The 56880-nt window shown below is 71.2% G+C and carries 49 protein-coding genes and 1 pseudogene (1 of these 50 only partly in view); 37 read left to right on the forward strand and 13 right to left on the reverse strand.

Annotated elements, in window-relative coordinates; all coding sequences use genetic code 11:
- The 3 genes from ACWFRU_RS14460 to truA form a co-directional block, all read left to right on the forward strand.
- On the forward strand, positions 1–440 hold a 440-nt coding region (locus tag ACWFRU_RS14460), incomplete at its 5' end, for a DNA-directed RNA polymerase subunit alpha C-terminal domain-containing protein (RefSeq protein WP_363208726.1).
- 135 nt (positions 441–575) lie between these two features.
- Positions 576–1064 (forward strand): 50S ribosomal protein L17, encoded by a 489-nt coding sequence (gene rplQ, locus ACWFRU_RS14465; protein WP_453686824.1) that lies wholly within the window; start codon positions 576–578, stop codon positions 1062–1064.
- 140 nt (positions 1065–1204) lie between these two features.
- Positions 1205–2059 carry a tRNA pseudouridine(38-40) synthase TruA gene (gene truA, locus ACWFRU_RS14470; RefSeq protein WP_453686826.1) on the forward strand — a complete coding sequence of 285 codons (855 nt, stop codon included), beginning with the start codon at positions 1205–1207 and terminating at the stop codon, positions 2057–2059.
- A 27-nt stretch (positions 2060–2086) separates the two neighbouring features.
- Here the strand turns inward: truA and ACWFRU_RS14475 are convergent, their stop codons facing one another.
- The gene (locus ACWFRU_RS14475) at positions 2087–2935 is read right to left on the reverse strand and encodes a hypothetical protein (RefSeq protein ID WP_453686828.1); all 849 of its coding nucleotides are present in this window, start codon (positions 2933–2935) and stop codon (positions 2087–2089) included.
- 74 nt (positions 2936–3009) lie between these two features.
- Here ACWFRU_RS14475 and ACWFRU_RS14480 point away from each other — a divergent pair, with 74 nt between their 5' ends.
- From ACWFRU_RS14480 to glmM, 4 genes are all read left to right on the forward strand, one after another.
- Positions 3010–4218, forward strand: coding sequence for a glycosyltransferase family 87 protein (locus ACWFRU_RS14480; RefSeq protein ID WP_453686829.1), 1209 nt, complete (start codon positions 3010–3012; stop codon positions 4216–4218).
- Positions 4219–4432: 214 nt separating this feature from the next.
- Positions 4433–4876: a 50S ribosomal protein L13 gene (gene rplM / locus ACWFRU_RS14485; protein ID WP_160506678.1), complete on the forward strand. Its 444-nt coding sequence runs from the start codon at positions 4433–4435 to the stop codon at positions 4874–4876.
- Positions 4877–4921: 45 nt separating this feature from the next.
- Positions 4922–5443, forward strand: a complete 522-nt coding sequence (gene rpsI / locus ACWFRU_RS14490; protein WP_266870006.1) for a 30S ribosomal protein S9 — start codon at positions 4922–4924, stop codon at positions 5441–5443.
- 133 nt (positions 5444–5576) lie between these two features.
- Positions 5577–6935, forward strand: coding sequence for a phosphoglucosamine mutase (glmM, locus tag ACWFRU_RS14495; protein ID WP_453686831.1), 1359 nt, complete (start codon positions 5577–5579; stop codon positions 6933–6935).
- Here glmM and ACWFRU_RS14500 read toward each other — a convergent pair.
- Entirely contained in the window at positions 6932–7879 is a 948-nt protein-coding gene (locus ACWFRU_RS14500) for a DUF389 domain-containing protein (RefSeq protein ID WP_453686832.1), read from the reverse strand. The two genes, glmM and ACWFRU_RS14500, sit on opposite strands and share 4 nt — an antisense overlap.
- Positions 7880–7907: 28 nt before the next feature.
- On the reverse strand, positions 7908–8906 hold the full coding sequence (gene coaA, locus ACWFRU_RS14505) for a type I pantothenate kinase (protein ID WP_453686833.1): 999 nt from the start codon (positions 8904–8906) through the stop codon (positions 7908–7910).
- A gap of 99 nt (positions 8907–9005) precedes the next feature.
- On the opposite strand from coaA, the gene ACWFRU_RS14510 reads away from it, so the two are divergent.
- The 5 genes and pseudogenes from ACWFRU_RS14510 (at position 9006) to tsaE (ending at position 14089) form a co-directional block, all read left to right on the forward strand.
- A complete protein-coding gene (locus ACWFRU_RS14510; protein ID WP_363208731.1) occupies positions 9006–9374 on the forward strand; it encodes a holo-ACP synthase in 369 nt (122 codons plus the stop codon).
- 48 nt (positions 9375–9422) lie between these two features.
- Entirely contained in the window at positions 9423–10871 is a 1449-nt protein-coding gene (locus ACWFRU_RS14515; protein WP_453686836.1) for an NAD(P)H-hydrate dehydratase, read from the forward strand.
- Positions 10872–11164: 293 nt separating this feature from the next.
- Positions 11165–12316, forward strand: coding sequence for an alanine racemase (gene alr, locus ACWFRU_RS14520; RefSeq protein ID WP_453686838.1), 1152 nt, complete (start codon positions 11165–11167; stop codon positions 12314–12316).
- Positions 12317–12329: 13 nt separating this feature from the next.
- Positions 12330–13581 (forward strand): annotated as a pseudogene (locus ACWFRU_RS14525) (alpha/beta fold hydrolase); the annotation flags it as partial.
- Positions 13559–14089 (forward strand): tRNA (adenosine(37)-N6)-threonylcarbamoyltransferase complex ATPase subunit type 1 TsaE, encoded by a 531-nt coding sequence (gene tsaE, locus ACWFRU_RS14530; RefSeq protein WP_453686840.1) that lies wholly within the window; start codon positions 13559–13561, stop codon positions 14087–14089. The pseudogene ACWFRU_RS14525 and the gene tsaE, both read left to right, overlap by 23 nt.
- 284 nt (positions 14090–14373) lie before the next feature.
- On the opposite strand, the gene ACWFRU_RS14535 is transcribed toward tsaE, so the two are convergent.
- Positions 14374–14925 (reverse strand): hypothetical protein, encoded by a 552-nt coding sequence (locus tag ACWFRU_RS14535; RefSeq protein ID WP_453686842.1) that lies wholly within the window; start codon positions 14923–14925, stop codon positions 14374–14376.
- A gap of 108 nt (positions 14926–15033) precedes the next feature.
- On the opposite strand from ACWFRU_RS14535, the gene tsaB reads away from it, so the two are divergent.
- From tsaB to ACWFRU_RS14555, 4 genes are read left to right on the forward strand one after another with little or no spacing between them, the layout of a single operon-like run.
- The gene (gene tsaB / locus ACWFRU_RS14540) at positions 15034–15690 is read left to right on the forward strand and encodes a tRNA (adenosine(37)-N6)-threonylcarbamoyltransferase complex dimerization subunit type 1 TsaB (protein WP_453686844.1); all 657 of its coding nucleotides are present in this window, start codon (positions 15034–15036) and stop codon (positions 15688–15690) included.
- Between the two features lie 29 nt (positions 15691–15719).
- Entirely contained in the window at positions 15720–16193 is a 474-nt protein-coding gene (rimI, locus tag ACWFRU_RS14545) for a ribosomal protein S18-alanine N-acetyltransferase (protein WP_453687572.1), read from the forward strand.
- A complete protein-coding gene (gene tsaD, locus ACWFRU_RS14550; RefSeq protein ID WP_453686845.1) occupies positions 16186–17304 on the forward strand; it encodes a tRNA (adenosine(37)-N6)-threonylcarbamoyltransferase complex transferase subunit TsaD in 1119 nt (372 codons plus the stop codon). Before rimI ends, tsaD begins: the two co-directional genes overlap by 8 nt.
- Positions 17301–17558: a hypothetical protein gene (locus tag ACWFRU_RS14555; protein WP_453686847.1), complete on the forward strand. Its 258-nt coding sequence runs from the start codon at positions 17301–17303 to the stop codon at positions 17556–17558. The genes tsaD and ACWFRU_RS14555 overlap by 4 nt, the downstream gene beginning before the upstream one ends.
- A gap of 24 nt (positions 17559–17582) precedes the next feature.
- On the opposite strand, the gene ACWFRU_RS14560 is transcribed toward ACWFRU_RS14555, so the two are convergent.
- Positions 17583–18293 (reverse strand): TetR/AcrR family transcriptional regulator, encoded by a 711-nt coding sequence (locus ACWFRU_RS14560; protein WP_453687574.1) that lies wholly within the window; start codon positions 18291–18293, stop codon positions 17583–17585.
- An 83-nt stretch (positions 18294–18376) separates the two neighbouring features.
- Between ACWFRU_RS14560 and ACWFRU_RS14565 the strand changes: the two genes are divergently transcribed.
- From ACWFRU_RS14565 to ACWFRU_RS14575, 3 genes are all read left to right on the forward strand, one after another.
- Positions 18377–19867, forward strand: coding sequence for an MFS transporter (locus ACWFRU_RS14565; protein WP_453687576.1), 1491 nt, complete (start codon positions 18377–18379; stop codon positions 19865–19867).
- 42 nt (positions 19868–19909) lie between these two features.
- Complete coding sequence (locus ACWFRU_RS14570; RefSeq protein ID WP_453686849.1) at positions 19910–20266, forward strand: YciI family protein; 357 nt, start codon at positions 19910–19912, stop codon at positions 20264–20266.
- A 137-nt stretch (positions 20267–20403) separates the two neighbouring features.
- A complete protein-coding gene (locus tag ACWFRU_RS14575; protein WP_453687578.1) occupies positions 20404–21642 on the forward strand; it encodes an RNA polymerase sigma factor in 1239 nt (412 codons plus the stop codon).
- Positions 21643–21691: 49 nt separating this feature from the next.
- Here the strand turns inward: ACWFRU_RS14575 and ACWFRU_RS14580 are convergent, their stop codons facing one another.
- Positions 21692–22927, reverse strand: coding sequence for a class I SAM-dependent methyltransferase (locus ACWFRU_RS14580; protein WP_453687580.1), 1236 nt, complete (start codon positions 22925–22927; stop codon positions 21692–21694).
- Between the two features lie 82 nt (positions 22928–23009).
- On the opposite strand from ACWFRU_RS14580, the gene ACWFRU_RS14585 reads away from it, so the two are divergent.
- From ACWFRU_RS14585 to groL, 3 genes are all read left to right on the forward strand, one after another.
- On the forward strand, positions 23010–23969 hold the full coding sequence (locus ACWFRU_RS14585; protein ID WP_453686851.1) for a polysaccharide deacetylase family protein: 960 nt from the start codon (positions 23010–23012) through the stop codon (positions 23967–23969).
- A 474-nt stretch (positions 23970–24443) separates the two neighbouring features.
- Positions 24444–24752, forward strand: a complete 309-nt coding sequence (gene groES / locus ACWFRU_RS14590; protein ID WP_006347174.1) for a co-chaperone GroES — start codon at positions 24444–24446, stop codon at positions 24750–24752.
- Positions 24753–24902: 150 nt separating this feature from the next.
- Positions 24903–26528 (forward strand): chaperonin GroEL, encoded by a 1626-nt coding sequence (gene groL, locus ACWFRU_RS14595; RefSeq protein ID WP_453686853.1) that lies wholly within the window; start codon positions 24903–24905, stop codon positions 26526–26528.
- Between the two features lie 163 nt (positions 26529–26691).
- Here groL and ACWFRU_RS14600 read toward each other — a convergent pair whose 3' ends face one another.
- Both ACWFRU_RS14600 and ACWFRU_RS14605 read right to left on the reverse strand, forming a co-directional pair.
- Positions 26692–27465 carry an SDR family NAD(P)-dependent oxidoreductase gene (locus ACWFRU_RS14600; RefSeq protein WP_453686854.1) on the reverse strand — a complete coding sequence of 258 codons (774 nt, stop codon included), beginning with the start codon at positions 27463–27465 and terminating at the stop codon, positions 26692–26694.
- Positions 27466–27498: 33 nt separating this feature from the next.
- A complete protein-coding gene (locus tag ACWFRU_RS14605) occupies positions 27499–28176 on the reverse strand; it encodes an MOSC domain-containing protein (RefSeq protein ID WP_453686856.1) in 678 nt (225 codons plus the stop codon).
- A gap of 79 nt (positions 28177–28255) precedes the next feature.
- Here ACWFRU_RS14605 and ACWFRU_RS14610 point away from each other — a divergent pair, with 79 nt between their 5' ends.
- Complete coding sequence (locus ACWFRU_RS14610; protein ID WP_453686857.1) at positions 28256–29152, forward strand: LysR family transcriptional regulator; 897 nt, start codon at positions 28256–28258, stop codon at positions 29150–29152.
- A 23-nt stretch (positions 29153–29175) separates the two neighbouring features.
- On the opposite strand, the gene ACWFRU_RS14615 is transcribed toward ACWFRU_RS14610, so the two are convergent.
- Entirely contained in the window at positions 29176–29520 is a 345-nt protein-coding gene (locus ACWFRU_RS14615; RefSeq protein WP_363208748.1) for a WhiB family transcriptional regulator, read from the reverse strand.
- A gap of 389 nt (positions 29521–29909) precedes the next feature.
- Here ACWFRU_RS14615 and ACWFRU_RS14620 point away from each other — a divergent pair, with 389 nt between their 5' ends.
- The 4 genes from ACWFRU_RS14620 (at position 29910) to ACWFRU_RS14635 (ending at position 34295) form a co-directional block, all read left to right on the forward strand.
- Entirely contained in the window at positions 29910–30521 is a 612-nt protein-coding gene (locus tag ACWFRU_RS14620; RefSeq protein WP_003948568.1) for a response regulator transcription factor, read from the forward strand.
- A 266-nt stretch (positions 30522–30787) separates the two neighbouring features.
- Positions 30788–31363, forward strand: a complete 576-nt coding sequence (locus tag ACWFRU_RS14625; protein WP_363208749.1) for a sigma-70 family RNA polymerase sigma factor — start codon at positions 30788–30790, stop codon at positions 31361–31363.
- Positions 31364–31515: 152 nt separating this feature from the next.
- Positions 31516–33030, forward strand: coding sequence for an IMP dehydrogenase (gene guaB, locus ACWFRU_RS14630; RefSeq protein ID WP_453686860.1), 1515 nt, complete (start codon positions 31516–31518; stop codon positions 33028–33030).
- A 140-nt stretch (positions 33031–33170) separates the two neighbouring features.
- The gene (locus ACWFRU_RS14635) at positions 33171–34295 is read left to right on the forward strand and encodes a GuaB3 family IMP dehydrogenase-related protein (RefSeq protein ID WP_365823484.1); all 1125 of its coding nucleotides are present in this window, start codon (positions 33171–33173) and stop codon (positions 34293–34295) included.
- Between the two features lie 55 nt (positions 34296–34350).
- Here ACWFRU_RS14635 and ACWFRU_RS14640 read toward each other — a convergent pair whose 3' ends face one another.
- Complete coding sequence (locus ACWFRU_RS14640; protein ID WP_453686862.1) at positions 34351–35604, reverse strand: nucleotide sugar dehydrogenase; 1254 nt, start codon at positions 35602–35604, stop codon at positions 34351–34353.
- A 250-nt stretch (positions 35605–35854) separates the two neighbouring features.
- Between ACWFRU_RS14640 and ACWFRU_RS14645 the strand changes: the two genes are divergently transcribed.
- Positions 35855–37561, forward strand: a complete 1707-nt coding sequence (locus tag ACWFRU_RS14645) for a glycerol-3-phosphate dehydrogenase/oxidase (RefSeq protein WP_453686864.1) — start codon at positions 35855–35857, stop codon at positions 37559–37561.
- 19 nt (positions 37562–37580) lie between these two features.
- On the opposite strand, the gene ACWFRU_RS14650 is transcribed toward ACWFRU_RS14645, so the two are convergent.
- On the reverse strand, positions 37581–38714 hold the full coding sequence (locus ACWFRU_RS14650; RefSeq protein WP_453686865.1) for a serine hydrolase domain-containing protein: 1134 nt from the start codon (positions 38712–38714) through the stop codon (positions 37581–37583).
- A 135-nt stretch (positions 38715–38849) separates the two neighbouring features.
- On the opposite strand from ACWFRU_RS14650, the gene ACWFRU_RS14655 reads away from it, so the two are divergent.
- The 7 genes from ACWFRU_RS14655 to ACWFRU_RS14685 all read left to right on the forward strand — a co-directional run bounded on the left by ACWFRU_RS14655 (position 38850) and on the right by ACWFRU_RS14685 (position 53263).
- On the forward strand, positions 38850–41102 hold the full coding sequence (locus ACWFRU_RS14655) for a serine/threonine-protein kinase (RefSeq protein ID WP_453686867.1): 2253 nt from the start codon (positions 38850–38852) through the stop codon (positions 41100–41102).
- 149 nt (positions 41103–41251) lie between these two features.
- Entirely contained in the window at positions 41252–44104 is a 2853-nt protein-coding gene (locus ACWFRU_RS14660; RefSeq protein ID WP_453686869.1) for a protein kinase, read from the forward strand.
- Between the two features lie 236 nt (positions 44105–44340).
- Positions 44341–46047, forward strand: a complete 1707-nt coding sequence (locus ACWFRU_RS14665) for a serine/threonine-protein kinase (RefSeq protein ID WP_453687582.1) — start codon at positions 44341–44343, stop codon at positions 46045–46047.
- Positions 46048–46150: 103 nt separating this feature from the next.
- Entirely contained in the window at positions 46151–47782 is a 1632-nt protein-coding gene (locus ACWFRU_RS14670; RefSeq protein ID WP_453686871.1) for a serine/threonine-protein kinase, read from the forward strand.
- Positions 47783–47863: 81 nt separating this feature from the next.
- The gene (locus ACWFRU_RS14675; RefSeq protein WP_453686873.1) at positions 47864–49576 is read left to right on the forward strand and encodes a serine/threonine-protein kinase; all 1713 of its coding nucleotides are present in this window, start codon (positions 47864–47866) and stop codon (positions 49574–49576) included.
- A 197-nt stretch (positions 49577–49773) separates the two neighbouring features.
- Positions 49774–51390, forward strand: coding sequence for a succinic semialdehyde dehydrogenase (locus ACWFRU_RS14680; protein ID WP_453686875.1), 1617 nt, complete (start codon positions 49774–49776; stop codon positions 51388–51390).
- A gap of 19 nt (positions 51391–51409) precedes the next feature.
- Positions 51410–53263 (forward strand): GMC oxidoreductase, encoded by a 1854-nt coding sequence (locus ACWFRU_RS14685; protein ID WP_453686877.1) that lies wholly within the window; start codon positions 51410–51412, stop codon positions 53261–53263.
- A gap of 110 nt (positions 53264–53373) precedes the next feature.
- On the opposite strand, the gene ACWFRU_RS14690 is transcribed toward ACWFRU_RS14685, so the two are convergent.
- Positions 53374–54480, reverse strand: coding sequence for an LAETG motif-containing sortase-dependent surface protein (locus ACWFRU_RS14690; protein ID WP_453686879.1), 1107 nt, complete (start codon positions 54478–54480; stop codon positions 53374–53376).
- 198 nt (positions 54481–54678) lie between these two features.
- Here ACWFRU_RS14690 and ACWFRU_RS14695 point away from each other — a divergent pair, with 198 nt between their 5' ends.
- Entirely contained in the window at positions 54679–55092 is a 414-nt protein-coding gene (locus ACWFRU_RS14695; RefSeq protein ID WP_453686881.1) for a hypothetical protein, read from the forward strand.
- A 138-nt stretch (positions 55093–55230) separates the two neighbouring features.
- A complete protein-coding gene (locus ACWFRU_RS14700) occupies positions 55231–55995 on the forward strand; it encodes a hypothetical protein (RefSeq protein ID WP_453686882.1) in 765 nt (254 codons plus the stop codon).
- Positions 55996–56719: 724 nt separating this feature from the next.
- On the opposite strand, the gene ACWFRU_RS14705 is transcribed toward ACWFRU_RS14700, so the two are convergent.
- Positions 56720–56880: the 3' portion of a chorismate mutase gene (locus ACWFRU_RS14705; protein WP_453686884.1), read on the reverse strand. It continues 127 nt past the right edge of the window; only the last 161 of its 288 coding nucleotides appear in the window; the start codon falls outside the window, past its right edge; the stop codon is at positions 56720–56722.

Here is a 56880-nt window from a genome sequence, read left to right on the forward strand (position 1 = left end):
ACGTCGAGACCAAGCAGGCCATGCGCCCGCGTGACGCCATGGCGTCCGCCGGCAAGACCCTGGTCGAGCTGTTCGGTCTGGCCCGCGAGCTCAACATCGACGCCGAGGGCATCGACATGGGCCCCTCGCCGACGGACGCGGCCCTGGCCGCCGACCTGGCGCTGCCGATCGAGGAGCTCGAGCTCACCGTTCGGTCGTACAACTGCCTCAAGCGCGAGGGCATCCACTCCGTGGGTGAGCTCGTGGCCCGCTCCGAGGCGGACCTGCTCGACATCCGCAACTTCGGTGCGAAGTCGATCGACGAGGTCAAGATGAAGCTCAACGGCATGGGCCTCGCGCTGAAGGACTCGCCTCCCGGCTTCGACCCCACCGCTGCCGCTGACGCCTTCGGGGCTGACGACGACGCGGACGCCGGGTTCGTCGAGACCGAGCAGTACTAAGAGCTCGGCGCCGGCCGTTTGATTTTGGCTGCGCGTGCGTCGTGGTTGCTCGCGCAGTTCCCCGCGCCCCTATCGGGGCGCGGCCACTGACCCCGGTACCTGATACGGCCGGGGCAGACAACAAGGAGAAACACCATGCCGAAGCCCACCAAGGGTGCCCGTCTGGGCGGCAGCGCCGCGCACGAGAAGCTTCTGCTGGCGAACCTCGCCAAGCAGCTCTTCGAGCACGGCCGCATCACCACCACCGAGGCGAAGGCCCGTCGTCTGCGTCCCTACGCGGAGCGTCTGGTCACCAAGGCGAAGAAGGGTGACCTTCACAACCGCCGCCAGGTGCTGTCCGTCATCACCGACAAGAGCATCGTGCACACGCTCTTCACGGAGATCGGCCCGCGCTACGAGAACCGCCCGGGTGGCTACACCCGTATCACCAAGATCGGTAACCGTCGTGGCGACAACGCGCCCATGGCGATCATCGAGCTGGTGGAGGCCCTGACCGTGGCCCAGGAGGCCACCGGTGAGGCCGAGGCCGCCACCAAGCGCTCTGCCAAGGACGCCGAGGTTTCCGAGCCCAAGGTCGACACGACCAAGGGTGACGAGGCTGCCGAGGAGTCGAAGGACGCGTAAGCGTTCTGCCGGGAACTGCGCGCTGTCGACTGCGGTCATGCCGTGGCTGGTCGCGCAGTTCCCCGCGCCCCTTCAGGGCGCTGCGGGTCCGTTCCTTGCGGGACGGGCCCGCTTTTGTGTTGCCTGAGAGGATCTGTTCTGTGAGCGATGAAGTAGAGCCCGGGTTCGTGCGGGTGCGGCTGGATCTTTCGTACGACGGCAAGGACTTCTCCGGCTGGGCCAAGCAGAAGCAGGGGCAGCGGACCGTCCAGGGGGAGATCGAGGCCGCGCTGAAGACCGTGACGCGGTCGCAGGAGACGTACGAGCTGACCGTGGCCGGGCGGACCGACAGCGGGGTGCACGCGCGCGGGCAGGTCGCCCACGTCGACCTGCCGGAGAGCGTGTGGGCCGAGCACAGCGACAAGCTGCTGCGCAGGCTCGCCGGGCGGCTGCCGCACGATGTGCGGGTCTGGAAGGTGGCCGAGGCTCCCGCGGGGTTCAACGCGCGGTTCGCGGCCGTGTGGCGGCGTTACGCCTACCGCGTGACCGATCACCCGGGTGGTGTCGACCCGCTGCTGCGCAGTCATGTGCTGTGGCACGACTGGGAGTTGGACCTCGACGCGATGAACGCCGCGGCCGAGAAGCTGCTCGGCGAGCATGACTTCGCCGCCTACTGCAAGAAGCGCGAGGGTGCCACGACCATTCGTACGCTCCAGGAACTGCGTTGGGAGCGGCGGCCGGACGGGATTCTCGAGGCGACCGTGCGGGCCGATGCCTTCTGCCACAACATGGTGCGGTCCCTGGTGGGTGCCATGTTGTTCGTGGGGGACGGGCATCGCCCTGTGGAGTGGCCGGCCAAGGTGCTCGCCGCCGGGGTGCGGGACTCCGCCGTGCATGTCGTACGGCCGCACGGGCTGACGCTCGAGGAAGTCGGTTACCCCGCCGACGAGTTGCTGGCCGCGCGCAGCAAGGAAGCGCGCAACAAGCGGACGCTGCCCGGCGCCGGGTGCTGCTGAGCCGCCGGCGGCCGGGCCGCTGTCCGGCTACTGCGGGGCGTTGGCCGCGGCGGAAGCCTGGGCCTCGCCCCGCCGGTGGATCTGGCCGAAGGCGAAGCGGGCCAGGCTGTCGCCGACCGTGTAGACCTTCCGCTCCTTGGGCGTGACGTCCTTGTCGCTGGTGAAGCCGGTGGTCGTGAAGTAGGCGTAGCGGCCGTAGGCGTTGTACGTGCCGCGGCAGACCGCCGTACGGCAGAAGCTGGGCACGCCCTTGCCGGGCAGGGAGACGACCAGGCCCTTCTTCGCCTGCTCGTTCACCTTCTTGGCCTTCGCCTCGGTGTCGAAGACGGCGACGCCGACCGTCACGGCGATGTTGTCCTTCACGTAGCTGGCGCGGAAGAGCTGCGTGCAGTCGTTCTTGGTGAGGATGGTGCCGAGCTCGGGCTGGGTGACGCTCGCGCACTTCTTCGTGCTGTCCGTGGCGCCCTTCTTGTAGACGACCTCGCCCGAGGTCAGCGTCTTGCCGGGGAAGAGCGTCTCGGCGCTGAGCGGCGCCTTGTCCTTCTTGGCGCTGGAGATGAACTCCTTGGGGTCCGGCGGGGGCGGCGGCGTCGTCTCCTCGAAGGACGGGCCGGGGTTCTCGCTCGCGCCGGGGATGTCCGCGGTCGAGGGCAGCTCGCTCGCCGGCTTGTTCGAGGCGGAGGTGTTGTCGCTGTTCGCGGAGACCACGGCGACGGCGACGGCGGCCGCGACCACGACGGTGGCGAGCGCGCCACCGCCGATCATCAGCCATTTGCGGCGCCGGGTGCGCGATTCGGACGCCTCGGCGAGCGCCGCCCAGTCAGGGGTCCGTGAATCCCCTGGACCCCACTGAGGTCCCCCTTGCCCAAAGCTCATGCGCCGCATCTTAGACGGGGAGTCGGGGATGTTGAGCGGGGGCCGGGGGAGGTGCCCGACCTAGCCTGATCCCTATGAATACGGGCAAAGTAGCTGTTAGTGGGTGGTTGCTGCGACCGGCGACCTGGCACGCCTGGGCGGCGCTCGGGATCGTGCTGCTCGCCACGGTCGTCCGGGTGGGGCTGCGGAGCGCGGTGGGCGGGATGGACAACGCCATCGTGGTGCAGGCCGCCGAGGCCTGGCTCGAGGGGCGTTCGCCCTATGCCGACCGGCACTTCCTCTATCTGCCGGGCGCCGTGCTCGCCGCGGTGCCGCAGACGGTGCTTCCGCAGTCCGTCCTGCGGTTCCTCGTCCCGGCGGGGGTCGCGGGCTCGCTCGTCTTCGGGTGGGTGTGTGCGCTGCGCATCCACGGGGTGGCCTGGCGCAGCCGCTTCGCGGTGCTCGGGCTGCTCGCGCTCGCCGTGGGGTTCGCGCCGTTCGGGCATCTCGTCCGGCTCGGCAACTGGACCGTGGCGTCGGCGGCCGCGCTGCCGCTCGCGCTGCTGTTCGTGTGCCGGGGGAGGTGGGTGGCCGCGGGTCTGGTGATCGGGTCCGTCGTCGCCGTGAAGCCGCTGCTCGCACCGGTGGTGCTGCTCTTCGTCTTCGCCCGGCAGTGGCGCGCGCTCGGTGGCGCGGTGCTCCTGCCCGCGGTGGTGTCGGTGGGCGCTGCGTTGGTCATGCCGGACCCCGCGGGGTTCTTCACGCGGACGCTGCCGTTCCTGCTGAAGGGCGACGACAGCTTCGTACGGCTCTATGAGGCGTCGCCCGCCGCGATCCTGCCGCGGCTCGGGGTGCCGCAGGGGATCGCGTCGGTGCTCGCGATCGTGGCCGCGGGGGTGGGGGTGTGGTGCGCCTGGCGGCGCTGGCGGAGCGGGGGCGCCCAGGTGCCGCGGGTGGTCGAGACGGCCGTGATGCTGATGCTGGCGGCCTTCCTGGTGTCCAGGCCCTCGTACGACCACTATCTGCTCGTCGTCGTGCCGCTGCTGCTCTCCGGGGTGCTCGTGCCGGGTGCGGTGGCGCGGGACACGTGGTTCTGGCTGGCGCTCGTCCCGCAGATCCCGGGGTTCACCTGGCCCTGGCTCGAACCCGGCACCCGGCGGGCCTTCCGGGACTGCGTCACGCTGTGTGTGCTGGCCTTCACGGTCGGGCGGTGCTGTCTGCGGCCGAGGGCGGTTACCCTGAATGCCACAGAACCTCCTGAGGCGGTCGAGTCGGCGGTGCCGGTCTCCAGATCCGCGTTTTGACCCGTACGGGGCGGCGCGGGTACTCTCGAGGATTGTTATACGTATTGGGTTTCGTCGTTCTCACGCGAAAGGGCCCTTACGTAGGTTCCCTGGAGCAGTTACCAGTGGCTCGCATACGGGCAGCGTCCCCGGCATTGTGAGCCCCAGCTGCATGATTCGCTTCCGGGGATCCGTGTGTCTGGACCCCATCCACTGAAGAAGCGAAGGCTACGAAGTGCGTACGTACAGCCCCAAGCCCGGCGATGTGACCCGCCAGTGGCACGTCATCGACGCTCAGGACATCGTCCTGGGCCGTCTGGCGACCACTGCCGCCAACCTCCTGCGGGGTAAGCACAAGGCGATCTACGCCCCCCACATGGACATGGGCGACTTCGTCATCATCATCAACGCCGACAAGGTTCACCTGTCCGGCAACAAGAAGACCCAGAAGCTGGCGTACCGCCACTCCGGTTACCCGGGTGGTCTGCGTTCCGTCCGCTACGACGAGCTTCTTGAGAAGAACCCCGAGAAGGCCGTCGAGAAGGCCATCAAGGGCATGATCCCCAAGAACACCCTGGGCCGTCAGATGCTCTCGAAGCTGAAGGTCTACGCGGGCGACCAGCACCCGCACGGCGCTCAGCAGCCGGTCCCGTTCGAGATCACCCAGGTCGCGCAGTAGTTCCGGCCACCACCCCCAAAGACGTAAGAAATTCTGAGGAGAATCGTGGCCGAGACCACCGTTGAGCAGCCGGTCGAAGAGACCGAGGTTGTTGACGTCGAGCAGTACACCACCGAGTCCGAGGCGCCCGTCGAGGGCGAGTACACCTCTGAGTCGAACGCCGCGCGCTTCGGCGACCCGCAGCCGGCCGCCGGCCTGGGCCGTCGCAAGAACGCCATCGCCCGCGTCCGGATCGTCCCGGGCACCGGCAAGTGGAAGGTCAACGGGCGCACGCTCGAGGACTACTTCCCGAACAAGGTCCACCAGCAGGAAGTCAACGAGCCCTTCAAGGTGCTCGAGCTCGACAACCGCTACGACGTCATCGCCCGCATCTCGGGTGGCGGCGTCTCCGGTCAGGCCGGTGCGCTCCGTCTCGGTGTCGCCCGTGCGCTGAACGAGGCCGACGTCGACAACAACCGTGGCGCCCTCAAGAAGGCCGGTTACCTCAAGCGTGACGACCGTGCGGTCGAGCGCAAGAAGGCCGGTCTCAAGAAGGCCCGCAAGGCTCCGCAGTACAGCAAGCGCTAATCTGCCTGCTTGTACTTCTCGTTCGCCCCGGCGGCACGTTGCGTGCTGCCGGGGCGTTCGTTTATCGCAAACCCTGGTGATGCCGGGGAGGGACCCCGGTGTCGCCGGGGTAGAAGTCCGGAGGAGGACAGCAGTGGGACGACTCTTCGGTACGGACGGCGTGCGCGGTGTCGCCAACGCGGATCTGACGGCCGAGCTCGCGCTCGGGCTCTCCGTGGCGGCGGCTCATGTGCTCGGCGAGGTAGGAACGTTCGAGGGGCATCGGCCCGTCGCCGTGGTCGGGCGTGACCCGCGTGCGTCGGGGGAGTTCCTGGAGGCCGCGGTGGTCGCCGGCCTCGCGAGCGCGGGCGTGGACGTCCAGCTCGTCGGTGTGCTGCCCACCCCAGCGGTGGCGCATCTCACCGGTGCGCTGGGCGCCGACCTCGGCGTGATGCTCTCCGCGAGCCACAACGCCATGCCGGACAACGGCATCAAGTTCTTCGCGCGCGGCGGCCACAAGCTGGCCGACGAGCTGGAGGACCGCATCGAGTCCGTGTACGAGGAGCACCGCACCGGCGCTCCCTGGCAGCGCCCCACGGGCGCGGGCGTCGGCCGTGTGCAGACGTACGACCAGGGCCTCGACCAGTACGTGGCGCACCTCCTCGGGGTGCTCCCCAACCGCCTCGACGGACTGAAGATCGTCCTCGACGAGGCGCACGGCGCCGCCGCCCGTGTCTCGCCCGAGGCGTTCGCGCGCGCCGGTGCCGAGATCATCACGATCGGCGCCAAGCCGGACGGCCTGAACATCAACGACGGCTGCGGGTCCACGCACCTGGACCTGCTCAAGGCCGCCGTCGTCGAGCACGGCGCCGACTTCGGTGTCGCGCACGACGGTGACGCGGACCGCTGCCTCGCCGTGGACCACACGGGCGCCGAGATCGACGGGGACCAGATCCTCGCCGTCCTGGCCCTTGCCATGCGCGAGCACGGCACGCTGCGCGAGAACACCGTCGTCGCGACGGTCATGTCGAACCTGGGCTTCAAGCTCGCCATGGAGCGCGAGGGTCTCTCCCTCGTGCAGACCGCCGTGGGCGACCGCTATGTCCTGGAGTCGATGAAGCAGCACGGCTTCGCCCTCGGCGGCGAGCAGTCCGGGCATGTCATCGTGCTCGACCACGCGACCACGGGCGACGGCACCCTGACGGGGCTGCTCCTCGCGGCACGCGTCGCCGAGACCGGGCGCAGCCTCGCGGAGCTCGCCGGGGTCATGGAGCGGCTTCCGCAGGTCCTGATCAATGTGCCCGACGTCGACAAGACGCGGGTCGACACCTCCGCCGAGCTGTCGGCCGCCGTCGCCGAGGCCGAGCGTGAACTGGGCGCCACGGGCCGGGTGCTGCTGCGCTCGTCCGGCACGGAGCCGCTGGTGCGCGTGATGGTGGAGGCCGCCGACATCGACCAGGCGCGGTCCGTGGCCGGGCGCCTCGCCGACGTGGTGAAGTCCGCGCTGGGCTAGGACGGCTGTTTCGTGGCGGTACGTTCGCGCTGCCTGGCCCAGAAGTACTTCTGGACGAGCAGCGTGAGCGTACCGGCCACGACGATGCCGAGCAGGTTGAGCAGGAGCTGCTCCGTGGAGCCCCAGGTCTGTTTCGCGTCGCCGTAGCTGAGCGCCACCGCCGCGTTGGCCGCGGCCGGGACGGTCGTCACCGAGATCGCGACGCCCACCAGGGCGCCCGACTTGGCCGACGTCAGCGAGAGCATGCCGGCGGCCCCGGCCAGGACGGCCACGACGAACGAGAACCAGTCGGGCGCGTAGACGAAGCCGGTGTTGGGGCGGTCCTGGTCCAACTGCTTCTCGGTGAAGAGGCCGACCGCGTCCATGAAGAGGCTGAAGCCCACCGTCACCGCCATCGCGACGGCGAAGCCCACCAGGATCGCGACGAGCGAGCGCACGGCCAGGCGCGGGGCGCGCTGGACCAGGGCGGTGCAGAAACCCGCCAGGGGGCCGAACTCGGGGCCCACCGCCATCGCGCCGACGATCAGGATCGCGTTGTCCAGGACCACGCCGCAGGCCGCGATCATCGTGGCGAGCGTGATGAACGCGACGTAGGTGGCCGAGAGCGTCGACTCCTCGTGGGTCGCGTCGGAGAGCTGCTCCCACAGCACGGCGTCCGCGCCTTCGCCCGGCGCGTCGTCCTCGGCCTTGTCGGCGCGGTGGGACAGGGACAGGTCGATGTTCTCGACCGCGATCGATCCCGACTCGTCGATGCCGAGCGAGCGCAGACCGCCGATCAGTTCGTCGCCCGCCTCGCGGGCCACGTCGCACATCACGACGTCGCCCACGGGGTTGCGGGCCGCGCCGGGCACCACGGCGAGGTGGGTGGTGCCGACCGTCCTCTCGATCAGACGCACCACGTCGTCGGTCTTGTCCGCCGGGGTGATCAGGCGCAGATGCAGCATCCGCGCAGGGTACCGGGGGCCACCGGGGTCACAGCTTGCGCAGGCTCAGCTTGCGCACCTTGTGGTCCTCGCCCTTGCGGATGACCAGGGCGGCCCGGCCGCGGGTGGGGGCCACGTTCTCCAGGAGGTTGGGCTTGTTGATGGTGCGCCAGGTCGTGCGGGCGTAGTCCAGGGCCTCCTCCTCGGAGACCTGGGTGTACTTGCGGAAGTACGAGGACGGGTCCTGGAACGCCGTGGCGCGCAGCTTCTTGAAGCGGTTCAGGTACCAGCGCTCGATGTCCTCGGCGCGGGCGTCCACGTACACGCTGAAGTCGAAGTAGTCGGCGAGGCCCACGCGGGTGCGGCCGTCCTTGCCGGGGAGGGCGGGCTGCAGGACGTTGATGCCCTCGACGATGAGGATGTCGGGGCGGCGGACCGTCAGGCGCTGGTCCGGCACGATGTCGTAGATCAGGTGGGAGTAGACGGGCGCGGTCACCTCGTCCTTGCCCGCCTTGATGTCCGCGACGAAACGGGTGAGGGCGCGGCGGTCGTACGACTCCGGGAAGCCCTTCCTGGACATCAGGCCGCGGGCCTCCAGCTCCCTGGTGGGCAGGAGGAAGCCGTCGGTCGTCACGCGCTCGACGCGGGGGTGTTCGGGCCAGCGGGAGAGCAGGGCCTGCAGGAGGCGGGCGACGGTCGACTTGCCGACGGCCACCGATCCGGCGACCCCTATGACGAACGGCGTGCCCGACTGGGAGCCCTTCTCGCCGAGGAAGGTGTTCAGGGCGCCGCGCAGGCCGTCCGTCGCGCCCACGTACAGGTTCAGGAGGCGGGAGAGCGGCAGATAGATGTCGCGGACCTCGTCCAGGTCGATGACATCACCCAGGCCGCGGAGCTTCTCCAGCTCCTCGGCGGTCAGGGGAAGCGGCGTCTTGTCACGCAGGGCGCTCCACTCGGTGCGGGTGAGGTCGACGTAGGGAGTCGCCTCCGGCCTGTGCCGGTGGGCGCTCCGCGGGTTCGTCGCGGGTTCGGAGACCGATGAGATCACAGTCCATTGTTACGGCTGTTTGAACGGGCCGGGGGGTGGGGTGTGTCACCCCCTGCGGGGCTTGTCCGGATGAGGTGCCCGGACTCGTAGGCTGCTGCCGTGATTATTGGGGTCGGAATCGACGTGGCCGAGATCGAGCGGTTCGAGGCGGCGCTGACGCGTACGTCCGGGATGGCCGGGCGGCTCTTCGTGGAGCGGGAGTTGCTGCTGCCGAGCGGGGAGCGGCGGGGGATCGCCTCGCTCGCGGCCCGGTTCGCGGCCAAGGAAGCGCTGGCCAAGGCCCTTGGCGCGCCCGCGGGGCTGCGGTGGACGGACGCGGAGGTGTACGTCGAGGGGAGCGGGCAGCCGCGGCTTCGGGTCAAGGGGACGGTGGCCGCGCGGGCCGCCGAGCTGGGGGTGCGGTCCTGGCACGTCTCGCTCAGCCATGACGCGGGGGTGGCCTCCGCGGTGGTGATCGCCGAGGGCTGATTGCTGAGGGGTGGGCGCTGTTCCCGGCGTCGGGTGACACTCGGGGGTATGCGTATTGCGTATCCGGTGGAGACGGTAAGGGCCGCTGAGCGGGAGCTGATGGCGCGGGTGCCGGAAGGTGCCCTGATGCAGAGGGCGGCGGCCGGGCTCGCGGTGGTCTGTGCCGAGATGCTCGGCAAGGTGTACGGCTCCCGGGTCGTGCTGCTCGTGGGCAGCGGGGACAACGGCGGCGACGCGCTGTACGCCGGGGCGCGGCTGGCCCGGCGCGGGGCCGGGGTGTCGGCGGTGCTGCTCTCGCCCGAACGGGTGCACGCGGGCGGGCTCGCGGCCTTCCGCGCGGCCGGCGGGCGGGTCGCCGCAGGCGAAGGCGTGGACCGTGTTCTCCGCTCGGCTGATCTCGTCGTCGACGGGATCGTGGGCATCGGCGGCAAGGGCGGGCTGCGGGAGCCGGCCGCGGAACTGGTCTCCGCCGTGCGCGGCGCGGGCACCCCCGTGGTCGCCGTCGACCTGCCGAGCGGGGTCGACGCGGACAGCGGGGTGGTCGTCGGTGACGCGGTGCGGGCCGACGTGACGGTGACTTTCGGGGCGTACAAGCCGGGGCTGCTGATCGATCCCGGGCGGGAGTACGCGGGTGTGGTGCGGCTGGTCGGCATCGGGATCGAGCCTGACCGTTCCGGGACGGGCGGGGGTGAGATCGAAGCCCTGCAGTACGCCGATGTGGCCTCGCTCCTGCCGATGCCGACCGGGGAGAGCGACAAGTACCGGCGGGGCGTCGTGGGGATCGTCGCCGGGTCGGCCCGGTACCCCGGGGCCGCGGTGCTCGCGGTCGCGGGCGCGCTGCGGGGTGGCGCGGGTGCCGTGCGGTACGTGGGGCACGCGGCGGACGCCGTCATCACGCGGTTCCCGGAGACTCTCGTCTCGGCCGGTCCGCCGTCCAAGGCGGGGCGCGTGCAGGCCTGGGTGGTCGGGCCGGGGCTCGGGGACGACGCCGAGCGGCTCGCGGACGTGGTGGCCGCCGATGTGCCGGTGCTGATCGACGCGGACGGGCTGCGCCTGGCCGACGCGGCGGCCGTGCGGGGGCGGCAGGCGCCGACCCTGCTGACGCCGCACGCGGGGGAGGCCGCCGCGCTGCTGGGGGTCGCGCGCGAGGAGGTGGAGCGTGGGCGCCTCGCCGCCGCGCGGGAGCTCGCGGGGCGGTACGGGGCGACGGTGCTGCTCAAGGGGTCCACGACGCTGGTCGCGGGACCGGAGGGCAGTGCTCCGGTACGCGTCAACCCCACGGGGACGCCGTGGCTGGCCACCGCGGGCAGCGGTGACGTCCTTTCGGGGCTCGCGGGGGCACTGCTGGCCTCCGGGCTCGAAGCGCGGGACGCGGGGGCGGTGGGCGCGTATCTGCATGGCCTCGCGGGGCGCCACGCGGCGGACGGGGCGCCGGTGGGCGCGCATGACGTGGCGGAGGCGATTCCCGCGGCCTGGCGGGATGTGCGGGGGGACTAGGGGGCGGCTGGGCGGTGCGGGTTCCCTGCGGGGCTGGGGCGGTGCATTGCCGTCTTCGGGGCTGGGGCGGTGCGTTGCCGTCCGCGGGGCTGCTTCGGCACCGGAGCGCCGGAAACCGTGCCGCGGGCAGACATACCGGCACGTCTCCTCGCGAGCGCTGCCGACTGCGGCTGTTGGCTGGTCGCTGCGGGGCAATCGGGTGGGTGGGCGGGAGAGCTTGTCCGGGCACGGTGGATGCGGGGGAGGGCAGCGGGCCAGGGGCCAGGCGCCGCTCTGAGACACTGGTCGGCGTTATGACTGAGACCGCACCTTTGCGTGCCCGCGCCGAGATCGACCTGGCCGCCCTCCGGGCCAACGTGCGGACTTTGCGTGCGCACGCCCCAGGAGCCGCCTTCATGGCCGTCGTGAAGGCGGACGCGTACGGCCACGGCATGGTGCCCTGCGCCCGCGCCGCCGTCGAGGCGGGAGCCACCTGGGTGGGCACCGCGACCCCCGAAGAGGCCCTCGCGCTGCGCGCCGCCGGGATCGAGGGGCGCCTGATGTGCTGGCTGTGGACCCCGGGCGGGCCCTGGCGCGAGGGCGTCGAGGCGGACCTCGACATGTCGGTGAGCGGGCTGTGGGCGCTGCGCGAAGTGTCCGCCGCCGCGCGGTCCGTGGGGCGTACGGCGCGTATTCAGCTGAAGGCCGACACCGGCCTCGGGCGGGGCGGCTGCATGCCCGCCGACTGGCCCGAACTCGTCTCGCAGGCGCTGCAGGCCGAGGCCGAGGGCCTGGTGCGCGTCACCGGACTCTGGTCGCACTTCGCGTGCGCCGACGAGCCGGGACACCCGTCCATCGCGGCCCAACTCACGCTGTTCCGCGAGATGGTGGCGGACGCCGAGGAGCGGGGCATCCGGCCCGAGGTGCGGCACATCGCCAACTCACCCGGCACGCTCACCCTTCCGGAGACCCACTTCGACCTCGTACGCCCCGGTATCGCGATGTACGGGATCTCGCCCAGCCCCGAGGTCGGCACCCCGGAGGAGTTCGGGCTGCGTCCCGTCATGCGGCTCAGTGCCTCGCTCGCCCTGGTGAAGCACGCCCCGGGGGGTCACGGCGTGAGTTACGGGCATCACTACGTCACACCCGGCGAGACGACCCTTGGACTCGTCCCCGTCGGGTACGGGGACGGGGTTCCGCGCCACGCGTCCGGCACCGGGCCCGTGCTCGTCGGCGGCAAGCTGCGGACCGTCGCCGGACGGGTGGCGATGGACCAGTTCGTGGTCGACCTCGGCGGTGACGAGCCGCCGGTGGGCTCCGAAGTGGTCCTGTTCGGTCCCGGCGACCGGGGCGAGCCGACCGCCGAGGACTGGGCGCAGGCGGCGGGCACCATCGCGTACGAGATCGTCACCCGCATCGGATCGCGTGTCCCGCGCGTCCATGTGAACGAGCGACCCGAAGAGTGAGGAGGAGCGGCACGTGAGCGAGACCAGCACGGGGGCGGTCGCGGACGCGGTGACGGAAGTCGCCGCGGCGGCCGGGAACTGGCGCAGGGCCGGCTTCGCCGGTGCCGCGATCGGTGTCGTCGCCGCGGGCGCGGCGGCCGGTGTCGCCATCGAGCGGCTGACCGTCGGCCGCGGCATGCGCAAGAAGGCGCGGCTCGCACTCGACGCGTCCGGCCCGTACGGCTCGCTGCGCGGCCTGCCGGGCTCGGCCTACGCCGACGACGGCACGGAACTCTCGTACGAGGTCGACGAGATCGACGAGGACGGGGCGGACCGCGAGCAGGCGCCGCGCCGCCGCAGGCTCTTCGGGCGCAAGGCACCCGCTCCCGTCACCGTCGTCTTCAGCCATGGCTACTGCCTGAACCAGGACTCCTGGCACTTCCAGCGGGCGGCCCTGCGTGGCGTCGTGCGCTGCGTCTACTGGGACCAGCGCAGCCACGGCCGTTCGGGGCGCGGTGTGGCGCAGGCGGACGGGACGCCGGTCTCCATCGACCAGTTGGGGCGGGACCTGAAGGCCGTCATCGACGCGGCGGCGCCCGAGGGGCCGCTGGTCCTCGTCGGGCACTCCATGGGGGGCATGACGACGATGGCCCTCGCCGACCACTACCCGGAACTGATCCGCGAGCGCGTCGTCGGCGTCGCCCTCGTCGGTACGTCGTCCGGGCGGCTCGGCCAGGTCAACTTCGGCCTCCCGGTCGCCGGGATGAACGCCGTGCGGCGCGTGCTGCCGGGGATCCTGAAAGCCCTCGGGTCGCAGGCCGAGCTGGTGGAGAAGGGGCGGCGGGCCACCGCGGACCTCTTCGCGGGAGTCATCAAGCGGTACTCGTTCTCGTCGAGGGAAGTGGACCCGGCGATCTCGCGGTTCGCCGAGCGGATGATCGAGTCGACGCCCATCGACGTGGTCGCGGAGTTCTATCCGGCCTTCGCCGAGCACGACAAGGCGGAGGCGCTCAAGCACTTCGCCGGGCTTCCGGTGCTCGTCCTCGCGGGGGACAAGGACCTGGTGACGCCGATCGAGCACAGCGAGGCCATCGCCGGTCTGCTCCCGGACGCCGAACTGGTGCTCGTACCGGACGCCGGGCACCTGGCCATGCTGGAGCACCCCGAGGTCGTCACGGACCGCCTGGCGGACCTTCTCGCGCGCGCGGGGGCGACGCCCGCCTCGGCCGATGCACGGACCTCCAGCGGCTAACGTGGGTGGGCATGGAAGCACCGCACAACCCGGCCCCCGTGAACGTTCCGGCCCCCGTGAACTCCCTCGGCATCACCGTCACCTCTCCCGAGCAGATGGGCGACCTGGGTCGCCGCCTGGCCAAGCTGCTGCGCCCCGGTGACCTCGTGATGCTCACCGGCGAACTCGGCGCCGGAAAGACGACCCTGACCCGCGGCCTCGGCGAGGGCCTCGGCGTGCGCGGCGCCGTCACGTCGCCGACGTTCGTCATCGCCCGCGTCCACCCGTCCCTCTCCGAGGGGCCGCCCCTGGTGCACGTGGACGCGTACCGCCTGGGCGGCGGTCTCGACGAGATGGAGGACCTCGACCTCGACGTGTCGCTGCCCGAATCGGTGATCGTCGTGGAGTGGGGCGACGGCAAGGTCGAGGAGCTCTCCGAGGACCGGCTGCATGTCGTCATCGACCGGACCGTCGGCGACACGACGGACGAGGTGCGCGAAGTGACGCTGACCGGCGTCGGGCCGCGCTGGGCCGAGGCCGATCTGACGCTGCTTTCGGCCTGATCCTCGTCTTTTCGCCCAACATTCCGACAAGGCGTCGGGAAGATGTTGCGCGGCGCGCGTCGCGCGTGGTCACATGGATACCGGTACGGGTTAGGTCTACCTAACCACGTCTGCCCCCGGAGCCCAGGAGGCATCCATGTCGGCTTCAGAACATGACGCCAAGCCCCGGCCGCACGGGCTGTCGGGGCCATCGGGGATTTCCATGCGCGATCTGCTGGCGTCCTGCGCCGCCGCGAGCGAGGTGTCCACACCGCCGCGCGATCCGGCACCCAGGGGCGAAGCGGCTAAGGAACGACGACGACCTTCTTGCTGATCGTCGCGAACTCCCACATCGCGTTGCCGTCCTTGCGCGACTCACGGATGCCGCCGGTCTTCTTCGACGGGTCCGGCTTCGGCGTCGAGCCGTCCACCGCCGCGCTGAAGCCGATCGCGATCCCGTCGACGGTCGCGAAGCGCACGACGTGCTCGATCGCCACGCCGTCCGTTCCGGTGACGGTGCCCGAGCGCGAGGTGACGGCGTACGTACCGGGGACCGGGTCCACCGTGCTCGGGGTGACCTTGAAGGTGCGCTGCGCCTTGCCGGAGGCGCCGACCAGCCACACGCGGTCCTCGCCCACCGAGTAGACGACCCGCTCGCCCGCGCCGGACTGCGCGGGGACCGCCGTCGGGTCGCCCTTGTCCTTGGGGGCGCGCGAGGCCGAGGCGGAAGGGGAGCTGTCCGGTTTCTTGCCCAGGGTGTCCGGCGCGCTGGCCGAGGCCTGGTAAGCGAGGAAGCCGACCGCGGCGAGCGCAGCGGCGGTGAGCCCGGCCACGAATCCCGAGCTGCTCCTGGACACCTGCGCCACCCTCTTCGTACTCCGTACGGCTATGGGGTGACGTTAGCAGCAGGTGTGCGGCATCCTCGGTCGGCCGTGCTCCGGGCGTCGGAGCCGTAGGCTATTCGCGTGCTCTTGCTCGCTCTGGATACCGCCACCCCCGCCGTCACCGTCGCGCTGCACGACGGCTCGTCCGTCGTCGCAGCCTCCAGCCAGGTGGACGCCCGCCGCCACGGCGAACTGCTGCTCCCCGCCGTCGACCGGGTGCTCGCCGAGGCGGGCCGCAGGCTCGACGCCCTGACCGGCATCGTCGTCGGCGTGGGCCCCGGCCCGTACACCGGTCTGCGTGTCGGCCTGATGACCGCGGACACCTTCGGCCTCGCGCTCGGCGTGCCGGTGCACGGGGTCTGCACGCTCGACGGCCTCGCGTACGAGTCCGGCATCGAGGACGGCCCCTTCGTCGTCGCCACCGACGCGCGCCGCAAGGAGGTCTACTGGGCGCGGTACGCGGACCCGCGCACCCGCCTCACGGATGCCGCGGTCGACCGCCCCGCCGACATCGCCGACGAGGTGGCGGGCCTGCCCGCCGTCGGCGCGGGCGCGGTGCTCTACCCCGAGACCTTCCCGGACGCCCGCGCCCCCGAGCACGTCTCGGCGGCCTCGCTGGCCGCGCTCGCCGCCGAGAGGCTCGCCGCGGGCGAGGAACTGCCGGCCCCCCGGCCGCTGTACCTGCGCAGGCCCGACGCGCAGGTCCCCAAGAACTACAAGGTGGTCACCCCCAAGTGACATCCGTGACGACAGTCGTCCTGCGCGAGATGCGCTGGTGGGACATCGAGCCCGTCTTCGTCCTGGAGAAGGAACTCTTCCCGGACGACGCGTGGTCGCGCGGCATGTTCTGGTCCGAGCTCTCCCACGCGCGCGGCCCGACGGCCACCCGCCGCTATGTGGTCGCGACGGACGGGGAACGCCTCGTGGGGTACGCGGGACTGGCGTCGGCCGGAGAGCAGGCCGACGTACAGACCATCGCGGTGGCCCCGAGCCACTGGGGCACGGGGCTTGGCTCCCGGCTCCTGACCGACCTGCTGAACGCGGCGACCGCCTTCGAGTGTGCCGAGGTCATGCTCGAGGTGCGGGTCGACAACACCCGGGCGCAGAAGCTGTACGAGCGCTTCGGCTTCGAGCCCATCGGCTTCAGGCGCGGCTACTACCAGCCGGGCAACGTGGACGCCCTCGTCATGCGCCTGACCGATCCATCAACTTCCGTACAAGGATCCGACACCCATGGCTGACTCGCGCGACCAACCTCTCGTTCTCGGCATCGAGACCTCCTGTGACGAGACCGGCGTCGGCATCGTCCGCGGCACCACCCTGCTCGCCGACGCCATCGCCTCCAGCGTCGACGAGCACGCCCGGTTCGGCGGTGTCGTGCCCGAGGTCGCCTCGCGCGCGCACCTGGAGGCGATGGTGCCGACCATCGAGCGCGCGCTGAAGGAAGCGGGCGTCACGGCCAAGGACCTGGACGGCATCGCGGTGACCGCGGGGCCCGGCCTCGCGGGCGCGTTGCTCGTGGGCGTCTCGGCGGCCAAGGCGTACGCGTACGCGCTCGGCAAGCCGCTCTACGGCGTGAACCACCTGGCCTCGCACATCTGCGTGGACCAGCTGGAGCACGGCGCGCTGCCCGAGCCGACGATGGCGCTGCTCGTCTCCGGCGGCCACTCCTCGCTGCTGCTCTCCACCGACATCACCTCGGACGTACGGCCGCTCGGCGCGACCATCGACGACGCGGCGGGCGAGGCCTTCGACAAGATCGCGCGCGTGCTCGACCTGGGCTTCCCCGGCGGTCCCGTCATCGACCGGTACGCGAAGGAGGGCGACCCGAAGGCGATCGCGTTCCCGCGCGGCCTCACCGGGCCGCGCGACGCGGCGTACGACTTCTCCTTCTCCGGTCTGAAGACGTCCGTTGCGCGCTGGATCGAGGCCAAGCGGGCGGCGGGCGAGGACGTGCCCGTGCGTGACGTGGCGGCGTCCTTCCAGGAGGCGGTCGTCGACGTGCTGACCCGCAAGGCCGTGCGGGCCTGCAAGGACGAGGGCGTGGACCACCTGATGATCGGCGGTGGCGTGGCCGCCAACACGCGGCTGCGCGCCCTGGCGCAGGAGCGCTGCGAGGCGGCCGGCATCCGGCTGCGGGTGCCGCGGCCGAAGCTGTGCACGGACAACGGCGCGATGGTGGCGGCGCTGGGCGCGGAGATGGTGGCGCGCAACCGCTCGGCCTCCGACTGGGACCTCTCGGCGGACTCCTCGCTCCCGGTGACGGAGCCGCACGTGCCGGGGCACTCGCACGGGCACGGCCACGACCACGACCACGTGCACGAGGTCAGCAAGGAGAACCTGTACTCGTGACCGTCGCGCTGATGTGGGAGGCCCGCGCCGCCGAAGGGCGGGGCGAGGAGCTGCTCGCGTGGGCGCGGGCCCAGGTCCTGGACGGCGAGCCGGTCCGCCGGGAGAGCTTTCGCGCCCCGCAGGACCGGGTCCTCGTCCTGACCTGGTGGGACGCCGCGTACGACGCCGACCTCCCCGAAATCCCGGAGCCCGCCCCGGAGTTGGTGACCCGGGCGGTGCACCGCTGGCGGTTCGAGTCGGTGGGGATCGACTGACGCCTCGTACCGGCCGGGGGCGGTTCAGGGGCGTCGTGCCCGGCCCAGGAGTCCGTCGATGACCGCCCCCAGTTGCTTCGTCGCGTCGTACTCCGCCGTCAGTTCCAGCCAGCGGCCGGCGAGCGCGGTCATGCGGGGCAGTTCGTCGGCGTCCGCGTCGTTGAGCAGGTCGGGGAAGTGGCGCTTGCGCTCGGGCTCCTCGGCGCGGCGGGCCATCGCCTGGCGGAAGACCAGGTCGCCGTAGACGCAGTGCCAGATGGTGCGGTAGGCGGCGACGGCCTCGGACGGGGTCAGGCCGCAGGCCTCGCCCGCGGTGATGATCTCCTCGACCATCCACAGGGCGCCCTTGTCGGTGAGGTCGCCCAGGCTGAGCACCTCCACCACCCAGGGCATCCGCGCCAGCGTGCCGTGCATGTGCACCGCGACCGCGAGCATCCGGTCGCGCGGATCGTCGGGCAGTTCGGGGCGCGGGACCGAGTCGGCCGTACCGGACAGGGTGAGCATCAGGAGCTCGTCCTTGTCGTGCACGTGGTGGTAGAGCGCCATCGGGGTCGTGCCGACCTCCTTGGCGACCCGGCGCATGCTCAGAGCCGCCACGCCCTCCTCCTGGAGGATGCGGCGCGCGATGCCGACGATCGTGTCGAGGTCGATGCGGCTCGGGCGACCGCGCTTCTTCTTCTCCCCGACGGGCTTCGCTGCCTCTGGCGCTGATTTCTCTGCTTCCACGTGGCTCATTGTCGCGTCCGCGCCGGGCGGCCGTCGCATGCCGTCGAGCTTCCCCCTTTATTTTCTATACGCGTATAGTAATGTGCGTGGGCATGGTGAATACCGCTGACCCGAAGTCCTCGGGGACCCGTTGGCTGCTGCCGGTGCTGCTCACCGTGCAGTTCCTGGTCTCCCTCGACATGTCCGTCGTGAACATCGCGCTGCCCGACATCGGCGACGACCTCGGCTTCGACGCCGACTCGCTGCTCTGGGTCGTCAACGCCTACGCGCTCGCCTTCGGCGGCCTGCTCATGCTGGGCGGGCGCCTCGCCGACGTGGTGGGGCGGCGGCGCACCCTGGTCGCCGGGTTCGTGGTCTTCGGCCTCGCGAGCCTGGTGGGCGGTCTTGCCCAGACGCCGGGGCAGCTCGTCGCCGCGCGGGCCGTGCAGGGTGCGGGCGCGGCGGCCCTCGCCCCCGTCGCGCTCGCGCTGATCACCGTCAACTACGCCGCCGGGCCCGCGCGTTCACGGGCGCTCGGCCTCTGGGGCGCGGCCGGGGCGCTCGGCGGTGCGGTCGGGGTGATGGCGGGCGGGCTGCTCACGGACTGGGCCGGCTGGCGCTCCGTGATGCTGATCAACGTCCCGGTGGTGCTCGCCGCACTGCTCCTGTCGCGGCACGGAGTACCCGCCGACCGGCGCACGGAGGCCGCGCCGCGCCTCGACGTGACGGGGGCGCTGCTCGTCACGGCGGGCATGGCGGCCCTCGTCCTCGGCCTCGTCCGCACGGAGACGTACGCGTGGGGGTCCGGCACGACCCTGGGCACCCTGGGTGCGGCCGTGGTGCTGCTCGGCGCCTTCGCCGTCGTCGAGTCCCGCAGCCGGGAGCCGCTGCTGAGGCTCGGCCTGCTCAGGAAGCGGCCCGTGCTCTCCGCGAACGCCTTCGCGCTGCTGATGTCGTCGGGACAGTTCGCCGCCTTCTACTTCACCTCGCTCTACCTCCAGGAAGTCATGGCGTACGGATCGACCGCGGCGGGGGCGGCGTTCCTGCCGTTCTGTGTGGGCGTCGTCGCCGGGTCGGTGATCTCGGCGCGGCAGGTGGGGCGTTTCGGGGAGCGGGCGCTGCTGGTGACCGGGGGGCTGCTCGGTGCCGTGGGGTTCGGGTGGTTCGCCCTGACGATGGGGCCGGGCGGCACCTTCCTGGGGTCCATCATGGGGCCCTCGCTGGTGGCGAGTGTCGGCATCGGCATGTGCTTCGTGCCGCTGGGCACGGCGGCGACGTCCGGTGTCGCCGCCGAGGAGACCGGCATGGCCTCGGGGCTGCTCAACAGCTCGCGGCAGCTGGGGGGTTCGCTGGGGCTCGCAGTCCTGGTGACGGTGGCGTCGGGTGTCACGGGGGAGAGGCGGGGGCCGGGCGCGCTCGCGGACGGGTACGCGACGGCGTTCGGTGTCGCCGCGGCGCTGCTGGTCGCGGCGGCCGTGGCCACGGCAGTGCTGCATCGCGCCCCCGAACGGCCACGACCTGCGAAAACGTATGCCCAAGAAAACTCTTCGAAGAATCTGGACGGCGATGTCGATCCGGGCGTCTCCCGTTCGACGCATGGGTGAGAGGCGAGGAGAAACCTCGCCACCACCTGTTGGGAGACCACCATGCCGCGCTTTCTGACGATGATCCGCGTCGACGAGAAGAACTCCCCCGAGGGCGGCCCGAGCCCCGAGATGGGGGAGCGCATGGGCGCACTCCTGGAGGAGATCACCAAGGCCGGGGTGATGCTCGAGACCGCGGGCCTCACCCCGAGCGCCGAGACCACCCAGGTGCACTGGAAGGGCGGCCGACTCTCCGTCACGGACGGTCCGTTCACCGAGGCCAAGGAGGTCGTCGGCGGCTACTCCATCACGCAGTGCAAGGACAAGGCAGAGGCGGTCGAGTGGGCCGGCCGGTTCCTGAAGACCCACGACGAGCACTGGACCGTCACGGCGGAGGTCCGGGAGATCGTCGAGGGCTGACGCCCCCGGCGTCGACCCTTTGCGGTGCCTTGCGCAGGGTGCTCTGATGGGTGGCCGTGACGGCCCACTCCTCAGAGCACCCTCGCCCGGACGCTCCTCGCCAGGACGCTCCTCGTTCGGACTCTTCCGACCGCGCCATCGAGACCGTCTTCCGCATCGAGTCCCCGCGGCTCATCGCGGGCGTCGCCCGCATCGTGCGCGACGTGGGCATCGCGGAGGAGCTGGCGCAGGACGCCATGGTCGCCGCGCTCGAACAGTGGCCGCGGACCGGCGTCCCCGACAACCCGGGCGCCTGGCTGACGACCACCGCCAAGCGCCGCGCCATCGACCTCGTACGCCGCAGGGAGCGCTACGCGCGCAAGCTGGCGGAGATGGGCCGCGACCTGGAGGCGGCGCCGCCCCACGTCGACGAGCCCATGGACCCCGACGACATCGACGACGACCTCCTGCGCCTCGTCTTCACCGCCTGCCACCCGGTGCTCTCCGCCGAGGCCCGCATCGCGCTCACCCTGCGCCTCCTCGGCGGTCTCGCGACGGCGGAGATCGCCCGCGCGATGCTGGTCCCCGAGGCGACGGTGGCCCAGCGCGTCGTGCGCGCCAAGCGCACCCTCGCCACCAAGGGCGTGCCCTTCGAGGTGCCGTACGGGGCCGAGCGCGAGGCCCGGCTCGGGTCGGTGCTCGAAGTCATCTACCTCATCTTCAACGAGGGGTACGCGGCCACGGCGGGCGACGACTGGCTGCGGCCCTCCTTGTGTGAGGACGCCCTGCGTCTCGCGCGCGTGCTGGCCGGGCTCATGCCTCGGGAGCCCGAAGTGCACGGCCTGGCCGCGCTGTTGGAGCTCCAGGCGTCCCGTTCGGCGGCGCGTACGGGGCCGAAGGGCGAGCCGGTGCTCCTCGCGGACCAGGACCGGCGGCACTGGAACCGGCCGCTGATCCGGCGGGGCTTCGCCGCGCTCGCCCGCGCGCGGGCCGCGTCGACGGGCGGCCCCGGCCCCTACGAGCTCCAGGCCGCGATCGCCGCCTGTCATGCCAACGCGCCGTCGTACGAGGAGACGGACTGGCCCCAGATCGTCGCCCTGTACGGCTTGCTTGCCGCGCGGGCTCCCTCGCCCGTGGTCGAACTGAACCGGGCGGTCGCGGTGTCGATGGCCTCGGGTCCCGCGGAGGCGCTGCTGCTCGTCGACGCGCTCGCGGACGAACCCGCCCTGCGGGACTACCACTTGCTGCCGAGCGTGCGGGGCGACCTGCTGCTGCGGCTCGGGCGCGCGGCGGAGGCGCGTGCGGAGTTCGAGCGGGCGGCGGGGCTCACGCGGAATGGGCGGGAGAGGGAGTTGCTGCTGGGGCGAGCCGAAGGAATCAGCCCGTCCGGCGCCTGAGGACGGACTCGGCGGAGCCGGTGATCAACGGTGCCCGGGGCTGCGGCTCTCAGGAACCGTCCACCGGCTGCCCGATCAGCATCGCCGGCGACCCCGCCACCCGCGTGAGGAAAACCGTCGCCGCGTTCTTGCCCTGCGGCTTCACCTTCCGCCGCAGTTCCTCCGGCTCCACCGCGGAGCCCCGCTTCTTCACCGTGAGGATGCCGACCTCCCGCTCCCGCAGCACCGCCTTCAGCTTCTTCACGCCGAAGGGGAGCTGGTCGGTGATCTCGTACGCCGCGGCGTACGGCGTCGTGTGCAGCGCGTCGGAGGTGACGTACGCGATGGTCTCGTCGATCAGGCCGCCCTCCACCCGCGCGGCCACCTCCGCGACCAGATGCGCGCGGATGACGGCGCCGTCCGGCTCGTACAGATAGCGACCCACCGGCCGCACCCCGGGATCCGGCAGCATCGCGTCGAGCGGGGACCACAGGGAGGCGCCCGAGGGCAGCAGGGTCGCGCGGTGCGAGGACGGGGTGTCCGTGCCGAACCACAGCACGGCCTCCTTGACGTCCCCGCCGTCCGAGATCCACTCCGCCGCGGCATCGGCGGGCACCGCCTCGTGCGGGATGCCGGGAGCGATCTTCAGCGCCGCGTGCGGGGCCTTGCGGGCGGCCTCGATTGCCCAGGAGAGCGGCGGGGAGTAGGCCTCGGGGTCGAAGATCCGGCCCCGGCCGCCGCGCCGCGCGGGGTCCACGAAGACCGCGTCGTACGCGGACGTGTCGACCTCGGTGACATCGGCCTCGCGCACCTCGACGAGGTCGGCGAGGCCAAGGGCGTCGGCGTTCGCACGCGCCACCGCGCAGGTCAGCGGGTCACGGTCGACGGCGAGGACGGCGATCCCGGCCCGGGCGAGGGCGATCGCGTCGCCGCCGATGCCGCAGCAGAGGTCGGCCACGCTCCGTACGCCGAGGGCCCTGAACCTCTCGGCGCGGTGCACGGCCACACTCGTACGGGTCGCCTGCTCGACGCCGTTAGGGGTGAAGAACATCCGTCCCGCGTCCTCGGCCCCGAACTTCGCCACCGCACGGCGCCGCAGCCGCGCCTGCGCGAGCACCGCCGTGACCAGCTCCGCCGGGTGCTCACGGCGCAGGCGCGTCGCGACGGCCAGCTCCCGGGCCGGATCGGCCTCCCGCACCTCGTCGAGACCGAGCAGGGACCGGCCCTCGGGGGTGAGCAGCGCGGAGAAGGAGGCCAGGACGGTCGGGGCGGTCGGAGCACGGTCGAGGTCGTTCACCCGGCCCATTGTGGGCCAGTCGGTGGATGGTGCGCGCCCGGTGGCGGTGTCGACCCGGCATCGGGCCTGTGAGCTGCAAAGATCCGGCGCCATGCAACTAGTACGACAAAACGACGAATTCGGCCCAAGACGGAAGAGCCGGAGACGGGGTCCGGCGCGGCGTCGAGCAAGGGGACAGGTGCGTGCCGGGGTGGCCGTGCTCGTCGTCGCCGCGATCGCCTCCGGCTGTGCCTCGGGCGCCGACGGCGGAGCGAACCCCGCCCCCGGTCAGCAGCGCCTGGACGCGCCGCCCGCCCGCGCCCTCGACTCCTACGCCCACAAACTCCGTGTCACCCAGGTCGCCCGCGCCGCCGCCGCGAAGCGCTGGGGCCTGGCCAAGCCCCCGCTGGCCGCACCGCCCGCCCCGGCGAAGAAGCCGAGGATCACCACCCGCAAGGGATTCGAGGTGAAGGGGCAGGCGAGTCTGCCGCCCGTCTTCACGACGATCCCGACCAAGAAGAAGATCGTCTTCCTGACCATCGACGACGGCGCCGAGAAGGACCCGGCGCTGCTCAAGATGATGAGCGAACTGCAGATCCCGTACACCGCGTTCCTCAGCGACTATCTGGTCAAGGAGGACTACGGCTACTTCAAGAAGATGCAGTCGCGCGGTGTCGTCCTGAACAACCACACCCTCAACCACCGCTACATGCCGGGGCTCTCCTACGCGGGCCAGCGCCGCGAGATCTGCGGCATGCAGGACGTCATCCAGAAGCGCTACGGCAAGCGGCCCGAACTCTTCCGCCCGCCGTACGGCAACTACAACGCGGACACGCTGCGGGCCGCCAAGTCCTGCGGGATCAAGGCCGTGCCGCTGTGGGCGTCCGAGGCCTTCGCCGACCACATGGAGTGGCGCGAGTGGGACCGGGACCTGCACCCCGGCGACATCATCCTCACGCACTTCCGGGGGCGCGAGGACTGGAAGGGCACCATGCCCGACATGGTCCGCAAGGTCATGAAGACGGTCACCGACAAGGGATACGCGGTGGCCAGGCTGGAGGACTACCTGTGACGGGGCGGGCGCGGGCGCGCCGCTGCCTCGCCGCGGCCGTCGCGGCGGGCGTGCTCGCGCCCGCGCTGCTCACCGGGTGCGCGCAGTCGGTGGACCCGATCGAGCGCCTCGGCCGCAAGGCTGCGGAGAAGGTGCCGCCGCGAAAACCGGGGGCGTCGCCCAGCTGCGCCCCACCGGCGGGAGCCCCGGAAACCGGGCGGCACACGCCCGCGGGGACGGAACCGCCTGACGCGGAGAAGCGTTGCCCCGAGGGGCGCGGGGGCCCTTCGGCGTCGCCGTCGAGATAAGACCCGCGTCAGCGAATTAGCAGTCCGCTTGACCGAGTGCTAATCGTCGTCCTAGTCTCGGCCTTGGCACTCACCACTGGAGAGTGCCAATCAGCGACGGGCAGGTCCGGCACCCGCGACGACGGATCCACCTGGTCGCCACCCCAGACTGTTAACCCCGTAGATCTCCGAAGGGGGAGACCGGATCGTGACGACCGCCAGCTCCAAGGTTGCCATCAAGCCGCTCGAGGACCGCATTGTGGTCCAGCCGCTCGACGCCGAGCAGACCACGGCCTCGGGCCTGGTCATTCCGGACACCGCGAAGGAGAAGCCCCAGGAGGGTGCTGTCCTCGCCGTGGGCCCGGGCCGCTTCGAGAACGGCGAGCGCCTGCCGCTCGACGTGAAGGTCGGCGATGTCGTGCTGTACAGCAAGTACGGCGGCACCGAGGTGAAGTACAACGGCGACGAGTACCTCGTCCTCTCGGCTCGCGACGTGCTCGCGATCGTCGAGAAGTAATTCACCTGCTTCACCAGTTTTGCTTTTGAGTTGCGCCCCTGGTCACCCCGCTGCTGATTGCCGGGCGGCGAGGGGCGCAGTTCGTTTGCTGGATGTCTCCGGGGGTCTCCCCCGGACCCCCTGATTTTTCGAGAGGGCTGAACCGCTCCCATGGCGAAGATCCTGAAGTTCGACGAGGACGCCCGTCGCGCCCTCGAGCGCGGCGTCAACAAGCTTGCCGACACGGTCAAGGTGACGATCGGCCCCCGTGGCCGCAACGTCGTCATCGACAAGAAGTTCGGCGCTCCCACCATCACCAACGACGGCGTCACCATCGCCCGTGAGGTCGAGGTCGAGGACCCGTACGAGAACCTCGGCGCGCAGCTCGTCAAGGAGGTGGCGACCAAGACCAACGACATCGCGGGTGACGGCACCACCACCGCGACCGTTCTCGCCCAGGCCCTGGTCAAGGAAGGCCTGCGCAACGTAGCCGCCGGCGCCTCCCCGGCCGCCCTGAAGAAGGGCATCGACGCCGCCGTCGCGGCCGTCTCCGCGGAGCTCCTCGCCACCGCGCGCCCGATCGACGACAAGGCCGACATCGCGGCCGTCGCCGGTCTGTCCGCCCAGGACCCGCAGGTCGGCGAGCTCATCGCCGAGGCGATGGACAAGGTCGGCAAGGACGGTGTCATCACCGTCGAGGAGTCCAACACCTTCGGTCTCGAGCTGGACTTCACCGAGGGCATGGCCTTCGACAAGGGCTACCTGTCCCCGTACATGGTGTCCGACCAGGAGCGTATGGAGGCCGTCCTCGACGACCCGTACATCCTGATCCACCAGGGCAAGATCTCGTCCATCCAGGACCTGCTGCCGCTGCTCGAGAAGGTCATCCAGGCCAACGCCTCGAAGCCGCTCCTGATCATCGCCGAGGACGTCGAGGGCGAGGCCCTGTCGACCCTGGTCGTGAACAAGATCCGCGGCACCTTCAACGCCGTCGCGGTGAAGGCCCCCGGCTTCGGCGACCGCCGCAAGGCCATGCTCGGTGACCTCGCCACCCTCACGGGCGGCACCGTCATCGCCGAAGAGGTCGGCCTCAAGCTCGACCAGGTCGGCCTGGACGTGCTCGGCACCGCCCGCCGCGTGACCATCACCAAGGACGACACCACGGTCGTCGACGGCGGCGGCAACGCCTCCGAGGTCGAGGGCCGCGTCAACCAGATCAAGGCCGAGATCGAGGCCACGGACTCCGACTGGGACCGCGAGAAGCTCCAGGAGCGCCTCGCGAAGCTGGCCGGCGGCGTGTGCGTCATCAAGGTCGGCGCCGCCACCGAGGTGGAGCTGAAGGAGAAGAAGCACCGTCTGGAGGACGCCATCTCCGCGACCCGCGCCGCGGTCGAGGAGGGCATCGTCTCCGGTGGTGGCTCGGCGCTCGTCCACGCCGTGAAGGTCCTCGAGGGCAACCTCGACAAGACCGGCGACGAGGCCACCGGTGTCGCGGTCGTGCGCCGCGCCGCCGTCGAGCCGCTGCGCTGGATCGCCGAGAACGCCGGCCTCGAGGGCTACGTCATCACCTCGAAGGTCGCCGAGCTCGACAAGGGCTTCGGCTTCAACGCCGCCACCGGTGAGTACGGCGACCTGGTCAAGGCCGGCGTCATCGACCCGGTCAAGGTCACGCGCTCCGCGCTGGAGAACGCCGCGTCCATCGCCTCCCTGCTGCTCACGACCGAGACCCTGGTCGTCGAGAAGCCGGCCGAGGAAGAGGGCGAGGCCGCGGGCCACGGTCACGGTCACTCGCACTGACCCGCTGCGCTCGGCTTGAACGGTGACTGAGGCCCGGCTTCCCTCGCAAGGGAAGCCGGGCCTCAGTCCTTTTCGGGTTCGCGTCTGACGGGTCGCGGGTCGTCGCCGTCCGCGAATCGGCGTCCGTCCTCGCGCAGTTCCCCGCGCCCCCTTCGGGGCCCGTCTACTGCGGGCCGTACTTCCTGCCCGTCCTTGACGTCACTCCGCCCAGCAGCGCCCTCGGCGTCACCTTCACCACGCCCATCAGCGCCTTGTAGCGGGGGTCCGGGATGGACAGGGTCTTGCCCCGCGCCAGGTCGGACAGCGCGGCCTCGACCAGCTTGTCCGCGTCGAGCCACATCCACTTGGGGATGTTCGACGTCCCCATCCCGGCGCGCTCGTGGAACTCGGTCCGTACGAAGCCGGGGCACAGGGCCATCAGCCGCACCCCGGAGCCCGCCAGGTCCTTGGCGGCCCCCTGCGTGAACTGCACGACCCACGCCTTCGAGGCGCCGTACGTCCCGCGCGGCACGAACGCCGCCACCGAGGCGACGTTGACGACGCCCCCGCGGCCCCGCTCGCGCATCGCCTCCGCCGCCGCCGACGTCAGCCGGAGCACCGCCTCGCAGTGCACCTTGAGCATCGTCAGCTCGTCCTCCATCGGCACTTCCAGGTACTGGCCCTTGTTGCCGAACCCGGCGTTGTTCACCAGGAGGTCGACGGTGTTCCTGCGGTCCGCGAGGCGCTTCTCGACGGCGGCGATCCCGTCGTCGGTCGCGAGGTCGGCGGTGAGCACCTCCGCCTCGATGCCGTGCCGGTCGTGCAGTTCGGTCGCCTGTTCCCGCAGCCGCTCGGTGTTCCGTGCCACCAGGACCAGGTTGTGGCCGTCACCGGCGAGCCGCCGGGCGAAGGCCGCGCCGATACCGGCGGTCGATCCCGTAATCAGAGCCGTAGTCATGGACCCAGGCTAGTGAGATCCGAGGGCCACCGATCACGGCGTCGGTGAACCGTACTTGTCCGCGTACTTACGAGCCGCCTCGATCACCTCGGGATGCAGCGCCTCACCGGCGGCGAGCAGGCCCGGCAGCAGGTGCTTCTCCGTCATCACCGCCTTGAACTGGAGGGCGACGGTGACGTCGTGCTCCGGCCGGTGCTCGACCGCGATCGCGTCCCCGGCACGGATCTCACCCGGTTCGATCACCCGCAGATAGGCGCCGGGAAGGCCCCGCTGCGTGAAGCGCTTGACCCACTTCGTCTCGCCGAGATGTCCCTGGAACGTCTGGCAGGGGATGCGGCCCGACGTCACCTCCAGGAGCAACTCGGGCCCGACGCGCCAGCGTTCGCCGATCTTCGCGCCGCTCACGTCGAGGCCGGACGTCGTGAGGTTCTCGCCGAAGGAGCCGTGGGGCAGCGCACGGCCGAGCAGCTGCTCCCACGCGTCGAGGTCCTCGCGCGCGTAGGCGTACACCGCCTGGTGGTCGCCGCCGTGGTGCCGCGTGTCGCAGACCTCGTCCCCGGCGAGGCCGCTCCCGCCGACGCCTTTGGGGCCGGGAGCCGTCACCCGTACGGCCCCTTCGGCAGGCTGTTTGTCGATGCCGGTGCCGCCCGAGGGGGCGTCGGTGTAGTCCACGGCCTTGAACCGGCCCAGATTCACGGAAAGAAGCTTCATGACGGAAGGCTAGGCGAGCCCGCCCAAAGCGTCGACGCATTATTGGGCGATCACCCCAAGCGTCACTTATGCTTGATCCATGATCGAGGCCCGTCATCTCCGCGTCCTGCGTGCGGTCGCCACCAGCGGCTCCTTCTCCGCCGCCGCGCGCGAGCTCGGCTGCACCCAGCCCGCCGTGAGCCAGCAGATGAAGGCACTCGAAGCCTCCGCGGGCACGACGCTGCTGATCCGCACCGGGCGGGAGATGCGCCTGACGCAGGCGGGCGAGACCCTGGTCCGGCACGCCACCGGAATCCTGGCGGGCCTGACCGCCGCCGAGGAGGAGGTCGCCGCGATCGCGGGCCTGCGGGCGGGCCGCGTCCGCCTGGTCTCCTTCCCCAGCGGCAGCTCGACGCTGGTGCCGAGCGCGCTGGCCGCCCTGCGCGCGGCCCATCCCGGCACCCGGGTCTCGCTCGTGGAGGCCGAACCGCCGCGCTCGGTCGAGATGCTGCGCGAGGGCGACTGCGACGTGGCACTCGCCTTCCGCTACGAGGGCGCGTCCGCCGCAGAGGAGTGGGACGACCTGGTCGTACGCCCCCTGCTCGCCGACCGGCTCGTCGGCCTCGTGCCCGAGGGGCACCGCCTCGCCAAGGCCGAGTCGGTCGCCATCGGGGAACTGGCCGACGAGCCGTGGATCGCGGGCTGTCCGCGCTGTCGCAGGCAGCTGGTCGAGGTCTGCGAAGGGGCCGGTTTCGTGCCCCGGATCGATTTCGCGACCGACGACTATCCGGCGGTGATCGGTCTGGTCGGCGCGGGCCTCGGGGTCGCGGTGCTGCCCGAACTGGCCATCGAATCCGTTCGCCCCAAAGGTGCACGCACAGTGACGGTGGAGCCTGCCGTCCAGCGCGAGATCGTCGCGCTCACCCTGCCGGATCTGGCGCAGGTGCCCGCGGTGGCCGCCACGCTGGACCACCTCGCGCGCGCCGCTGAGCGCTGAGCGGTTCCTGGAGAAACGTTCCTTCAGGTGTGCGTGATCATGCCGCCGTGCGAGGCCGACGCCGAGGGTGCGGAAGTGGTGACCAGGCGGTTGCGCGCGCGGCCCATGAGCTCTTCGCGCTCGTCCTCGGTGAGGCCGCCCCACACGCCGTACGGCTCTCGTACCGCGAGGGCGTGAGCAGCGCACTCCGCGCGTACCGGGCACCTCATGCAGACCTCCTTGGCGGAGTTCTCACGCGCGCTGCGTGCCGCGCCCCGCTCGCCCTCGGGGTGGAAGAAGAGCGAGCTGTCGACCCCGCGGCAGGCCGCGAGGAGCTGCCAGTCCCAAAGATCAGCGTTCGGTCCGGGAAGGCGGGAGAAATCTGCCATTGCTTGTCTCCTGGTAGCCGTTCTGCGCGGATACGGTGCCCACGACCGTACATCTACTGTCTAAGGAGATGAAAATATGACTCATTGGAAAATCTAGCCACAGACACCAGCAAAAGGGAAGGAAGAGGGCTAAATGGGGCATGGGTTGTGATGAAAGGTTGAGGGTCTCTTGCGCTGCCTGCTCTGTGTCCGCGCCCTCACGTAGAGTGCCGAACGTGGCTGACCGCCCCGTAACTCTTTCGGGTGACCGTCGTTGAGAGTGCGAGGCGGTTGAAAGAACAAGCGCTCGGGCAGATGTCCGAGAGCGTCAACCGCACAGGTGACGAATATGTACCAGCCTGGAGGCTCAAGGTGACGCGCAGCAGCTGTGAGAGCCGCGGAGGACAGTCATGACATCCGTCCTCGTCTGCGACGACTCCCCGCTTGCCCGAGAGGCGCTCCGCCGCGCGGTTGCGACCGTGCCCGGCGTCGAGCGTGTGACGACGGCGGCCAACGGCGAGGAAGTCCTCCGCCGCTGGGGCGCCGACCGCTCGGACCTGATTCTGATGGACGTACGCATGCCCGGTCTGGGCGGCGTCGAGACCGTCCGGCGGCTGCTGTCCGCCGACCCCGGTGCGCGCATCATCATGCTCACCGTGGCCGAGGACCTGGACGGTGTCGCGCTCGCGGTCGCCGCCGGCGCCCGCGGCTATCTGCACAAGGACGCCTCGCGCGCCGAGCTGCGCGCGACCGTCACGCAGGCGCTCGCCGACCCGACGTGGCGGCTGGCTCCGCGCAGACTGCGTTCGGCCGAGATGGGCGCCGCGCCCACCCTCACCGCGCGTGAGATCCAGGTGCTCGAGGGCATGAGCCACGGCCGGTCCAACGCCGAGATCGGACGTGAGCTTTTTCTCTCCGAGGACACGGTCAAGACCCACGCCAGGCGGTTGTTCAAGAAGCTCGGCGCCTCGGACCGCGCGCATGCCGTGGCGCTCGGTTTCCGCTGGGGCCTGGTCCGATAGGTGTGCCGCCGTGCGGGCACGGCGATCCCCGCCCGCCGTGTGGTGGGCGGGGTGACGGACGCCCGTCGCTCCCCCTCGCGGGAGCGGTTGCCGTTGCTTCGCCGCCGATGCCGCATCCTTGAGGGGTGGAGTTCCTCGGGGACAGGTCGGTCGAGCGGGAGGGGAGGGCGCACGAGATGAGTTCCGGCGCACCTGCTCATAACGCTTCGGTGCACAACTACGGACGTGGTGCCACGGATCAATCGGCGCCAAGGCACCATGGACCGATGCGCGATGACAAGACGACGGTGATCGGTGCCCTCGTCCTTCGCGCGGTCGAGGGTGACGAGCAGGCGACGCACGATCTGCTGGCTCATGTACATCCCCTTGCGCTGCGGTACTGCCGGACCAGACTCTCCCGACTGCCCGGAGACGCACGGCACTTCGTGGAGGACCTGGCGCAGGAAGTGTGCGTCGCGGTCCTGCTCGCGCTGCCGAGGTACAAGGACACGGGGCGCCCCTTCGAGGCCTTCGTCTTCGCCATCGCCGCGCACAAGGTCGCCGACCTGCAGCGCGCCGCGATGCGCCATCCCGGATCCACCGCGGTGCCGTCGGACGAGATGCCCGAGCGGCCCGACGACTCCCTCGGCCCCGAGGAGCGCGCGCTGCTCAGCAGCGACGCCGCATGGGCCAAGAAGCTCATGGCGAACCTCCCGGAGAACCAGCGCGAGCTGCTGCTCCTGAGGATCGCGGTCGGTCTCACGGCCGAGGAGACCGGGCAGATGCTCGGCATGTCCCCGGGTGCCGTGCGGGTCGCGCAGCATCGCGCGTTGAGCCGCTTGCGGGCCCTGGCCGAGCAGTAACGATCACCGGTCGCCCTGCGAGCGGCTTCGGTGTGCGTTCGCGACGTATGAACGTACAAACCTGATCGATGATCTTGATCGTGGAATGAGACACCCTCCGTTCCCGTTAGCATGGACATCCGCACCGATCAAGGCCATTTGGGGAAGGTGTCATGACTGCAAACGGCGGTTCTTCGACTGGGGTACCCGATAAATTCGCGACGCTCGGGCTGACCTACGACGACGTGCTGCTGCTGCCCGGCGCGTCGGAAGTGCTGCCGAACGCGGTCGACACCTCGTCCCGCATCTCCCGCAATGTGCGTGTGAACATCCCGCTGCTCTCGGCGGCCATGGACAAGGTCACCGAGGCCCGCATGGCCATCGCCATGGCGCGGCAGGGCGGCGTGGGCGTGCTCCACCGCAACCTGTCCATCGAGGACCAGGTCAACCAGGTCGACCTCGTGAAGCGCTCCGAGTCCGGCATGGTCACCGACCCGATCACCGTGCACCCGGACGCCACGCTGGGCGAGGCCGACGCGCTGTGCGCCAAGTTCCGCATCAGCGGCGTCCCGGTGACCGACCCGGCGGGCAAGCTGCTCGGCATCGTCACCAACCGCGACATGGCCTTCGAGAACGACCGCAGCCGTCAGGTGCGCGAGGTCATGACGCCCATGCCGCTCGTGACCGGCAAGGTCGGCATCTCCGGCGTCGACGCCATGGAGCTGCTGCGCCGCCACAAGATCGAGAAGCTGCCGCTCGTCGACGACGCGGGCATCCTCAAGGGCCTCATCACGGTCAAGGACTTCAAGAAGGCCGAGCAGTACCCGAACGCCGCCAAGGACGCCGAGGGCCGTCTCCTCGTCGGTGCCGCCGTCGGCGCGAGCCCCGAGGCGCTGGAGCGCGCCCAGGCCCTGGCCGGGGCGGGCGTGGACTTCCTCATCGTGGACACGTCGCACGGGCACAACAGCAACGCCCTGAGCTGGATGTCGAAGATCAAGTCGGGCGTGGGCGTCGACGTGATCGGCGGCAACGTGGCGACGCGCGACGGTGCCCAGGCGCTCATCGACGCCGGTGTCGACGGAGTCAAGGTCGGCGTCGGCCCGGGTTCCATCTGCACCACCCGCGTCGTCGCCGGAATCGGCGTCCCGCAGGTCACCGCCATCTACGAAGCGGCCGTCGCGGCGCGTGCGGCCGGTGTCCCGGTCATCGGTGACGGTGGGCTGCAGTACTCGGGTGACATCGGCAAGGCGCTGGCCGCCGGCGCCGACACCGTGATGCTCGGCTCGCTGCTCGCGGGCTGCGAGGAGTCGCCGGGTGAGCTGATGTTCATCAACGGCAAGCAGTTCAAGTCCTACCGCGGCATGGGCTCGCTCGGTGCCATGCAGTCCCGCGGCCAGGGACGTTCGTACTCGAAGGACCGCTACTTCCAGGCGGAGGTCTCCTCGGACGACAAGCTCGTCCCCGAGGGCATCGAGGGTCAGGTGGCGTACCGCGGCCCGCTGGCCAACGTGCTGCACCAGCTCGTCGGCGGCCTGCGCCAGACGATGGGTTACGTGGGCGCCGCCTCCATCGACGAGATGGAGACCAAGGGCCGCTTCGTACGGATCACCTCGGCGGGTCTCAAGGAGAGCCACCCGCACGACATCCAGATGACGGTCGAAGCGCCGAACTACACGAACAAGCGCTGACGCGCTCCACGCGCGCGTGGGGGCGGTCCCGATTCCCGGGGCCGCCCCCTTCGCGCGCGTCGGGGATACTGGAGCGGCAGACCGAGTGCCGAAGTGCCGAAGAAGTGCGAAGTACCGAAGAAAGCTGAAGGGCCACCCACGTGACTGAGATCGAGATCGGGCGCGGCAAGCGCGGCCGCCGCGCGTACGCCTTCGACGACATCGCCGTCGTGCCGAGCCGTCGTACCCGCGACCCGAAGGAGGTCTCGATCGCCTGGCAGATCGACGCCTACCGCTTCGAGCTGCCCTTCCTGGCGGCGCCGATGGACTCGGTCGTCTCCCCGCAGACCGCGATCCGCATCGGCGAGCTGGGTGGTCTGGGCGTACTGAACCTCGAGGGTCTGTGGACGCGGTACGAGGACCCGCAGCCGCTGCTCGACGAGATCGCGGAGCTGGACACCGACAACGCCACCCGCCGCCTCCAGGAGATCTACTCCGCGCCGATCCAGGCCGACCTGATCGGGCAGCGCATCAAGGAGGTGCGCGACTCGGGCGTGGTCACCGCCGCCGCGCTCTCCCCGCAGCGCACCGCCGAGTTCTCCAAGGCCGTCGTGGACGCCGGTGTCGACATCTTCGTCATCCGCGGGACGACCGTCTCCGCCGAGCACGTCTCCGGTGCCGCCGAGCCGCTGAACCTCAAGCAGTTCATCTACGAGCTCGACGTGCCGGTGATCGTCGGCGGCTGCGCCACGTACACCGCCGCCCTGCACCTGATGCGCACGGGCGCGGCCGGTGTCCTCGTCGGCTTCGGCGGCGGCGCCGCGCACACCACGCGCAACGTCCTGGGCATCCAGGTGCCGATGGCCACCGCCGTCGCGGACGTCGCGGCCGCCCGCCGTGACTACATGGACGAGTCCGGCGGTCGGTACGTGCACGTCATCGCCGACGGCGGCGTGGGCTGGTCCGGCGACCTGCCCAAGGCCATCGCCTGCGGTGCCGACGCGGTGATGGTGGGCTCCCCGCTGGCGCGCGCCACCGACGCGCCCGGCAAGGGCCACCACTGGGGCATGGAGGCCGTCCACGAGGACGTGCCGCGCGGCAAGCGCGTCGACCTCGGTGTGGTCGGCACGACGGAGGAGATCCTCACCGGTCCCTCGCACATCCCGGACGGCTCGATGAACTTCTTCGGGGCGCTGCGCCGGGCGATGGCGACGACGGGCTACAGCGAGCTCAAGGAGTTCCAGCGCGTCGAGGTGACGGTCGCGGACTCGCAGCACAGCCGCTGATCGACTGCTTCTACAAGAAGGGCCCCGGTACGCATACCGGGGCCCTTCTTGTGTGTCACAGGCGGTGGGCCGCGCCTGCCGGGGTCGCGCCGCGGGTGTCGAGGAGCAGCTGCGCCTTCACTGCGAGACCTTGCAGGTCGTACGTGCGGTGGTGCTGGAGCAGGATCGTGAGGTCGGCGTCGGCCGCCGCCTCGTAGAGGGAGTCCGCGCGGGGCACGGGGTGGCCGAGCACGCTCCAGCTGGGCACGTAGGGGTCGTGGTAGCTGACGGCGGCGCCCATCTCCATCAGGCGGGTGGCGACCTCCTGGGCGGGGGAGCCCTGCTGGTCGGCGAGGTCGGGCTTGTAGGTGACGCCGAGGAGCAGGACGCGGGCGCCGCGGGCCGACTTGCCGTGTTCGTTGAGCAGGGTCGCCGAGCGCTGGATCACGTACCGGGGCATGCGGTCGTTGACCTGCTGGGCCAGTTCGACCATGCGCAGGGGGCGTGCGCCGCGGCCGGGGCCGGGGAGGTCCAGGGGGACGCCGTGGCCGCCGACGCCGGGTCCCGGGCGGAAGGCCTGGAAGCCGAAGGGCTTGGTCTCGGCGCAGCGGATGACGTCCCACAGGTCGATGCTCAGGTCGTGGCAGAGCACGGCCATCTCGTTGACCAGTGCCATGTTCACGTGCCGGTAGTTGGTCTCCAGGAGGTGCACCGTCTCGGCCTCGCGTGGGCCACGCGCGCGTACGACCTTGTCGGTGAGGCGGCCGTAGAAGGCGGCGGCCGATTCGGTGCAGGCCGGGGTGAGGCCGCCGATGACCTTGGGGGTGCCGGCGTAGCCGTGGGTGCGGTTGCCCGGGTCGAGGCGGCCGGGGGAGTGCGCGAGGTGGAAGTCGCGGCCCGCGCGCAGGCCTGAGCCCTCTTCGAGGATGGGACGCAGGAATTCCTCCGTGGTTCCGGGGTATGCGGGTGACTCAAGGATCACCGTGGTGTGCGGGCGCAGCCGTGCGGCCAGCGCGTGGGCGGCTTCGGCCACCTGGCTCAGATCGAGGCTGCGGTCGGCCGCCGGAGGGGTGGGGGCGCAGATGACCGCGGTGCGCACCCGGCCCAGCTCGACCGGATCGGTGGTGGGCCTGAAGCCCCCTGAGAGCATCCGGCGGACATCGGCGGCCGTGAGGGTTCCCTCGGCGCCGTCGCAGGGCAGGCGGCCGCTCGCCAGGTCGACGGCGCGGGCGGGGTCGTAGCCGATGGTGGCGATGCCGCCGGAGACGGCGGCCTGGGCGAGGGGCAGGCCGAGGTGGCCGAGACCGATGACGGCGAGATCTGCGGGCATGGCGGTGGGCCGTCCTCCCAATAGCCGGAGCGGGACGAGCGCGCAAGCCCTGTGGACAAGGTGGACCAGCGCAATGTCAGACTAGGAGTAAATATGACCGTTATGCGGCATTGCGCTGTGCCGGGCGTCGGAGTGTTGGCCGCGGGTTGGCCGTGGGTTGTCCACAGGCGGCAACCGAACTCAGCGGACCCGGCCGGAATCTGGGCATGATGTGAGCGCGACCACACCCGACAGCACACGGGAGGCAGCGGTGAGGACAGCGACCTTGGGACCGGCGGAGCGTGCCGAGTCACTTGCGGGAATGGCCGAGCGGGAGCTGGATGTCCTGGTCGTGGGTGCGGGAGTGGTCGGTGCGGGCACCGCACTCGACGCCGTGACCCGCGGCTTGTCCACCGGCCTCGTCGAGGCGCGGGACTGGGCCTCGGGCACGTCGAGCCGGTCGAGCAAGCTGATCCACGGCGGCCTGCGCTATCTGGAGATGCTCGACTTCGCGCTGGTGCGTGAGGCGCTGAAGGAGCGCGGCCTGCTCCTCGAGCGGCTCGCCCCCCACCTCGTGAAGCCGGTGCCGTTCCTGTACCCCTTGCAGCACAAGGGCTGGGAGAGGATCTACGCCGGATCGGGCGTCGCGTTGTACGACGCCATGTCGATGTCCCGAGGCCACGGCCGGGGCCTGCCCATGCACCGCCACCTGACCCGGCGTCACGCCCTGCGCGTCGCCCCCTGCCTGAAGAAGGACGCCCTGACGGGGGCGATGCAGTACTACGACGCGCAGATGGACGACGCGCGCTATGTGGCGACCCTCGTGCGCACGGCCGCGGCGTACGGCGCCAAGGTCGCCAACCGCGCCCGGGTCACGGGCTTCCTGCGCGAGGGCGAGCGCGTCGTCGGGGCCAAGGTCCAGGACGTCGAGGGCGGCGGGGAGTACGAGGTCCGGGCCAAGCAGGTGGTCAACGCCACCGGGGTGTGGACGGACGACACGCAGGCGATGGTCGGGGAGCGGGGCCAGTTCCACGTCCGGGCGTCCAAGGGCATCCATCTGGTCGTACCGAAGGACCGGATCAACTCCACGACCGGGCTGATCCTGCGGACGGAGAAGAGCGTCCTCTTCGTCATCCCGTGGGGCCGGCACTGGATCGTGGGGACGACCGACACCGACTGGGACCTGGACAAGGCGCACCCCGCGGCGTCCAGCGCCGACATCGACTATCTCCTCGAACATGTGAACTCGGTGCTCGGGGTGCCCCTTTCACGGGACGACGTACAAGGGGTGTACGCGGGGCTCAGGCCGCTGCTCGCCGGTGAGTCGGACGCCACGAGCAAGCTGTCGCGCGAGCACACGGTGGCGCATCCGGCACCGGGCCTGGTGGTCATCGCGGGCGGCAAGTACACGACGTACCGCGTCATGGCGAAGGACGCCGTGGACGAGGCGGTGCACGGCCTCGACCAGCGGGTCGCCGACTGTGTCACGGAGGACATCCCGCTGGTCGGTGCCGAGGGGTACAAGGCGCTGTGGAACGCGCGGGCCAGGATCGCGGCCCGCACCGGGCTTCACGTGGTCCGGGTGGAGCACCTGCTGAACCGGTACGGCTCACTGGCCGAAGAGGTCCTCGCCCTCGTCACGGCCGATCCGACCCTGGGCGAGCCGCTGCCCGCCGCGGACGACTATCTGCGCGCCGAGATCGTGTACGCCGCCTCGCACGAGGGGGCACGGCACCTGGACGACGTGCTGACCCGACGCACGCGCATCTCGATCGAGACGTTCGACCGGGGCACGCGCAGCGCGCGGGCGTGCGCGGAGCTGATGGCGCCGGTCCTCGGCTGGGACAAGGACCAGGTGGAGCGGGAGGTCCAGCACTACGAGAAGCGGGTGGAGGCGGAGCGGGAGTCGCAGCGGCAGCCGGACGACCTGACGGCGGACGCGGCGAGGCTGGGGGCGCCGGACATCGTGCCGCTCTGAGGACAGCCGCTGCGCCGCCCTAGCGGGGGCAGAACTCGGCGGCCAGAAGTGTCCGTTCGAGAGCCGGGTCAGCCAGCCGGTCCGTGTTGACCCGGAAAGTGAGGACGCGGTCGCCGTCGCGGGTGGCGGCCGTGCGTACGTAGCTTCCGCTGATGCGGCCGTTGTGGCCCCAGACCGTGGTGCCGCAGGGCAGTTTCTGCGGGAAGAGGCCCATGCCGTAGTGGCCTTGTGCGGCGCGGGTGTTGAGCATCTGGCGGAGCTGGGGCGCGGGGAGCAGGCGGCCGGCGAGCAGGGCGGCGTAGAAGCGGTCCAGGTCGGCGAGCGTGGAGATCAGTTCCCCGGCGGCGCCCGCGACGGCCGGGTTGAGGGCGGTGACGTCGCGGCCCCCGGTCGTGTACGCGCGGCCGTGCGGGGACGGGAGCGTGGTGCGGGTGCCGGGGAATGAAGTGCCGGACAGGCGAAGGGGGGTGATGATCCGGCGGGCGGTCTCCGCCGCGTACGAACGGCCGGTGACCTGCTTGATCACCATGCCGAGCACGACGTAGTTGGTGTTGGAGTACGACCAGCGGCCGGGGGTGGTCGCGGGTAGGGCGAGGGCGGTACGGACCGCTTGCGTCGGAGTGAGGGGGACGAGGCCCTTGGGGCCGGTGGTGTAGTCCGCGAGGCCGCTGGTGTGGGTGAGCAGGGCGCGCAGGGTGGGCGCGCGTCCGTCGAGGTCATTGCCGCGGACGAGACCGGGCAGATGACGTTTCACGGGGTCGGACAAGGACAGACGGTGCTCGGCGGCGAGTTGAAGGATGACCGTCGCGATGAACGTCTTGGTGATGCTGCCCGCGCGGAAGTGCTCGGTGCGGCGAATGCGCGGGGCGCCGCCGTCGCTTTTGCCGGCTGCAGGCCGGTTGACGTGGGCGAAGTGCCAGAGGGGCCGTTGGGTCGGCTGCCGGTCCGGTGGGCGTTCCGGGGCTCCCGGCACGGTCGTTGACCATGGGGCTTCGCGGGCCAACAGAGCCGCGGCGGGGGCCTTGCCTCGGGTGACGAGCAACGGAAGAGTGGCGTCCGTGGCCGGTTCGGCGGCCGGTGGCGCACTGGCGGAGGCCAGGCCGATGAGGGTCACCGCAAGGGGTATGGCCAGCAGTGTCCGTGTATGGGGCATGGCGGTCCCTCCTTGTGCGGAGCCCATCATGGGGGACGACGGACCCTGGGCGTGGACCAGTCCCTGAGTAAGGGACAATGGAGGCTCTGTCAGGGCGGGTTGCGCGGGTAGCAGCGGTAGCAGCAGAGGGGACGCATGTCGGACGCGGAGAAGACGGGTCAGTCCCGTCAGGACAAGAGCGAACGTCTCCTCTCCGGGCGCTACCGGCTGGGAGAAGTGCTCGGCCGCGGCGGTATGGGAACCGTCTGGCGCGCCAAGGACGAGACACTCGGTCGTACGGTCGCGGTGAAGGAACTGCGTTTCCCGTCGAGCATCGACGAGGACGAGAAGCGCCGGCTCATCACGCGTACGTTGCGTGAGGCCAAGGCGATCGCGCGGATCCGCAACACCAGTGCGGTGACCGTGTACGACGTGGTCGACGAGGACGACCGGCCGTGGATCGTGATGGAGCTGGTCGAGGGCAAGTCCCTGGCCGAGGCCATCCGCGAGGACGGGCTGCTCACGCCGAAGCGCGCGGCCGAGGTCGGGCTCGCCGTGCTCGACGTGCTGCGGTCCGCGCACCGCGAGGGAATCCTGCACCGTGACGTGAAGCCGTCGAACGTGCTGATCGCCGAGGACGGGCGGGTCGTTCTCACGGACTTCGGCATCGCGCAGGTCGAGGGCGACCCGTCGATCACGTCCACCGGCATGCTCGTCGGCGCGCCCTCGTACATCTCGCCGGAGCGGGCGCGCGGGCACAAGCCCGGCCCGGCCGCCGACCTGTGGTCGCTCGGCGGTCTGCTGTACGCGGCCGTGGAAGGCGTCCCTCCGTACGACAAGGGGTCGGCGATCGCGACCCTCACCGCGGTCATGACCGAGGACGTCGAACAGCCGACGAACGCCGGGCCGTTGGAGAAGGTCATCTACGGCCTGCTCGCCAAGGACCCCGAGCAGCGGCTCGACGACGCGGGTGCGCGGGCGCTCCTGCTCGACGTGATCCATGCGCCCGAGGCCAAGGACGAGCCGGAGCCGGTGGACGCGACGAAGGTCGTGCCGTTGCCTCCGGTGCCGCCGGCGTTCGGGATGGCGAAGCGGTTCGGCAAGGGCAAGGGAAGCTCCGGTGCGGGTGCTGCCGGGGTTGGTGGTGCCACTGGTTCGGCGGGTACGGCCGAGGCTTCCGGGGGCTCCGGTGCTGCCGGGGCCGCTGGGTCCGCTGGTGACTCCGGCCGGAAGGGCGAGGAGGCCGCCGAGCGGCTGAAGGGTGCGCTCCGGTCGGTGCGGAAGGCCGCGGCTGCGGCTACGACGCGGGGCACGGGCACGGGTGCGGGGACCGGGGCGGCTGCTTCCGGTTCTGCTTCTGCGGCTTCGCCCGCTGACTCCGGTTCCGGTTCGGCTTCCGGTTCTGGATCCGGTACCGGCAATGGTGCCGGCACTGGCACCCGCTCGGGCGCCGCTTCTGGGGCGGTGGCGGACAAGCCTTCGCGTTCCGGCGCGGCTGGTGCTGGTGCGGTCTACGGGGCCGTCGGCGCCGGTGCCTCCGGCGCTCGCCCCCATTCCTCGACGACTGCCGCCTATTCCGCTTCCTCTTCCGCTTCGACACCGCCGCGTACGACGCCTCCCAAGGCCTCACTCACCGACGTGGTGCCCCGGCGCACGCTCGTGATCTTCTCCCTGGCCCTCGCACTCGCGGTGCTCGGGACCGTGCTCGCGTTCGCGCTGAGCGACGGGGACGAGAGCGGTGCCCGGGACAGCAAGAACGGCGGCGACAAGGCCGCGTCCAGCGGGGCGACCGCGGGCAGCGGCGAGAAGGAGCAGGAGAAGGACAACGACAAGGGCGCCGGGCAGGACGACGGCGCCGACAAGGGCAAGGGCAAGGACGACGCGGACACGGGTGCCGGGGCGAGCCCCGGTGAGGGCGAGAGCCAGGACCCGGGCGAGGGCGACGGCGACGACGACTCCGGCAAGAAGCCGGGGGACGCGGCCGAGTCGACGTACAAGCACTCCCAGGGGTTCTCGGTGGGGCTGCCCAAGGGCTGGAAGTACCAGTCCACGGGTGCCGCGGGCGCGCGTTTCACCGGGCCGGACGGGCAGAAGCTGCTGATCGGCTGGACGCCGACCCCCAAGTCGGATCCCGTGGCCGACTGGAAGAAGCAGGAGTCGTACATGGTCCGGTCGCAGTACAAGCGGATCCGGATAGAGAAGGTCGACTACCGCGGCTGGAACACGGCCGACTGGGAGTTCACGTACGTCGACGGCGGCACGAAGTACCGCTCGATAGACCGGGGCACCGTCGTCAACGACCACCAGGGCTACGGAATCATGTACACGGCCAAGGCGGCCAAGTGGGACAGCGACGAGCGCAAGGCCACGTGGCGGACCTTCACCAAGACGTTCGAGCCGAAGAAGTAGCAGGACTCCGCGGAACGTGCCGGTGAGATCTCGCATCCCCTCAATGTGGTTTGCCTCCGGCACGTATCGTGAGTGCTTGCGGACAGTACGCAGCCGCAACAGGACGCAAGGCGAACGGAATTGACCACCGGGCGGACGGGGGAGGCGTCGTGGACGAATACGCGGGGCGGGTACTCGCCGACCGCTATCGCCTCCCCTTGCCTCCCGCGGACGAGTACGAACTCGCCGAGACGCGGGCCTTCGACACGTACAGCGGGCAGGAAGTCCTGGTCAGGCAGGTCCCGTTGCCCGAGGTCGTCGACGCCGAAGTGCTTGAGCTGGACGAGCGCGACCTCCCGGAGGGGGAGCTTCCGGCCGGGTTCGTGAGCGCGGGTGCGGTACGACGGCCGTCGGCGCGCACGACGCGCAGGCCGTCGGACCCGGCGGTGCGCCGTGCGATAGAGGCGGCGCAGGCCGCCGCGCAGATCCCCGACCATCCACGGCTCGACCAGGTCTTCGACGTGTTCGCCGAGGGTGGTTCGCTGTGGATAGTCAGCGAGTTGGTGGCGGCGAGGCCGCTGGCCGCGCTGCTCGCGGACCGGCCGCTGAGTCCGTACCGGGCGGCGGAGGTCGCCTCCGACGTGGTGACGGCGCTGCGGGTGCTGCACGCGCACGGCTGGGTCCACCGGAACATCACCGCGCGCACGGTCCTGGTCTGCGACGACGGCCGGGTGGTCCTCACGGGCCTCGCTGCGGGCGCGGCCGAAGAGGCGCTGTGCGGGTACGACCCTCGGCCCGAGGAGTTCCTCGCGGGGTTCGAGGGCGGGCACGCGGCGGGCGCGGGCGCCAGTGGAAGTGCTGGCCCTGAGACCGGTGGCGGGCCCTCGATCGAGGAGCGCGATGCCGCCCATGCTGCCCGTGCCGCCGACGACTCCGACCCCTCGCGAGGGCAGGCCGCCATCGAGGCGGCGGCTCCGGGCCCGGCACGGAACAGCGCCATAGCCGCGTATCGCGCCGGGACGCGTGCGGCGGCGCGGGTGAACGAGGACGAGGGACGCCGGGGCGCGGAACTGCCGGGGCCCAGGAGCGGCGATGGACCGCGCGGCAGGGGCGGCGATGGACCGCACGGCAGGGGCGGCGAGGCCGAGCCCGAGGCCGCCGGGCGGATTCTGGACCCGTACGGCGTCGCGGGTACGAAGCCGTGGCACGGGGCGGTGCCGAGGGGCGGAGGCCCTGGTCCCATGAGTCCCGCCGCGGGCAGCGGCGTTGAGCGTGCCGGGGGTCCTGCCGGAGGCCCCGCCGGGGGTTACGCCCCCGAGGAGCCGAACAGGGGCGGGGCACCGGAGCTCGGCCGTGCGCGGCCCGGCGAGGGCGGACCCGGCCGTGGCGTGCAGGGCGGTGGCGAGCAGGGCGGTGTAGGACAGGGCGGCCAGGGTGCGCCTGGTTCCGCGGGCGGCCATGGCCGGATGGGAGCCACCACCGGCCACGCCGTTCCGGCCCCCGCCCATGCCCCCGTACCCTCCCAGGCCCCCGCACCCGGGGCACCCGCTCCCAAACCCCCCGCCACCTCCGCGTCATCCGGCCACAGTTACTGGGACGCCCTCGTCGCCGAGCGGAGTGGGGCCCGGCGTGGACCCGCCACCGCGCTCGCCGCGGAGCGGGCCCGGCACGCGCGGATGACCGTGGTCGGAGGCGTGACCGAGCGCTGGGCGCCCGAGCAGGCAGGCCCCGTGCACGAGAACTGGCAGCTCGCCCCGCCCATCGGACCGGCAACCGACCTCTGGGCCCTGGGCGCGCTGTTGTTCCGGGCCGTGCAGGGCCACGCGCCCTACCCGGAGGAAAGCACCTTCGAACTCGTCCAGTTGGTGTGCGCCGAGCCGCCCGCCTTCGCGGAGGAGTGCGGCCCGCTGCGGCCCGTCGTCGAGTCCTTGCTGCGTCAGGACCCCACCGAGCGCCTCGACATCGAGGAACTGAGCGGCTGGCTGCGGTCGCTGGTGCGCTCGGCGCCCGAGCCCGAGGCCGGTGCGAACGTCGTGCCCGCGCCCCCGTTCGACGCCCGGCGGCTGCCTGTCGTACGCCGTCGCGGTGATCTCGTACGCCGGAAGAAGCGGCGCGCCCCCGCGCCCGCCGCCTCCCCGAACTCCCGGCAGAACGGCCGCCGGAAGCACAAGCACAAGCGAGGGCGTGAAGCCAGGCCGCCGGCGGCCGCCGAGGCCATGCCCAGGCGGACGGCCGCCACGCCCATGCCCGAGCGGATGGCCCCGGCGCCCAGGCCCAAGCGGAACGGGACAGGGGCGCCACGTTCCCTGGGGCGCCTCCTGCTCCTGCTCATCCTGGTCGGCCTCGCCGCGGCTATCGCGTACGCCATGGTCTTCATGCCCAAGTCGAAGGAGAACGAGGGCAGCGAGCGCGCGGGCTCCGCGGGGGACCCCGGCACCAGTCAGGCGCCGGACCCGGGCAGCAGTGCGAGCGCCCAGCCCAGCGAGGACGGCAAGGCCGATGAGCCGAGCGGAAAGCCGGACAAGAGCCCCAGTTCGCAGAAGCCGCAGACCAGCGGGCCCGAGGTGCCGCAGGGCTTCACGTTGCGCAAGGACGCCGAGGGCTTCCGGATAGCCGTCGCCAGCGGCTGGGACCGGCAGCCCAAGAACGGGCGGGGGCAGGTCGTCTACACGAAGGGCGACTTCGAACTGATCGTCGTGCCGGGACGGGACGGCACGGACGAGTACGGCAGCGACCCCCTGAAGTACCAGCGCGAGCACGAGCGCGAACTGCAGCCGTTCCGCGACTCGACCTGGGCCGAGTCCTCCGGGATGCGCAGGATCGACGTGGGCGGACGGGTCATGGGGGAGGGGCAGTTCACCTGGCAGGGGCCGGGCGGCGGCGAGGTCTTCGTACGCAATCTCGCGATGATCGTCGGCGGGAAGTACCACGTCGTGCAGATCCGCGGGCCCGAGTCCGAGCGCGACGAGGTGGACCGGCTCTATGAACAGGCCTCGTCGACCTACCAGGTGACGGATTCCTGATCGGTCATCAACCACCCTTCGCCGGCCGTCGCTCCCCAGTCACCATGTTTCACTTCTTGCACGGTGTTTGACTGTTCCTGACCGCTGTCCGCGGTGTTGATCGGCCGCGGAAACGGCCCGGCGTCGTTGCGTCGCGCGTCACAGTGAGGTCTCCGAGGACCCCCGGAGGTTCCACGTACGCCGAGCGCTCCCTAATCTGTGCCATGTCAGAACCATTGCGGGGGATCGTGAATCAGATGCAGGGCCTGCTCCTCGCGGGCCGCTACCGGCTCGGAGAGTCCATCGGCCGCGGTGGCATGGGACGGGTGTGGCGCGCACAGGACGAGGTGCTGCACCGGACCGTCGCCGTCAAGGAACTGACGGCCGCGCAGTTCGTGGCCGAGGCCGACCGCGCGATCCTCTTCGCCCGTACGCACGCGGAGGCGCGGGCCGCCGCCCGCATCAACCACCCCGCGGTCGTCACCGTCCATGACGTCCTCGAGTACGACGACCGGCCCTGGATCGTCATGGAGCTGGTCGAGGGCTGTTCACTCGCCGACGCCGTCAAGGAGCAGGGCCGCATCGAGCCCGTCGAGGCCGCCCGCATCGGCCTGTGGACCCTGAAGGCCCTGCGCGCCGCGCACGCCGCCGGTGTCCTGCACCGTGACGTCAAGCCCGGCAACGTACTCCTGGCGGACGACGGGCGCATCCTGCTCACCGACTTCGGGATCGCCGCGATCGAGGGCGACACGACCATCACGCGGACCGGCGAGGTCGTCGGCTCCGTCGACTACCTGGCCCCCGAGCGCGTCAGCGGGGCCAACCCCGGGCCCGCGTCCGACCTGTGGGCGCTCGGGGCGACCCTCTACACGGCGGTCGAGGGGAACTCTCCCTTCCGCCGCACGTCCCCGCTGGGCACCATGCAGGCCGTGGTCACGGAGGAGCCCGCGCCGGCCGAGTACGCGGGTGCGCTCGCCTCGGTCATCGGCGCGCTCCTGCGCAAGGACCCGGACACCCGGCCGACCGCGGAAGCCGCCGAGTTGATGCTGGCCGAGGCGGCGGAGGGACGACAGCCGAGCGCTGCACAGGCGTACGTACCGACGCAGGCCCACGCCACGTCCCAGCAGGGGCAGCCGCAGCAGCAGTCGCGGGCCCATCCGCAGCCGCAGTCCCACACCCCGCGGTTCGGCCACCGCTCAGTGGAGCCCGGCACCGTCGCCGACGGGTACGGCAACGGCTACGGGAACGGCAACGGTTACGGCACCGGCAACGGCAACGGCTACGGGGACACCGCCGGTTCCTCCCCCTCCTCCGGCACCTTCGTCCACAACTCACACCAGCCCCCGGCCACCCACCCCCCGAAGCGCCGCAAGGCGCCCATGTTCGTCGCGGCGGCCGCGGCGGTCGCGCTGCTCGGCGGCGGAACCGCGGGCTACCTGTACTACGCGGACGGCGACGACGGCGGTAAGCGGCAGTCCGCCGACGGAGGGCAGGGCAAGACCGTCGGCGGCATTCCCGCGGACTGGCACCGCGTGAAGGACGCCGAGGGCTTCAGCATGATGCTGCCCAAGGGCTGGGAGCGAGAGGCCAACGGCAGCCAGATCGACTACACGCCCGACCACGGCCGCCACTTCGTACGCATCGGCATAGACCGCAACTCGACGTGGGAGAGCCCCTACACGCACCAGGTGGACCTGGAGAAGAACCTGCGGGTCAAGCTGCCCCGCTACAAGCGGCTCCAGCTGAACTCGAACAACTTCCGCGACCGTACGGGTTCCCTCTGGGAGTTCAGCTGGACCGCGGGTGCGAACGACACCACGGCGGGTCCGCGCCGTGCCATCTCACAGACCTATCTCAGCCGTGACGGCGTCGAGTACGTGATTTACATGTCGTCCCCCGCAGAAGACTGGAGCAAGGCGCGCCAGCAGTTCGACGCGATGCTCCGGGGCTGGCGGGAGAGCTGAATGCGGTCGCCCGTGGCCGGGACGACTGGGACAAGCGGCCGGAACCAGTCCGCCCCGCAGGCCCACAGGGTCCGACCGCACACGTGTGGGGCATGATGGCCGCATGGGGAGCGTGGGGGACAACGCCCGGGTCATAGCTGGCCGTTACCGCCTGGATGTGCGGCTCGGCAGGGGTGGCATGGGCGTGGTCTGGCAGGCCACGGATCAGTTTCTCGGCCGCCGGGTGGCCGTCAAGGAACTCGCCCTCGACGACACGCTCTCCGAATCCGACGCGACGCAGCAGCGCGAGCGGACCCTGCGCGAGGCGCGGGCGGCAGCCCAGCTCAGACATCCGCACATCATCGTCGTCCACGACGTCGTCGTGCAGAGCGACCACCCGTACATCGTCATGGAGTTGATCGAGGGCGGTTCGCTGGCCGGGCGGATCGCGCAGACGGGTCCGATGAGCGCGCGGGAGGTGGCCCGGATGGGCATCGACCTGCTCGGCGCGCTGCGTGTCGCGCACGCCGCCGGGGTCCTGCACCGCGACATCAAGCCCGCGAACGTCCTCATGGAGGAGACGACCGGCCGTGTCGTCCTCACCGACTTCGGGATCGCGCAGGTCAGCGGGGCGACGACGCTCACGGAGATCGGGTCGTTCGTGGGCTCCCCCGAATACACCGCGCCCGAGCGCATGTCGGGCGAGCGGACGGGGCCCGAGTCCGACCTCTGGTCGCTCGGCGCGCTCCTCGTCACCGCGCTGACCGGTGAGTCGCCCTTCCGCCGGGACTCGATCAGCGGAGTGCTGCACGCCGTCGTCTTCGACGAGATCCGCCCGCCGCCCGCCGCCGCCCCGCTGCTGCCCGTCATCCTCGGCCTGCTCGAACGCAACCCGGACCGGCGCCTTGGCACCGTGGAGGCGGAGCGGCTGCTGCGGACGTACGTCGAGACGGGGCGGATGCCCTCGACGCCCGCGGGCCGGGCCGGCGGCCAGCCGGCGGCACTCCCGGGGGGTGGGCCCGGCGGCTACACGCCCACCTACCGCGACCTGCCCACACGCCCGCCCGCGCAGCCGCCGGGGCCTTCCCGTCGCCGGCGCAGGGCGATGCTGATAGCGGCGGCGCTCGTGGCCGCGGTGGCCGGGGCCGGCATGTCCGCCGTGCTCCTGATGAGCCGGGACGACAACGGCGGCGGTACGCCCACCACCCCCGCCACGCAGTCCGCGCAGACGAAGACGGTGAGCCCCACACCTTCGCCGACCCCGACGGTGACCGTCACGCGAGGCTCCCGCACCCCGAAGCCCTCCACGCCCGAGCCCCCCGAGGGCTACCGCGTCACGAAGGACCCCCGCGGTTTCACGCTCGCCGTGCCGGACGGCTTCACGCGCGAGGTGGACGGGCCCCGCACGTTCTACAAGTCCCCGGGCGGCACCTTCCGCATAGGCATCAAGGAGTCGACCCCGGAGCCGGGCGGCCCGCTCGCCGTGCAGCGCCGCTCCGACGCCAAAGGGCCTGAGAACAACCCCGGTTACCGGGACGGAGAGGTCACCGAGACCTCGCACAACGGACGCCCCGCCGCTCTGTGGCAGTTCAGCTGGGACGGCTTCACGCAGGCGGAGGGCGACCGGCACACGTACGACCTGTGCTGGGAGGAGGGCGGCCGGATGTTCGACGTCTGGGTCTCGGCGCCGGTCGACAAGGCCAAGGAGGGGCGGCGGTACTTCGACACGGCGGTGGACTCGTTCGTGCGCCGCTGAGGCTTCGCCGGGCGCATCACCCCTGTCACAAGTCAGTGACCCGGGTGGAACCCCGGGCCGTCGGCAAGGTAGTCATGGGGCATGAGCAATGACGGGGGAGCCTCCTACGGGCCGTACGAGCCAACCAGTTTCGGACTGCAGCCGCCGCAGCCCGCTGCCTCCGGGCAAGCGGGACAGGGCGGTCCGGTGGGCGGCAATCCGTACGCCCAGCAGCAGCCCGCCGCGCCGACCCCGCCCCCGTCGCCGTACGCCCAGCCCACCCAGGTGGTGCCGAACCAGCCGTCCGAGCCGGACCCGGGCGCGGGCCGGCTGATCGCGGGCCGCTACCGCCTGCTGTCCAAGCTCGGCCACGGCGGCATGGGCACGGTCTGGCGCGCGAAGGACGAGACGGTGGACCGCGAGGTCGCCGTCAAGGAACCCCGCATCCCCGACCACCTGCCCGAGCGCGAGCGTGCCAACGTCTTCGAGCGGATGCGCCGCGAGGCGCGCGCCGCGGCCCGCCTCGACCACCCGGCCGTGGTCAACGTCCACGACGTTGCGGTGGAGGACGGCCAGCCGTGGATCGTCATGGAGCTGGTGCAGGGCCGCTCGCTCGGCGCCGCGCTCCAGGAGGGCACCCTGGGCGCCCGTGACGCCGCCCGCATCGGCCTGGAGGTGCTCGGCGCCCTGGACGCGGCCCACCAGGCGGGCATCCTGCACCGTGACGTCAAGCCGGACAACGTGATGCTGGGGCAGCACGACCGCGTCGTCCTCACCGACTTCGGCATCGCCCAGATCGAGGGCGAGACCAACCTGACGGACACCGGCGGCTTCGTCGGTTCGCCCGAGTTCATCGCCCCGGAGCGGGTCCTCGGCCAGCGTCCGGGGCCGGCCTCCGACCTCTGGTCGCTCGGCGTGGTGCTCTACGCCGCCACGGAGGGCGTCTCGCCGTTCAGGCGCAACAACACTCCGGCGACCCTGCAGTCCGTCCTGAACGCGACTCCCGCGGCGCCCGCCTCGGCCTCGGGCCCCCTCGCCCAGGCGATCAACGGCCTCCTGATCAAGGACCCCGGCCAGCGGCCGCGCGCCGCGCAGGTCCGCGCCCTCCTGGAGGAGGCGGCGCGGCCTCCGCAGGTGGCGCCCACGCGGGTCGTCCAGGTCGGTGGCGGCGGTGCCTCGGGCGGCAAGGGCGTCACCATCGGCCGCAAGGGGCTCGTGGGCGTCGGCGCAGCGGTCGTCGCGGCCGTGGTCGCGGGCGTCCTCGTGGTCATGAACCCGTTCGCGGCGGCCGAGGCGGACAGCTGGAAGAAACACGAGGAGAAGGCGCTGGGCGCGACGCTCGCGGCGCCGCCGCACTATGTGAAGTCCGTGCCGGACGGCATCAACAAGACCGAGCACTGGGTCAGGTACACCGACCCGAGCACCGCGATCTCGATCACTCTGTACCTCGTGAAGAAGTCCGAGGACGCCACCGGCGAGATGGCGGGGTCCGCCGCCGCGCAGGCGTACAGCGACGGCGACACGTTCGAGAGCGGCGACCAGAGCAACATGGCCGACTCGCCCGCTCCCCGGAGCCGCACGGCGAAGACCTCGTACAAGGACCGGGAGTCGGCCGAGAACACGGTCACCTACGTCGACGACTCGGACACGAACGCGCCGAGACCACGCGAGGCCAAGATCTTCTACTACAAGACCGCCAAGCCCGGCGACATGTACAAGCTGTGGATCGACTACCCGGGCAAGGGCGATTTCGTCGAGCGGGGCCGCGAGGTCGCCAAGACCGCCATCGCCGAACTGGAGATCGCGAAGCCCTGACGCGCGATCCCGTTCGCGGGTGCCCCTCCGGAATTCGCGGGCGCCCTCTGGAATTGGTGGCCCGCTGTTGATCAACTGCGGCTAAGCCCCTGATCAGGGGCTTTACCGCCAGTGAACGCTGGCATCGTGTGGATGCGCGGTGAAAGCTGATTACCGACGGGTACCCAAAACCCTGACCTGGGCCTACGCTCACCCACATGACGGACTCGCAGGCCACCGCAGCGCCCCTCGGCACGAACCCGACAGCCACCGCCCCGGATGGCGCGCGCACCGCCGCCGACGTGGTGACTCCCGAGCTCATCGCGCAGCTCACCCGCGACGTGATCGGGTCGGGCCGGACCGCCAACCACACGCCGTTCACCGGCGAGAAGCTGGCCGACGTGCCCGAGTCCACCCCTGAGGACGTGGCCACCGCCTTCGAGCGCGCCCGCGTCGCCCAGATCTCCTGGGAGCGCACGCCGGTCCGCCAGCGCGCCGCGGTCCTGCTCCGCTTCCACGACCTGGTGCTGCAGCGCCAGGCCGAGGTCCTCGACCTCATCCAGCTGGAGACCGGCAAGGCCCGTCTGCACGCGCACGAGGAGCTGCAGGCCGTCGCCGTCGCCGCCCGGCACTACGGCCGCAAGGCTCCCGCGTATCTGAACCCCAAGCGCCACACCGGTGTCGTACCGACCCTCACGAAGGTCACCGAGAACCGTCATCCGCGCGGTGTGGTCGGCCAGATCGCGCCCTGGAACTACCCCCTCGAGCTGTCCATCGGCGACGCCCTTCCCGCGCTCGTCGCGGGCAACGCGCTGGTGATGAAGCCCGACACGGAGACCTGCCTGACCGCCCTGTGGGCCCGCGACCTCATCATCGAGGCCGGTCTGCCCGCCGAGGTCTTCCAGGTCGTCATCGGCGAGGGGCCCGTCGTCGGTCCCGAGATCGTCCGGCACGCCGACTACGTCTCCTTCACCGGCTCCACCCGCACCGGCCGCGAGGTCGCCCAGGGCGCCGCGGCCCGGCTCGTCGGCGTCTCGCTCGAACTGGGCGGCAAGAACGCCATGTTGGTGCTCCATGACGCCGACATCGACAAGGCCGCGGCGGGTGCGGTGCGTGCCTGCTTCTCCTCCGCGGGCCAGCTGTGCATCTCCATCGAGCGCCTCTACGTCCACGAGTCGATCGCCGACGAGTTCGTGGAGCGCTTCGCCGAGCGGACGAAGGCGATGCGGCTCGGCCGCTCCCTCGCGTACGGCGCGGAGATGGGCTCGCTGGTCGGCGAACGGCAGCTGGAGACCACCAAGCGGCACGTCGACGAGGCGGTCGCCAAGGGCGCCACGGTGCTCGCGGGCGGCGTCGCCCGGCCCGACATCGGCCCGTACTTCTTCGAGCCGACGATCCTGGACGGCGTCGAGGCCCCGATGGCGGTGTGCGCCGAGGAGACCTTCGGCCCGGTCGTCTCCATCTACCGTTTCACCGACGAGAACGAAGCGGTCGAGCTCGCCAACTCCACGTCGTACGGACTGAACTCCTCGGTCTGGACGAAGGACGGCAGCCGTGGCCGCAAGATAGCCGCCCGCCTGCGCACCGGCACGGTCAACGTGAACGAGGGCTTCGCGCCCGCCTACGGCAGCGTGCAGTCGCCGATGGGCGGCATGAAGGACTCGGGTCTCGGCCGCCGCCACGGCTCCGAGGGCATCCTGAAGTACACCGAGGCGCAGACCGTCGCGCACCAACGGCTGATGCCGCTCGCGCCGTCCTTCGGCATGGACGACGAGAAGTACGCGGCGTTCATGAGCCTCAGCCTGAAGGTCATGAAGTCCCTGCGCCTGCGCTAGATCTCAACGAGGAGAGTCAATGTCACAGGAGAGCTCTGTCCAGAAACAGCCGGACAGTGAGGCGGGTGGGTACGTCGGGGACGGCTCGGACGGCGAAGCGGCGTACGACTACGACGTGGTCGTCGTCGGGTCCGGCTTCGGCGGCTCCGTCTCCGCCCTGCGGCTGACGGAGAAGGGCTACCGCGTCGGCGTGCTCGAAGCGGGGCGCCGCTTCACCCGGGAGTCGCTGCCGAAGAACTCCTGGGACCTCAAGAACTACCTCTGGGCACCGGCCCTCGGCCTGTACGGCATCCAGCGCATCCATCTGCTCGGCAACGTGATGGTGCTCGCCGGGGCGGGCGTCGGCGGAGGTTCGCTGAACTACGCGAACACGCTCTACGTGCCCCCCGCGCCGTTCTTCAACGACCCGCAGTGGAAGGACATCACGGACTGGCAGGAGGAGCTCGGCCCCTACTACGAGCAGGCCAAGCGCATGCTCGGGGTGCGGCTCAACCCGACCACGACGCCCTCCGACATCCACCTGAAGGCGACCGCCGAGGCCATGGGAGTGGGCGACAGCTTCCACATGGCGCCGGTCGGCGTCTTCTTCGGCGACGAGCAGGACGCCTCAGGTACTTCAACGGCCAGGCCCGGCGAGGAAGTTCCCGATCCGTACTTCGGGGGCGCGGGTCCCGCGCGCAAGGCGTGCAACGAGTGCGGCGAGTGCATGACGGGCTGCCGGCACGGCGCGAAGAACACCCTCAACGAGAACTACCTCTACCTCGCGGAGAAGGCGGGAGCCGTCATCCACCCGATGACGTCCGTCGTCACCGTCACCGAGGACTCGCGCGGCGGGTTCGCCGTGGCGACCCTGCCCACGAACGCCAAGCGCAAGGGCAAGGGGCGCACGTTCACGGCGCGCCAGGTCGTCGTCGCGGCGGGCACCTACGGCACCCAGACGCTCCTGCACCGCATGAAGGACACCGGGCTGCTCCCGCGCATCTCGGGCAGGCTCGGCGCGCTCACCCGCACCAACTCCGAGGCCCTGGTCGGCTCGCAGACCACCGACCGCCGCTACCGCAAGCAGCACGGTGCCGAGAAGGTGGACTTCACCAAGGGCGTCGCGATCACCTCGTCGATCCACCCGAACGCCACCACGCACATCGAGCCGGTCCGCTACGGCAAGAAGTCCAACGCGATGGGCGGCCTGACGATCCTCCAGGTGCCGTACAGCATCAAGGGCGGCAAGGCGCGTGTGGCCGGCTGGGCCGGGAACGTCGTCAAGCACCCTTGGCTGACGGTCCGTTCGCTCTCCAACCGGCGCTGGTCGGAGCGGACCATCATCGGCCTCGTCATGCAGACGCTCGACAACTCCCTGACCACGTACCGCAAGGAGAAGGGCATCGGCAAGGGCCTGCTGACCGCGCGACAGGGTCACGGTGCGCCCAACCCGACGCAGATCCCCGAGGCCACCGAGGCCGCGTCGCTGCTCGCCAAGGAGATCAACGGCTTCGCGGGGTCGAACATCGGCGAGCTGATGGGCACCCCGCTGACCGCGCATTTCCTGGGCGGCTGCCCGATCGGCGACTCGGCCGACTCCGGGGTCATCGACCCGTACCACCGCCTCTACGGCCACCCCGGCATCTCGGTCGTCGACGGCGCCGCGGTCTCCGCGAACCTGGGCGTGAACCCGTCCCTGACGATCACCGCGCAGGCCGAGCGCGCGATGTCGTTCTGGCCCAACAAGGGCGCCGAGGACACACGTCCCGCACAGGGCTCCGCGTACGTGCGCCTCGCCGCCGTCGAGCCGAAGTCCCCGGCGGTACCGGCGGACGCGTTCGGCGCGCTGAAGCTGCCCTTCCTGGGGATGCCGGCGGTGCCGGCCAAGAAGTAGACCGCGTACCACCGGCGGACCCCGCATACGCGAAAGGACCTGCACCCCCCTCCGAGCGCAGGTCCTTTCGCGTGCTTGAGTGCCGCTGAGCGGCGGGCCGATACCGGTGCTTACGCGGTGGCGTCGGCCTTCTTGCGGCGGACGACGAAGACCGCGCCCGCACCGGCGATGACGGCGACGCCGCCGACGAGGCCGATGGTCGGCAGCATGGAGCTGGAGCCGGTCTCGGCGAGGTTGCCGGTGACCGGGATCTCCTTGGCGCCGCCCGCGGGCGTCTTGCCACCGTTGGGCGTCTTGCCGCCCTCGTTCTCGTCGGCCTCGCCCGGGTTCTCGTTCTCGCTGCCGGCCTTCAGGACCGTGAACTCGTAGAAGGAGAACGCGTTGCGCACGCAGTTCTCCTCGGAGTCCAGGTAACCGCCGAGGCCGAGCGCGTAGCCGTCACCGGCCGGGGCCTTGGCGCTGACGTTGAGGCGCAGCTTGATGTCGACCTTCTCCTTGGCGCCCAGCGGGGTCGAGCCGAAGTAGAAGCCGCCCGAGACCTCGTCCGTGATGGACTCCCAGGCCTTGGTGTCGGGGTTGAAGTACTGGATCTGCGCGTAGTTGGCGAGCCAGTCCTTCTCGTTCTCGCTCTCGGTGTAGTTGTCCACCAAGGCGAGCCACTGGACCTCACCGAGGTCCTGGTCGCTCGGGTTGGAGGCGGTCAGCTTGAACTGGTGCCAGCCGCTGCCCGCGACGATCTTGCCGGGCAGGCCCGAGAGCCCGATCTCCAGCTTCGAGTCGGCGTCCTCGCCGTCCTCGTCGACCGGGCAGTCCGTGGGCTCCTCGGTCGGCTCCTCGGTGGGCTTCTCGGTCGGCTTGGCCGTCTCCGAGGGCTTGGCCGTCTCGGAGGGCGTCCCGGACGGCGCCGGCGTGGTCGGCGCGGTGGTCGACGGGCTCGGCGGCGGCGTCGTGGACGGCTGCTCCGTCGGGGTGCCCGAGGCCGGAGGCGTGGCCGACTCGGTGGCCGTCGCGCTCGGGGTCGGGGTGGTGCCCTCGGTCGCGAAGGCGGCGGGAGCCGACAGCAGCGCGATGGGGGCTATGGCGGCGGTCGCGGCCGCGGCGGCCATGACACGGCGAAGCTTCATGAAGACCTCAGTGAGTCCGGCGTACCACCGGGCGGGCGGTACGGAGGTGGAGGCCTCCGCGGTGGGGGCGCGGGTGTGGCCGTTGTTACGCATGCATGACCTGCGTCGCCTGTGAATGGTTGTCCTCGAACTCACAGAATTCTTATGTGGCTTGGATCACATGGCTTGCTCGTCCGTCGCCAGGTGCCGTAGAAATTCCTCCGCTCGACGGTGATCCACGGCGATCTCCGGCGGGGCAGGGGAAGCGGCGGCCGATCGGCGGTCGAGCGGCAGGCAGCAGGAGGGGGCGGCGTGGGGAAGCAGGGCGAAAGGCCGGACCACATACCGGAGCACATACCGGACGACGTGTGGGAGCGGTTCGAGCGCGACAGTCTGCGCGACATCCGCACCTCGGCGCCGAAGGAACCGTCCGCGCGGGCGCGCATGGTGGCCGAACGGCTGCGGCGCCTCGACGAGGAGGCGGCGCTCCGGCAGGCCGAGGAATCCCGGGCACTGGGCCGTCGGCGCAGGAAGCGCAAGGCGGCGCGGGGAGAGGGCGTCGCCGGGGCGTGGCGGCCGGACGACTGGCGCGCCGCGCCGGCCGGGCCGCGGCGCGGCGGGCGTTCGGAGCGCAGCCGCCGGGTGTGGAGCGTGGTGATCGTGGTGGGCGGCATGACGCTGGCGATCGTGTTGCTGAGCCCGTTCCGCTTCTGGATCTGGCAGTAGCCCGGAAGTGGGGAACCGCTCGTAACGATCTTCCGTCGTAGGAGGGGTGCGGGTGACTCCGCATGAGCGGGTGACTCCGCACGATGCGTACGAAAGTGGGGGAGCGGAAACGTGAAGTCAGCTGTGTCGCGTGGCGTGGTGGCTGTTTCGACCGTGGCGGTGCTCGGCCTGACGGCGGCGTGCAGCGGCAGCGGCAGCGGTGGCGACGGGGACGGCTCCGGCAAGAACAAGAAGCCCGGGAGAGCGGACTCGGCTCCCGCCTCCGCTTCGGCGAAGCTGGAGAAGGCGGCGCTCGCCTCGGGCGACGTGAAGAAGTACAAGGTCGAGCCCGGTCCGGGAGAGGCCAAGGACAAGGCCCGGCCATCGGCGGGACGCGTGAACCCGGCCGAGTGCCGCCCGCTCGCCGAGATGCTCACGGCCGCCGCCCCGGCGAAGTCGAAGGCACACGTCAGCCGCACCCTGACCAGCACCGACGTCGCGGAGACCACGACGACCGAGGTCGTACTCCTCGCGTACGGCAAAGCCGACTCCGAGAAGACGATGGGCACCCTGCGCGCGGCTACGAAGTCGAAGAAGTGCGCCACGTTCGGGGACGGCGGCCGCCGGTACATCGGTGTCAGGCCGCTGCCCGGGCCGGTCGACGGCGACGAGGCCGTCTCGTACAAGCTCGCGAGCCGGAGCGGTGAGTTCCTGCACAGGGACCGAGTCACGGTCGTACGCAGCGGCTCGACGCTGATCGCTTTCCGTGCCTCGAACATCTTCGACCCGAAGGCGGCCCGTTCCGACGAGGAGGGCGAGGCCGCCGGGCTGCCCGAGAAGTTCCGTGACGGGGTGACGGGCGACCCGAAGGTGGCCGACGCGATCATCGAGGCACAGCTCACGAAGCTGGCCGGGGCGAAGTAGGAGCAGGAGCGTAAAGCTAAGGGCCCCGCGGGACGGAGCCGCGGGGCCCTTGGCCGTCAGCACCGACGTCAGGGCAGCGTCGGTGCCACGGAGCGGCGCCGGGGGAGTGCGCCGCGGGCCTGAGATGCGCCCGGTGGCCTACCCGGCGCGCGAGGGGCGCGCGAGAGGCGCACGGGTGGTCTCGACCAATGGCAATGGAGTTGTGCAGTGCCGCGCGCACGGCCTGCCTGCTACGCATCGTGGTGGATGCGCCGTGACCCGCGCAACCGGTTCGACATGATCCGGACGAACAGGGACACCTGGGTCTACACAGGGGGGCGTAGGAGCCTGAAAACTGAGGGATCTGGGGACTGAGGGAGGGGGCTGAGGGACCTGGGGACTGGGGACCTGGGGACGGCTGGGAGAGACGGCCGAGGGAACGCTTCCGGGACGGAGGCCGGTCGGCTTCGGGCGTCCCCGAAGCCGACCGTTCCCTGGGTGACCGGGCTGCTGTCCCCTGCCGTCCGGTCACGTCTCTGGAGCGAGGTCCCACGGCGCACACGAGGTGTGCGCCTCATCGCTCCAGCGGAGCCACGCGTGGTTTTTCCGTGCCCGCCCCTGGCTGGCACGGACATCGGGACCAACGAAGTCCCTCCGGGCCTGGTCACGCGCCGTACGGGTGAGAGCGGACCCGAACTCAGATCCGGTGGGACATCGGGGGCCGCCGGCTTGCGTCGCTAGGCGCTCAGACCCGGCCCCTGCACAGTTCGAGGAGCGTCATGGCGAGCGACGTGCCGGGCTTGCCGAGCGCGTCCCTGTAGTGGCCGAGGACCTCCATCTCGCGGGAGAGGTTCACGCGACGGCCGCCCGAACCGATGCGGGCCTCCTGGATGACGGCCGACACGG

The organism is Streptomyces sp. NPDC055099 (assembly GCF_053607685.1).

Bases quoted from the DNA above. Each gene is read 5' to 3' on its own strand.
- ACWFRU_RS14570 (WP_453686849.1), top strand. From the start codon at position 19,910: ATGCCGCGCTTTCTGACGATGATCCGCGTCGACGAGAAGAACTCCCCC.
- ACWFRU_RS14515 (WP_453686836.1), top strand. From the start codon at position 9,423: ATGCGTATTGCGTATCCGGTGGAGACGGTAAGGGCCGCTGAGCGGGAG.
- alr (WP_453686838.1), top strand. From the start codon at position 11,165: ATGACTGAGACCGCACCTTTGCGTGCCCGCGCCGAGATCGACCTGGCC.
- ACWFRU_RS14690 (WP_453686879.1), bottom strand. From the start codon at position 54,480: ATGCGTAACAACGGCCACACCCGCGCCCCCACCGCGGAGGCCTCCACC.
- ACWFRU_RS14580 (WP_453687580.1), bottom strand. From the start codon at position 22,927: ATGGGCCGGGTGAACGACCTCGACCGTGCTCCGACCGCCCCGACCGTC.
- ACWFRU_RS14650 (WP_453686865.1), bottom strand. From the start codon at position 38,714: ATGCCCCATACACGGACACTGCTGGCCATACCCCTTGCGGTGACCCTC.
- tsaE (WP_453686840.1), top strand. From the start codon at position 13,559: ATGGAAGCACCGCACAACCCGGCCCCCGTGAACGTTCCGGCCCCCGTG.
- ACWFRU_RS14600 (WP_453686854.1), bottom strand. From the start codon at position 27,465: ATGACTACGGCTCTGATTACGGGATCGACCGCCGGTATCGGCGCGGCC.
- ACWFRU_RS14670 (WP_453686871.1), top strand. From the start codon at position 46,151: ATGGGGAGCGTGGGGGACAACGCCCGGGTCATAGCTGGCCGTTACCGC.
- ACWFRU_RS14680 (WP_453686875.1), top strand. From the start codon at position 49,774: ATGACGGACTCGCAGGCCACCGCAGCGCCCCTCGGCACGAACCCGACA.
- ACWFRU_RS14665 (WP_453687582.1), top strand. From the start codon at position 44,341: ATGCAGGGCCTGCTCCTCGCGGGCCGCTACCGGCTCGGAGAGTCCATC.
- rplQ (WP_453686824.1), top strand. From the start codon at position 576: ATGCCGAAGCCCACCAAGGGTGCCCGTCTGGGCGGCAGCGCCGCGCAC.
- ACWFRU_RS14605 (WP_453686856.1), bottom strand. From the start codon at position 28,176: ATGAAGCTTCTTTCCGTGAATCTGGGCCGGTTCAAGGCCGTGGACTAC.
- ACWFRU_RS14565 (WP_453687576.1), top strand. From the start codon at position 18,377: ATGGTGAATACCGCTGACCCGAAGTCCTCGGGGACCCGTTGGCTGCTG.
- ACWFRU_RS14475 (WP_453686828.1), bottom strand. From the start codon at position 2,935: ATGAGCTTTGGGCAAGGGGGACCTCAGTGGGGTCCAGGGGATTCACGG.
- ACWFRU_RS14585 (WP_453686851.1), top strand. From the start codon at position 23,010: ATGCAACTAGTACGACAAAACGACGAATTCGGCCCAAGACGGAAGAGC.
- tsaD (WP_453686845.1), top strand. From the start codon at position 16,186: ATGGCTGACTCGCGCGACCAACCTCTCGTTCTCGGCATCGAGACCTCC.
- ACWFRU_RS14655 (WP_453686867.1), top strand. From the start codon at position 38,850: ATGTCGGACGCGGAGAAGACGGGTCAGTCCCGTCAGGACAAGAGCGAA.
- ACWFRU_RS14610 (WP_453686857.1), top strand. From the start codon at position 28,256: ATGATCGAGGCCCGTCATCTCCGCGTCCTGCGTGCGGTCGCCACCAGC.
- ACWFRU_RS14640 (WP_453686862.1), bottom strand. From the start codon at position 35,604: ATGCCCGCAGATCTCGCCGTCATCGGTCTCGGCCACCTCGGCCTGCCC.
- ACWFRU_RS14500 (WP_453686832.1), bottom strand. From the start codon at position 7,879: ATGCTGCATCTGCGCCTGATCACCCCGGCGGACAAGACCGACGACGTG.
- ACWFRU_RS14620 (WP_003948568.1), top strand. From the start codon at position 29,910: ATGACATCCGTCCTCGTCTGCGACGACTCCCCGCTTGCCCGAGAGGCG.
- groL (WP_453686853.1), top strand. From the start codon at position 24,903: ATGGCGAAGATCCTGAAGTTCGACGAGGACGCCCGTCGCGCCCTCGAG.
- ACWFRU_RS14625 (WP_363208749.1), top strand. From the start codon at position 30,788: ATGCGCGATGACAAGACGACGGTGATCGGTGCCCTCGTCCTTCGCGCG.
- ACWFRU_RS14480 (WP_453686829.1), top strand. From the start codon at position 3,010: ATGAATACGGGCAAAGTAGCTGTTAGTGGGTGGTTGCTGCGACCGGCG.
- ACWFRU_RS14685 (WP_453686877.1), top strand. From the start codon at position 51,410: ATGTCACAGGAGAGCTCTGTCCAGAAACAGCCGGACAGTGAGGCGGGT.
- guaB (WP_453686860.1), top strand. From the start codon at position 31,516: ATGACTGCAAACGGCGGTTCTTCGACTGGGGTACCCGATAAATTCGCG.
- ACWFRU_RS14615 (WP_363208748.1), bottom strand. From the start codon at position 29,520: ATGGCAGATTTCTCCCGCCTTCCCGGACCGAACGCTGATCTTTGGGAC.
- ACWFRU_RS14560 (WP_453687574.1), bottom strand. From the start codon at position 18,293: ATGAGCCACGTGGAAGCAGAGAAATCAGCGCCAGAGGCAGCGAAGCCC.
- rimI (WP_453687572.1), top strand. From the start codon at position 15,720: ATGCGCTGGTGGGACATCGAGCCCGTCTTCGTCCTGGAGAAGGAACTC.
- ACWFRU_RS14675 (WP_453686873.1), top strand. From the start codon at position 47,864: ATGAGCAATGACGGGGGAGCCTCCTACGGGCCGTACGAGCCAACCAGT.